At 65.6% G+C, this 55,992-nt stretch carries 50 protein-coding genes and 1 riboswitch (2 of these 51 only partly in view); of the genes, 25 read left to right on the forward strand and 25 right to left on the reverse strand.

Features of this window, described 5'->3' with window-relative positions:
• Positions 1 to 242: the end of a component of SufBCD complex gene (locus AYJ57_RS12440; RefSeq protein ID WP_066105700.1), read on the forward strand. 283 nt of this gene lie to the left of the window's left edge; only the last 242 of its 525 coding nucleotides appear in the window; its start codon lies off the left edge, out of view; its stop codon occupies positions 240 to 242.
• 31 nt (positions 243 to 273) lie between these two features.
• Complete coding sequence (mfd, locus tag AYJ57_RS12445; RefSeq protein WP_066105702.1) at positions 274 to 3,771, forward strand: transcription-repair coupling factor; 3,498 nt, start codon at positions 274 to 276, stop codon at positions 3,769 to 3,771.
• A 264-nt stretch (positions 3,772 to 4,035) separates the two neighbouring features.
• Here mfd and purU read toward each other — a convergent pair whose 3' ends face one another.
• Complete coding sequence (gene purU, locus AYJ57_RS12450) at positions 4,036 to 4,923, reverse strand: formyltetrahydrofolate deformylase (RefSeq protein ID WP_066105705.1); 888 nt, start codon at positions 4,921 to 4,923, stop codon at positions 4,036 to 4,038.
• A gap of 389 nt (positions 4,924 to 5,312) precedes the next feature.
• Between purU and AYJ57_RS12455 the strand changes: the two genes are divergently transcribed.
• Positions 5,313 to 7,046 (forward strand): alpha-amylase family glycosyl hydrolase, encoded by a 1,734-nt coding sequence (locus tag AYJ57_RS12455; RefSeq protein ID WP_066105708.1) that lies wholly within the window; start codon positions 5,313 to 5,315, stop codon positions 7,044 to 7,046.
• A 130-nt stretch (positions 7,047 to 7,176) separates the two neighbouring features.
• Positions 7,177 to 7,815, forward strand: coding sequence for a DedA family protein (locus AYJ57_RS12460; RefSeq protein ID WP_066105710.1), 639 nt, complete (start codon positions 7,177 to 7,179; stop codon positions 7,813 to 7,815).
• A 47-nt stretch (positions 7,816 to 7,862) separates the two neighbouring features.
• Here AYJ57_RS12460 and AYJ57_RS12465 read toward each other — a convergent pair whose 3' ends face one another.
• The 4 genes from AYJ57_RS12465 to metF form a co-directional block, all read right to left on the reverse strand.
• Positions 7,863 to 9,248: a GntP family permease gene (locus AYJ57_RS12465; protein WP_066105713.1), complete on the reverse strand. Its 1,386-nt coding sequence runs from the start codon at positions 9,246 to 9,248 to the stop codon at positions 7,863 to 7,865.
• Between the two features lie 183 nt (positions 9,249 to 9,431).
• Complete coding sequence (locus tag AYJ57_RS12470) at positions 9,432 to 10,652, reverse strand: glycosyl transferase (RefSeq protein WP_066105715.1); 1,221 nt, start codon at positions 10,650 to 10,652, stop codon at positions 9,432 to 9,434.
• Between the two features lie 12 nt (positions 10,653 to 10,664).
• On the reverse strand, positions 10,665 to 11,429 hold the full coding sequence (locus AYJ57_RS12475; protein WP_066105719.1) for an HAD-IIB family hydrolase: 765 nt from the start codon (positions 11,427 to 11,429) through the stop codon (positions 10,665 to 10,667).
• 365 nt (positions 11,430 to 11,794) lie between these two features.
• A complete protein-coding gene (gene metF, locus AYJ57_RS12480) occupies positions 11,795 to 12,661 on the reverse strand; it encodes a methylenetetrahydrofolate reductase [NAD(P)H] (protein WP_066105722.1) in 867 nt (288 codons plus the stop codon).
• A 97-nt stretch (positions 12,662 to 12,758) separates the two neighbouring features.
• Here metF and AYJ57_RS12485 point away from each other — a divergent pair, with 97 nt between their 5' ends.
• Entirely contained in the window at positions 12,759 to 13,664 is a 906-nt protein-coding gene (locus AYJ57_RS12485) for a LysR family transcriptional regulator (protein WP_066105724.1), read from the forward strand.
• 121 nt (positions 13,665 to 13,785) lie between these two features.
• Here AYJ57_RS12485 and AYJ57_RS12490 read toward each other — a convergent pair whose 3' ends face one another.
• Positions 13,786 to 13,992 carry a cold-shock protein gene (locus AYJ57_RS12490; RefSeq protein WP_008885598.1) on the reverse strand — a complete coding sequence of 69 codons (207 nt, stop codon included), beginning with the start codon at positions 13,990 to 13,992 and terminating at the stop codon, positions 13,786 to 13,788.
• Between the two features lie 229 nt (positions 13,993 to 14,221).
• On the opposite strand from AYJ57_RS12490, the gene AYJ57_RS12495 reads away from it, so the two are divergent.
• Positions 14,222 to 14,536: an arsenate reductase family protein gene (locus tag AYJ57_RS12495; protein ID WP_066105727.1), complete on the forward strand. Its 315-nt coding sequence runs from the start codon at positions 14,222 to 14,224 to the stop codon at positions 14,534 to 14,536.
• A gap of 72 nt (positions 14,537 to 14,608) precedes the next feature.
• On the opposite strand, the gene thrS is transcribed toward AYJ57_RS12495, so the two are convergent.
• Positions 14,609 to 16,555 carry a threonine--tRNA ligase gene (gene thrS, locus AYJ57_RS12500; protein WP_066105729.1) on the reverse strand — a complete coding sequence of 649 codons (1,947 nt, stop codon included), beginning with the start codon at positions 16,553 to 16,555 and terminating at the stop codon, positions 14,609 to 14,611.
• 262 nt (positions 16,556 to 16,817) lie between these two features.
• On the opposite strand from thrS, the gene AYJ57_RS12505 reads away from it, so the two are divergent.
• On the forward strand, positions 16,818 to 17,486 hold the full coding sequence (locus AYJ57_RS12505) for a DNA-3-methyladenine glycosylase I (protein ID WP_066105731.1): 669 nt from the start codon (positions 16,818 to 16,820) through the stop codon (positions 17,484 to 17,486).
• A gap of 102 nt (positions 17,487 to 17,588) precedes the next feature.
• Entirely contained in the window at positions 17,589 to 18,863 is a 1,275-nt protein-coding gene (locus AYJ57_RS12510; RefSeq protein WP_066105735.1) for an MFS transporter, read from the forward strand.
• On the opposite strand, the gene AYJ57_RS12515 is transcribed toward AYJ57_RS12510, so the two are convergent.
• On the reverse strand, positions 18,842 to 19,729 hold the full coding sequence (locus AYJ57_RS12515; protein ID WP_066105737.1) for a LysR family transcriptional regulator ArgP: 888 nt from the start codon (positions 19,727 to 19,729) through the stop codon (positions 18,842 to 18,844). The two genes, AYJ57_RS12510 and AYJ57_RS12515, sit on opposite strands and share 22 nt — an antisense overlap.
• 93 nt (positions 19,730 to 19,822) lie before the next feature.
• On the opposite strand from AYJ57_RS12515, the gene AYJ57_RS12520 reads away from it, so the two are divergent.
• From AYJ57_RS12520 to AYJ57_RS12540, 5 genes are all read left to right on the forward strand, one after another.
• Complete coding sequence (locus AYJ57_RS12520; protein WP_066105740.1) at positions 19,823 to 20,422, forward strand: LysE/ArgO family amino acid transporter; 600 nt, start codon at positions 19,823 to 19,825, stop codon at positions 20,420 to 20,422.
• Positions 20,423 to 20,467: 45 nt separating this feature from the next.
• On the forward strand, positions 20,468 to 21,367 hold the full coding sequence (locus tag AYJ57_RS12525) for a DMT family transporter (RefSeq protein WP_066105743.1): 900 nt from the start codon (positions 20,468 to 20,470) through the stop codon (positions 21,365 to 21,367).
• A 133-nt stretch (positions 21,368 to 21,500) separates the two neighbouring features.
• Positions 21,501 to 21,698 carry a hypothetical protein gene (locus AYJ57_RS12530; RefSeq protein WP_066105746.1) on the forward strand — a complete coding sequence of 66 codons (198 nt, stop codon included), beginning with the start codon at positions 21,501 to 21,503 and terminating at the stop codon, positions 21,696 to 21,698.
• A gap of 249 nt (positions 21,699 to 21,947) precedes the next feature.
• A complete protein-coding gene (locus AYJ57_RS12535) occupies positions 21,948 to 22,538 on the forward strand; it encodes a thermonuclease family protein (RefSeq protein WP_335740006.1) in 591 nt (196 codons plus the stop codon).
• A 98-nt stretch (positions 22,539 to 22,636) separates the two neighbouring features.
• Positions 22,637 to 22,888, forward strand: a complete 252-nt coding sequence (locus tag AYJ57_RS12540; RefSeq protein ID WP_066105749.1) for a YdcH family protein — start codon at positions 22,637 to 22,639, stop codon at positions 22,886 to 22,888.
• A gap of 12 nt (positions 22,889 to 22,900) precedes the next feature.
• On the opposite strand, the gene AYJ57_RS12545 is transcribed toward AYJ57_RS12540, so the two are convergent.
• Complete coding sequence (locus tag AYJ57_RS12545; protein WP_083191283.1) at positions 22,901 to 23,428, reverse strand: glutathione peroxidase; 528 nt, start codon at positions 23,426 to 23,428, stop codon at positions 22,901 to 22,903.
• 162 nt (positions 23,429 to 23,590) lie between these two features.
• Here AYJ57_RS12545 and AYJ57_RS12550 point away from each other — a divergent pair, with 162 nt between their 5' ends.
• Positions 23,591 to 23,860, forward strand: coding sequence for a DksA/TraR family C4-type zinc finger protein (locus AYJ57_RS12550; protein ID WP_066105753.1), 270 nt, complete (start codon positions 23,591 to 23,593; stop codon positions 23,858 to 23,860).
• On the opposite strand, the gene AYJ57_RS26350 is transcribed toward AYJ57_RS12550, so the two are convergent.
• The 7 genes from AYJ57_RS26350 to AYJ57_RS12585 form a co-directional block, all read right to left on the reverse strand.
• Positions 23,853 to 24,212, reverse strand: coding sequence for a hypothetical protein (locus tag AYJ57_RS26350; protein WP_237220152.1), 360 nt, complete (start codon positions 24,210 to 24,212; stop codon positions 23,853 to 23,855). The two genes, AYJ57_RS12550 and AYJ57_RS26350, sit on opposite strands and share 8 nt — an antisense overlap.
• Positions 24,213 to 24,298: 86 nt before the next feature.
• Positions 24,299 to 26,113, reverse strand: a complete 1,815-nt coding sequence (locus AYJ57_RS12560; protein WP_066105756.1) for a M3 family oligoendopeptidase — start codon at positions 26,111 to 26,113, stop codon at positions 24,299 to 24,301.
• A 168-nt stretch (positions 26,114 to 26,281) separates the two neighbouring features.
• Positions 26,282 to 28,576, reverse strand: coding sequence for an arginine/lysine/ornithine decarboxylase (locus tag AYJ57_RS12565; RefSeq protein ID WP_066105758.1), 2,295 nt, complete (start codon positions 28,574 to 28,576; stop codon positions 26,282 to 26,284).
• 167 nt (positions 28,577 to 28,743) lie between these two features.
• The gene (locus tag AYJ57_RS12570; RefSeq protein ID WP_066105761.1) at positions 28,744 to 30,336 is read right to left on the reverse strand and encodes an ATP-dependent DNA ligase; all 1,593 of its coding nucleotides are present in this window, start codon (positions 30,334 to 30,336) and stop codon (positions 28,744 to 28,746) included.
• Entirely contained in the window at positions 30,333 to 31,349 is a 1,017-nt protein-coding gene (locus AYJ57_RS12575; protein WP_066107063.1) for a ligase-associated DNA damage response exonuclease, read from the reverse strand. The genes AYJ57_RS12570 and AYJ57_RS12575 overlap by 4 nt, the downstream gene beginning before the upstream one ends.
• 83 nt (positions 31,350 to 31,432) lie before the next feature.
• On the reverse strand, positions 31,433 to 32,401 hold the full coding sequence (locus AYJ57_RS12580) for an alpha/beta fold hydrolase (protein WP_066105764.1): 969 nt from the start codon (positions 32,399 to 32,401) through the stop codon (positions 31,433 to 31,435).
• Positions 32,398 to 32,703, reverse strand: coding sequence for an SCP2 sterol-binding domain-containing protein (locus AYJ57_RS12585; protein ID WP_066105767.1), 306 nt, complete (start codon positions 32,701 to 32,703; stop codon positions 32,398 to 32,400). The genes AYJ57_RS12580 and AYJ57_RS12585 overlap by 4 nt, the downstream gene beginning before the upstream one ends.
• 191 nt (positions 32,704 to 32,894) lie before the next feature.
• On the opposite strand from AYJ57_RS12585, the gene AYJ57_RS12590 reads away from it, so the two are divergent.
• The 5 genes from AYJ57_RS12590 to AYJ57_RS12610 all read left to right on the forward strand — a co-directional run bounded on the left by AYJ57_RS12590 (position 32,895) and on the right by AYJ57_RS12610 (position 38,090).
• On the forward strand, positions 32,895 to 33,455 hold the full coding sequence (locus AYJ57_RS12590) for a hypothetical protein (RefSeq protein ID WP_066105769.1): 561 nt from the start codon (positions 32,895 to 32,897) through the stop codon (positions 33,453 to 33,455).
• Between the two features lie 53 nt (positions 33,456 to 33,508).
• On the forward strand, positions 33,509 to 36,475 hold the full coding sequence (locus tag AYJ57_RS12595; RefSeq protein ID WP_066105772.1) for a helicase-related protein: 2,967 nt from the start codon (positions 33,509 to 33,511) through the stop codon (positions 36,473 to 36,475).
• Between the two features lie 21 nt (positions 36,476 to 36,496).
• Positions 36,497 to 36,880, forward strand: a complete 384-nt coding sequence (locus AYJ57_RS12600; protein WP_066105775.1) for an RNA-binding S4 domain-containing protein — start codon at positions 36,497 to 36,499, stop codon at positions 36,878 to 36,880.
• Between the two features lie 49 nt (positions 36,881 to 36,929).
• Complete coding sequence (fdxA, locus tag AYJ57_RS12605) at positions 36,930 to 37,268, forward strand: ferredoxin FdxA (protein ID WP_066105778.1); 339 nt, start codon at positions 36,930 to 36,932, stop codon at positions 37,266 to 37,268.
• A 312-nt stretch (positions 37,269 to 37,580) separates the two neighbouring features.
• Positions 37,581 to 38,090, forward strand: coding sequence for a CarD family transcriptional regulator (locus AYJ57_RS12610; protein ID WP_066105780.1), 510 nt, complete (start codon positions 37,581 to 37,583; stop codon positions 38,088 to 38,090).
• 78 nt (positions 38,091 to 38,168) lie between these two features.
• On the opposite strand, the gene AYJ57_RS12615 is transcribed toward AYJ57_RS12610, so the two are convergent.
• Both AYJ57_RS12615 and AYJ57_RS12620 read right to left on the reverse strand, forming a co-directional pair.
• Positions 38,169 to 39,485 carry an NAD(P)/FAD-dependent oxidoreductase gene (locus tag AYJ57_RS12615; protein WP_066105783.1) on the reverse strand — a complete coding sequence of 439 codons (1,317 nt, stop codon included), beginning with the start codon at positions 39,483 to 39,485 and terminating at the stop codon, positions 38,169 to 38,171.
• A 346-nt stretch (positions 39,486 to 39,831) separates the two neighbouring features.
• Positions 39,832 to 41,691: a monovalent cation:proton antiporter-2 (CPA2) family protein gene (locus AYJ57_RS12620; protein WP_066105786.1), complete on the reverse strand. Its 1,860-nt coding sequence runs from the start codon at positions 41,689 to 41,691 to the stop codon at positions 39,832 to 39,834.
• 165 nt (positions 41,692 to 41,856) lie between these two features.
• Positions 41,857 to 41,933, forward strand: a riboswitch (SAM riboswitch).
• 76 nt (positions 41,934 to 42,009) lie between these two features.
• On the opposite strand from AYJ57_RS12620, the gene metZ reads away from it, so the two are divergent.
• From metZ to AYJ57_RS12640, 4 genes are all read left to right on the forward strand, one after another.
• Positions 42,010 to 43,194, forward strand: a complete 1,185-nt coding sequence (gene metZ, locus AYJ57_RS12625) for an O-succinylhomoserine sulfhydrylase (RefSeq protein WP_066105790.1) — start codon at positions 42,010 to 42,012, stop codon at positions 43,192 to 43,194.
• Between the two features lie 160 nt (positions 43,195 to 43,354).
• Positions 43,355 to 44,452 carry a GTP cyclohydrolase FolE2 gene (gene folE2, locus AYJ57_RS12630; protein ID WP_066105793.1) on the forward strand — a complete coding sequence of 366 codons (1,098 nt, stop codon included), beginning with the start codon at positions 43,355 to 43,357 and terminating at the stop codon, positions 44,450 to 44,452.
• Positions 44,453 to 44,648: 196 nt separating this feature from the next.
• Positions 44,649 to 44,888: a hypothetical protein gene (locus AYJ57_RS12635; protein WP_066105795.1), complete on the forward strand. Its 240-nt coding sequence runs from the start codon at positions 44,649 to 44,651 to the stop codon at positions 44,886 to 44,888.
• A gap of 56 nt (positions 44,889 to 44,944) precedes the next feature.
• Entirely contained in the window at positions 44,945 to 46,393 is a 1,449-nt protein-coding gene (locus AYJ57_RS12640; RefSeq protein ID WP_066105798.1) for a TrkH family potassium uptake protein, read from the forward strand.
• A gap of 132 nt (positions 46,394 to 46,525) precedes the next feature.
• Here AYJ57_RS12640 and AYJ57_RS12645 read toward each other — a convergent pair whose 3' ends face one another.
• Complete coding sequence (locus AYJ57_RS12645; protein WP_066105801.1) at positions 46,526 to 47,899, reverse strand: FAD-binding oxidoreductase; 1,374 nt, start codon at positions 47,897 to 47,899, stop codon at positions 46,526 to 46,528.
• 174 nt (positions 47,900 to 48,073) lie between these two features.
• On the opposite strand from AYJ57_RS12645, the gene AYJ57_RS12650 reads away from it, so the two are divergent.
• Positions 48,074 to 49,732, forward strand: a complete 1,659-nt coding sequence (locus AYJ57_RS12650; protein ID WP_224899805.1) for a chloride channel protein — start codon at positions 48,074 to 48,076, stop codon at positions 49,730 to 49,732.
• Between the two features lie 52 nt (positions 49,733 to 49,784).
• Here AYJ57_RS12650 and AYJ57_RS12655 read toward each other — a convergent pair whose 3' ends face one another.
• The gene (locus AYJ57_RS12655; protein WP_066105808.1) at positions 49,785 to 50,213 is read right to left on the reverse strand and encodes an organic hydroperoxide resistance protein; all 429 of its coding nucleotides are present in this window, start codon (positions 50,211 to 50,213) and stop codon (positions 49,785 to 49,787) included.
• A gap of 103 nt (positions 50,214 to 50,316) precedes the next feature.
• Here AYJ57_RS12655 and AYJ57_RS12660 point away from each other — a divergent pair, with 103 nt between their 5' ends.
• The gene (locus tag AYJ57_RS12660; protein WP_066107066.1) at positions 50,317 to 50,745 is read left to right on the forward strand and encodes a MarR family winged helix-turn-helix transcriptional regulator; all 429 of its coding nucleotides are present in this window, start codon (positions 50,317 to 50,319) and stop codon (positions 50,743 to 50,745) included.
• A gap of 132 nt (positions 50,746 to 50,877) precedes the next feature.
• Here the strand turns inward: AYJ57_RS12660 and AYJ57_RS12665 are convergent, their stop codons facing one another.
• The 5 genes from AYJ57_RS12665 to AYJ57_RS12685 form a co-directional block, all read right to left on the reverse strand.
• The gene (locus AYJ57_RS12665; protein WP_066105811.1) at positions 50,878 to 51,222 is read right to left on the reverse strand and encodes a DUF427 domain-containing protein; all 345 of its coding nucleotides are present in this window, start codon (positions 51,220 to 51,222) and stop codon (positions 50,878 to 50,880) included.
• Positions 51,223 to 51,278: 56 nt separating this feature from the next.
• Positions 51,279 to 53,057, reverse strand: a complete 1,779-nt coding sequence (locus tag AYJ57_RS12670) for an aminopeptidase P family protein (RefSeq protein ID WP_066105813.1) — start codon at positions 53,055 to 53,057, stop codon at positions 51,279 to 51,281.
• Between the two features lie 213 nt (positions 53,058 to 53,270).
• Positions 53,271 to 55,148, reverse strand: a complete 1,878-nt coding sequence (cobT, locus tag AYJ57_RS12675; protein WP_066105815.1) for a cobaltochelatase subunit CobT — start codon at positions 55,146 to 55,148, stop codon at positions 53,271 to 53,273.
• Between the two features lie 89 nt (positions 55,149 to 55,237).
• Positions 55,238 to 55,603, reverse strand: coding sequence for a hypothetical protein (locus AYJ57_RS12680; RefSeq protein WP_066105817.1), 366 nt, complete (start codon positions 55,601 to 55,603; stop codon positions 55,238 to 55,240).
• On the reverse strand, positions 55,600 to 55,992 hold the 3' portion of the coding sequence (locus AYJ57_RS12685; protein ID WP_066107068.1) for an aspartate/glutamate racemase family protein. It continues 291 nt past the right edge of the window; the window shows 393 of its 684 coding nt (coding positions 292-684); its start codon lies off the right edge, out of view; the stop codon is at positions 55,600 to 55,602. Before AYJ57_RS12685 ends, AYJ57_RS12680 begins: the two co-directional genes overlap by 4 nt.

The raw sequence follows: 55,992 nt of genomic DNA on the forward strand, positions 1-55,992 counted from the left end.
GCTTCTGGTACGATATCGAACTGGCGCAGGCGCTGTTCCTGCTCGGCTTCCCGCTCTCTTTGGTGGGGCTGATGGGCATCGCCACCGCCGAGCGTATTCGCAACCGGCGCCTGAGCGGCGAGGCGCTGTGGCGCAAGCTGACGGTGCATCGCTTCTGGACGCAGGTGATCGGCATGATCTCGATCTTCGTCACCGCCATGTGGGGCATGTATCAAAACCTCGGGCACGGCGTTCTCGGTTGACGCGGCGCTGCGGGCGCGCCATTTGAGCGGCATGTCCCAGTCACTTACCCAGATGGCCGGTATCACCATGGGCGGCGCGCCCGAGGGGTTCGACGCCAAGCTCATCCTTGCCGAGGTCGAAAAGACCGGCGGGCCTGTGCTGCATATCGCCCGCGACGACAAGCGCCTTGCGGCGCTGCGCGAGGCGCTGGCCTTCTTCAACCCCGGCATGCCGGTGGTGAGCTTTCCGGGCTGGGACTGCCTGCCCTACGACAGGGTCTCGCCCAACCCCGATATTTCGGCCACGCGCATGTCGACCCTCGCGGGGCTCGTGCATGGCATGCCGCAGCGCTATGTGCTGCTGACCACGCTCTCGGCGGCGATGCAGCGCATCCCAGCGCGCGAGATCCTGCGCGAGGCGGCCTTTGCCGCGCGGGTGGGCGACCGGATCGACGAGGCGGGGCTGCGCAGCTTCCTCGTGCGCATGGGCTTTTCCAACGCGCCTACGGTGCATGAGCCGGGCGATTACGCGGTGCGCGGCGGGATCATCGACATCTTTCCGCCGGGTGAGGGCGGGCCGGTGCGGCTCGACCTCTTCGGCGACGTGCTGGACGGCGCGCGGCGTTTCGATCCGGTCAGCCAGCGTACCACGGAAAAGCTCGATCTGGTGGAACTGGCGCCGGTCTCCGAGGTGATCCTCGACGAGGCGGCGATCACCCGCTTCCGGCAGAACTACCGCATCGAGTTCGGCGCTGCGGGCTCGGACGATCCGCTCTACGAGGCGGTCAGCGCCGGGCGCAAGACGCAGGGGATGGAGCATTGGCTGCCGTTCTTCCACGAAAAGCTCGAGACGCTCTTTGACTATATGCCCGGCGCGCCGGTGCTGATGGACGATCAGATCACCCCCGCGCGCATCGCCCGCTGGGACAGCATCACCGACCAATACGAGACGCGCCGCCACGCGATGACCCAAAAGGGCCGCATCGACTCGGTCTATAAGCCGGTGCCGCCGGGGCTGCTCTATCTCGACGAGCCGGGCTGGGATGCCGCCGTCGGTGCGCGCCGCGTGGTGCAGTTCAACCCGCTGCCGCAGGCCAGCGGTCCGGGTGTGGTGGACGCGGGCGGGCGCATCGGGCGCAGCTTCGCGCCCGAGCGGCAGCAGGAAAACATCAGCCTGTTCGCCGCGCTCGCCGATCACGTGAAGAAACAGCTCTCCGAAGGGCCGGTCTTGATCGCCTCTTGGTCTGAAGGCGCGCGCGAGCGTCTCACGGGCCTCATCGAGGACGAGGGGCTTGCCGAGGCGATCCCGGTCATGGACGGCACCCGCATCGGCAAGCGCGGGCTGCATCTGGCGGTCTGGGGGCTGGAGCAGGGCTTTGTCGCGCCGTGGGGCGATCCCAAGAGCGGCGGCAAGATCACCGTGATCTCGGAACAGGACGTGCTGGGCGACCGGCTGATCCGCGCGCCGAAGAAACGCCGCAAGGCCGAGAACTTCCTCACCGAAGCGCAGTCGCTCACTCCGGGCGATCTGGTCGTCCATGTGGATTTTGGCATCGGGCGCTATCAGGGGCTCGAAGTGATCACCGCCGCCGGGGCGGCGCATGAATGCCTGCTGCTGGAATACGCCGAGGGCGCGCGGCTTTACCTGCCGGTGGAGAACATCGAGCTGCTGTCGCGTTACGGCCATGACGAGGGGCTCCTCGACAAGCTCGGCGGCGGCGCGTGGCAGGCCAAGAAGGCGCGCCTCAAGGAACGCATCCGCGAGATGGCCGACAAGCTCATCCGCGTGGCGGCTGAGCGCGCCCTGCGCAAGGCGCCGATCATCGACCCGCCGCCCGGCGCGTGGGAAAGCTTCTGCGCCCGCTTTCCCTACAATGAGACCGACGACCAGATGAGCGCCATCGAGGATGTGCTGGCCGATATGACCAGCGGCAACCCGATGGACCGGCTGATTTGCGGCGATGTGGGCTTCGGCAAGACCGAGGTGGCGATGCGCGCCGCTTTCGTGGCCGCCATGTCCGGCGTGCAGGTGGCGGTGATTGCCCCCACGACGCTGCTCGCCCGCCAGCACTACAAGAGCTTTGCCGAGCGCTTCCGGGGCTTCCCGCTCAACGTCGCGCCGCTGTCGCGCTTCGTCACCTCGGGCGATGCGGCCAAGACCCGCGACGGCATCTCCAAGGGCACGGTGGACATCGCCGTGGGCACCCATGCGCTGCTCTCGAAAAACATCCGCTTCAACAATCTCGGGCTGCTGATCATCGACGAAGAGCAGCATTTCGGCGTTGGCCACAAGGAGCGGCTGAAACAGCTGCGCTCGGACATCCACGTGCTGACGCTGACCGCGACGCCGATCCCGCGGACGCTGCAACTCTCGCTTTCGGGCGTGCGCGATCTGTCGATCATCGGCACGCCGCCCGTGGACCGGCTGTCGATCCGCACCTATGTCTCCGAGTTCGATCCGGTGACCATTCGCGAGGCGCTGCTGCGCGAGCATTACCGCGGCGGCCAGAGCTTCTTTGTGGTGCCGCGCATTTCGGATCTTCCCGAAATAGAGGAATTCCTGCGCGAACAGGTGCCCGAGGTCTCTTTCGTCGTGGCGCATGGTCAGATGGCGGCGGGCGAACTCGACGACCGGATGAACGCCTTCTACGACGGCAAATACGACGTGCTGCTGGCAACGACCATTGTCGAGTCGGGCCTCGACATTCCCACCGCCAACACGATGGTGGTGCACCGCGCCGATATGTTCGGCCTGTCGCAGCTTTATCAGATCCGTGGCCGGGTCGGGCGCTCCAAGACCCGCGCCTATGCCTATCTGACCACCAAGCCGCGCACCAAGCTCACCGACAGCGCCGAAAAGCGCCTGCGTGTGCTAGGCTCGCTCGACACGCTGGGGGCCGGCTTCACGCTCGCCAGCCAGGACCTCGACATCCGCGGCGCCGGCAACCTGCTGGGCGAGGAACAATCGGGTCAGATGCGCGATGTGGGCTATGAGCTTTATCAGTCGATGCTCGAGGAGGCGATCGCCAAGATCAAGTCGGGCCAGCTCGAAGGGCTCACCGACGATGACGGGCAATGGGCTCCGCAGATCAACCTCGGTGTGCCGGTGCTGATCCCCGAGGATTATGTGCCCGATCTCGACGTGCGCCTCGGCCTTTACCGCCGCCTGTCTGAGCTGACCACCAAGGTCGAACTCGAAGGTTTCGCCGCCGAGCTGATCGACCGTTTCGGCAAGCTGCCGAAAGAGGTCAACACGTTGATGCTGGTGGTGCGGATCAAGGCGATGTGCAAACGCGCCGGGATCGCCAAGCTCGACGGCGGCCCCAAGGGCGCGACGATCCAGTTCCACAACGACAAATTCGCCAAGCCCGAAGGGCTGGTGGAATTCATTCAGGCGCAGAACGGTCTGGCGAAGATCAAGGACAATAAGATCGTCGTCCGCCGCGACTGGGCCAATGACGTGGACAAGATCAAGGGCGCCTTCGCCATCGCCCGTGACCTTGCGGAAAAGGCGGGCACGGTGAAGCCGCGCAAGGCCAAGAAAGGCTGAGGTAGAGGGGGCGCTGCTCCCGCCGCACGATCTGCGGCGCTGCTAGAAGTAGGGGGCTCTGCCCCCGCCGCACGACCTGCGGCGCTGCTAGAGGTAGGGGGCTCTGCCCCCGCCGCGCTGCGCGCGTCTCCCCCGGGATATTTGACCCAAGAGGAAGCGGCGGGGTGGGGCGCGGGTCCGTGCCTTCCTCTTGGTAGAAATATCCCCGCCGGAGGCAGGCCGGAGCGTGCCGTGGGCGGGGATATCGGGCAAAAGCGCCGTGCCTCAGCCCATGCGTTCCGAGCTGTAGCTGCCCGGCGAGGCGGGGAAGACCACGGTCTTGTCGCCGTTGATGAAGACCCGGCGGTGGGCATGCGCGTGGATGGCGCGGGCCAGCACCTGCGCCTCGACGTCGCGGCCCAGCGAAACGTAATCCTCGGGCGATTGCGCGTGGGTGACGCGCACGATGTCCTGTTCGATGATCGGGCCCTCGTCGAGGTCGGCGGTGACGTAATGCGAGGTCGCGCCGATCAGCTTCACGCCACGCTGATAGGCCTGCTTGTAGGGGTTGGCGCCCTTGAAGCTGGGCAGGAAGCTGTGGTGGATGTTGATGATCCGCCCCGACATCTTGCGGCACATCTCGTCACTGAGGATCTGCATGTAGCGCGCCAGCACAATGAGCTCGGCACCCGAGTCTTCGACGACCTGCATGATCGCCGCCTCGGCCTGCGGCTTGTTCTCCTTGGTGACCTTGATGCAGTGGAAGGGGATATCGGCGTTCACCACCACCTTTTGGTAATCCATGTGATTGGAGATCACCGCGACGATCTCCACCGGCAGCGCGCCGATGCGGCAGCGGTAGAGCAGGTCGTTGAGGCAATGGCCGAAGCGGCTGACCATCACCACCACTTTCATCTTCGCCGCCTCGTCGTGGAAGGCGAAATTCATGCCGAAGCTCTCGGCCACGGCGGCGAACGCCTCTTCCAGCGCGGCGATCTCGGCGCCGGTCTCGCTGCGGAAGCTGACCCGCATGAAGAAATTGCCGGTGGCCAGATCGTCGAACTGGGCGCTGTCGGTAATGTTGCAGCCCTGCTCGGCCAGAAAGCCGGAGATGGCGGCGACGATGCCGCGGGTCGAGGGGCATTGCACGGTGAGGGCGTAGGAGGAGCTCATGATCGGTCCGTTTCTTTCCCGAAAATCTGTCTGGGGATGTCGCTGCCGCCTGCGCCGGGGGAGGTCAAGCGGAATACCGCGCCATCAAAGCGCAACTTTCTGCGCTTGCGCGGTGCCGGGGCGACATGTTTCTCGGCAGATGCGACAGGGACGCCATCGGAAACTCCTGCCCGGCAGCGCGGCATAGGGCAGGCGGTTGGGGCAGACCGCGTCGTTGCCCAATGCGCGGGCGGCGGCGATGCGGGAAGATGCACCTCAGAGGTGTGTTTGCGGACTAACCGCTTGTGAAATAGGGAAGGAGGCCTTACCCCAAGGGAAAGTGCCCGGAAGTCCGTGCCGTCCTCTCGGCTTCCCGGCCTGCAAACCCGGACCCGTCGAGACCCCCTTTCATGACCGAAACTTCCTTCAGCGCCCGCCTTTCAGAACTTCTGCATTTCATTTATCCCGATCTCAATGCCGACATCCTGTCCAGTCAGGTCATCGACGCCTTCTGGCCCGAGAACAAGAGCCGCCGCCGTCAGCCGCGCAAACCGGGCAACAATCTGTGGTCGCAAAAAGATGCTGTGCTGATCACCTATGGCGACAGTCTGATCGACGGCAGTCACAAGCCGCTCGATTTGATGAACCACTTCCTGCGCAGCCGGATGAAGGGCGTGGTCAACGGCGTGCATGTGCTGCCGTTCTTCCCCTTTACCTCGGACGATGGCTTTGCGGTAACCGACTATCGCAAGGTGAACCCGCAGCTTGGCGACTGGGTGGATATCACCCGCATCGGCGACGAGTTTCACCTGATGTCGGATCTGGTGCTCAACCACGTCTCTTCGCAGGGGGTGTGGTTCAACGCCTACCGGCAGGGGCAGAAGCCTTTTGACGAGTTCTTCTTCGAGGCGTCGCCGGACGACGATGTCTCGATGGTGGTGCGCCCGCGCACGACGCCACTGCTGCAGGAGGTCGAGACGGCGATGGGCACCCGCTATGTCTGGTGCACCTTCAGCCACGACCAGATCGACCTCGACTTCCGCAACCCCGAAGTGCTGCTGGAGATCCTGCGCATCATCCGTCTGCATGTGGACAATGGCGTGCGGATCATCCGGCTCGATGCGGTGGCCTTCCTGTGGAAGGAGATCGGCACCAACTGCATCCACTTGCCGCAGACCCACGCGGTGATCCGCCTGCTGCGGCTGCTGATGGATTACGCCACCGAAAGCGTCATTCTGCTGACCGAGACCAATGTGCCGAAGGCCGAGAACCTCTCGTATTTCGGGCACCGCAACGAAGCGCATATGGTCTACAACTTCCCGCTGCCACCGCTGGTGCTGCACGCGATGATGGCAGGGACGGCGAAATATCTCAACGACTGGCAGCGCGCTATGCCGCCCGCGCCGCTGGGTTGCGCCTATCTCAATTTCACCGCGTCGCACGACGGCATCGGCATGCGCCCCGCCGAGGGGCTGCTGCCGCCTGAAGAGGTGGGCAAGGTCATCGACACGGCCAAGGAACTGGGCGGCCTGGCCTCCATGCGCTCGCTGCCCGGCGGCGGCGAGAGCGTCTATGAGCTTAACTGCGCCTTCTTTGCCGCCATGGCGCGTACCTACAAGGGCGAGGATGACCAGCATCTGCCGCGGTTCCTGTGCTCGCAGACCATCGTCATGTCGCTGGAGGGGATCCCGGCCTTCTACATCCACTCGATGCTGGGCACGCCCAATGACCTCGAGGCGGTGCAGCGGCGCGGGATGAACCGGGCGATCAACCGCCACCGCTGGGACTATGGGCAGCTCAACGCCTACCTCGATGATCCCGAGACGGTGCATGCGCAGGTGCTGGAGATGCTGTCGGACCGGCTTAAATTGCGCGCTGAGCAGGCGGGTTTCCACCCCAACGCGACGCAGTTCACGCTCAATCTCGACGAGCGGGTGTTTGGCCTCTGGCGGCAGTCGCTGGACCGCTCGCAGTCGATCTTTGCGCTGCACAATTGCTCGGACGAAGAGGTGGTGATCCCGCACGAGGGGCTGAACCTGATCGCTGACGAGCATTGGGTCGACCTGCTGTCCGGCGAGACCATCGAGGCCGGGCCGGTGACGCTGGCGCCTTATCAATGCCGCTGGATCTCGAACCAAGGGTAGGGGTCCCAAGGGGGCGCTGCCCCCGTCCGCCGGTGGCGGACTCCCCCGGGATATTTGTGTCTAGACGAAGCGGACGGTGAACCTTCGGGCGTTTTCGCGCGTTGACCTGTGCAAACATCTGGAGGGTGGCATGTTCGACTGGATCTCGGGGTTCATTGACGCGGTAGGGGCGTTCGGCATCGGTGTGCTGATGTTTCTCGAAAACGTCTTCCCGCCGATCCCGTCCGAACTGATCATGCCGCTGGGCGGGTTCAACGCCGCCGCCGGGACCGAGCATCTGTTCTGGGTGATCGTCGCGGGCTCGATTGGCTCGCTGGCCGGGGCGCTGTTCTGGTACTGGATCGGGCGCAGGCTGGGCACGCACCGGCTGAAGCGGCTGGCCGCAAAACATGGCCGCTGGCTCACCATTCTGCCCGAAGACCTCGACCGCTCCAACGATTGGTTCACCCGCCATGGCGGCAGCGCGGTGCTTATCGGGCGGCTGATCCCGACGGTGCGCACCTTCATCTCGGTGCCCGCGGGCGTGGCGCGGATGCCGCTGGCAAGCTTCATGGCCTTCTCGGCGGTGGGCACGGTCAGCTGGACCGCGTTTCTGGCCTTCGCGGGGTTTCTGCTGGGCTCGCAATACGGGCTGGTGGCGGGCTGGCTCGATCCGGTCTCTACCGCCGTGGTCGTGGGAATCATCGGCGTCTACATCTGGCGCGTGGCCACCTACGGGCGGCGCAAGACCCGCAAGGCAGGCGCGCGAGAGGATCACACCGAGGCATGAAAAAAGGGGCGCCAGCGGCGCCCCTTTTCAGTCGTCTGTGCGCTGCGTCAGAGACCCAGTGAGCCCAGCACGATCACGCTGATCGTCGCGAAGACCGGGATCGCCACGGCGACCACGAAGATATCGGCGTAGCTCTTCTTGTGAGTCATGCCGGTGATCGCCAGCAGGGTGATCACCGCGCCATTGTGCGGCAGCGCGTCAAAGCCGCCCGAGGACAGCGCCGTCACCCGGTGCATGAGCCCCATGGAAACGCCCTGATCCATGCCCATGGCCGCGAATTGCTCGCCAAGCGCGTTGAGCGCGATGGACATGCCGCCCGAGGCCGAGCCGGTGATGCCCGCAAGCACGTTCACCGCTACCGCCAGCGAGGCGACCGGGTTCTCGGGAAAGAGGCCCAGCACCGCGTCGCGGATCAGCCCGAAGGCGGGCAGCGAGGCGATGACCGCGCCGTAGCCGACCTCGGAGGCGGTGTTGAAGATCGGCAGGAGCGAGCCCATCGTGCCGTTGTTCACCGTCTCTTTCACGTCCGCGAAGCGGCGCCAGTTCAGCGCCACGGCGAGGATGATCGAGACCACCAGCGACACGATGATCGCCCAGATGCCTGCGACGCGCGACAGCGAGGTCTCGCCGTATTGCGGGTCTGCGAGGTAGTCGGCGGACATGTTGGGGATCACCACATAGGTGAAGAGCGCGTTGAGCGCGATCACCGCAATCACCGGCGCGATCGCCGCGGCAAAGCCCGGACGGTCGGCATCCTCGGGCAGCGAGGAATCCGCCGCGGTGCGTTCATGGGTGCCGTAGCCTTCGCCGCGGCCCTGCGCGGCCTTGGCGCGGCGGCTCAGCCAGAGCGTGCCGCCCGCCAGCATGATCAGGCCCGCCAGCGTGCCCAGCAGCGGTGCCGCAAAGACGTTGGTGCCGAAGAACGGGATCGGGATCGCGTTCTGGATCGCCGGGGTGCCGGGGAAGGCGGTCATGGTGAAGGTGAACGAGCCGAGCGCGATGGCTGCGGGCAGCAGGCGCTTGGGCACGTCAGCGCGGCGGAACAGCGCGTTGGCGATCGGGTAGATGGCGAAGGCCACCACAAAGAGCGACACACCGCCGAAGGTGAGCACGCCGCAGGCCAGAACGACGGCGAGGATCGCGCGATCCCCGCCGACCCATTCGACGATCTTCTCGGCGATGGTCCGTGCCGCGCCGCCATCGGCCATGACCTTGCCGAAGATCGCGCCCAGCAGGAACAGCGGGAAATAGGTGATCACATAGCCGCCAAGCGACTTCATGAAGACCTGCGTATAGGTGGCCAGAACCGGCAGACCGCCCGACATCAGAACGGCCAGCATGGCCAGAAGCGGTGCCAGGATCAGCACGTTGATGCCGCGGTAGGCCAGATACATTAGCAGGCCAAGCGACACTATGATCCCAATGAGACCCATTCTTCTCCTCCTCTCGATTTGAAGCACCCCGCGGGGAGGCACCGGGCATGGGAGGTCCGGCGCGGGCAGGGCTCTAAAAATCCTCTACTCGGACGAGAGTTAGGGGAGGTCAATGCGACGTCCTGGTGAAGGACGCGACGTCGCAAGGGATCTGTGATCACTGTGACGTGAGGTCGGCGGGCTTCAGCCGAATTCGGCCTCATCTGCCGCCACCGCTGCGCGGAAATCGGCCAGCAGCGTGGGATCGGCGGAATGCACCCGGTTCCACGTGGGAATGAAGGGCGTCTCCTGCGGGTTCTCGATGAACAGCTGCCCGGCGCGCACGATGTTCTCACCGAACATCTCGATGCTGCGCTCTTCGGCGTGGCGGTCGATGGTCAGACCGTTCATCTTGGCATCCGCCGAATAGGCCTCCAGCAGGTCGAGCGCAGAACGGTAGTAGGTGGCCTTCAGCGTGCGGAAGACATGCGGGGTGAACACCGTGCCGTCGGCGGCGAGCTTGCGGAAGATCGCCTTGCAGATATCGACGGACATGCGCGACAGACCTTTGGAGGCGTCTTCCTGCGACAGATCCTGATGTTTGTGGTCGTAGATGTCGGCGATCTCGACCTGACACACCTGCCGCGGGCCAAGGTTGCGCCAAGCCTCGGAGAGAACGCCGATCTCGAGCCCCCAGTCCGAGGGAATGCGCAGGTCCGGCAGCAGGCCGGTGCGCAGCGCCATCTCGCCCGAGAGCGGGTAGCGGAAGGCGCGCAGGTAGTCGATGTAATCGCGGTCCCCGATGGTGCGCTTGAGCGCGATCAGCAGCGGCGAGACCAGCAGGCGGGTGACCCGGCCATTGAGCTTTCCGCCGCCGACGCGCGGGTAATAGCCCTTTGAGAGCTGGTAGCTGAAGGTGGGGTTGGCCACCGGGTAGACCAGCCGGTCGAGAAGCTCGCGCGTGTAGGTGACGATGTCGCAATCGTGGATCGCCATGACCGAACTGTCGGCGCAGGAGATGAGATAGCCCATGCAGCCCCAGACGTTCTTGCCCTTGCCGGGCTCCTGCGGCGCAAGGCCGAGCGCCTCGAGCCTTCCCATGATCTCGAGCATGCGCGGGCTGTCGTTCCAGATCACCGTGGTTTGCTGCGGCAGCACCGAAAAGAACTCGCGCGCGTGGCGGTACTGCGCCTCATCGGCGCGGTCGAGACCGATGACGATGCGGTGCAGATAGGTGACCTTGCTCAGTTCCGACAGGATGTTGGGCAGCGCGTCGCCTTCAAGCTCGGAAAAGAGCGAAGGCAGGATCAGCGAGATTTTCCGGCTCTGCGCGTAGGTCTCGAGCTCGTAGATCATCTCTTCGATGGGGCGCGAGCGCAGGTTGTGGAACTGGGCAATATTGCCGTTCTGCTGGAAGTCGGCCATGGCGGTAGTCTCCTAGAGCCCGAGGTCGTCGAGTAGTGAAAGAATGGCGGTGTTCCAGCCCTCGGGGCCGGGCAGGGCGGTGCGGCGGATTTGGCCCGTCTGTTCGCCCGGCAAGGGCGGGATGCCGTTGCCATGATCGTTGCGGATGATGACGCCATGATCGGCGCTCTCGATCATTTCGATATCATTGGGGGCATCGCCAAGCGCGATGGCAGTGTCGCAGCCCAGATCGTGCAGGATGCCTGCCATCTGCTGCGCCTTGGTGCCGCCAAAGGACAGCGTGAGAAAGCGGCCGCCCTTGCGGGCGTGGATGTCCCGCTCGGCCAGCGCGGCAAGGAAGTCATCCTGCCCGGCCTCGCTGCCGGACCAGAGGCCGGGCTCGGTGAAGCGGCGTTTGCGGGCCAGTGCGGCGCCATCGAGGGGCAGGCCAGTGACCCGGGCCACCTCGGCAGCGTCCATATCGCCGAAGCCTTTGAAATGCTGTGATTGTTCCGGAAGGGCCGCCAGCGCGTCGCGCAGTTTCGCGTAAACCGGCGCATCCTCGGAGAGCGCGCCGGGCGCGATCCGGTCGGCGCCGTTCTCGACGATGGCAGGCCAGTCGCCGAGGCCCAGTTCGGCATGCAGCGGCGCAATCTCGGCGGCGGTCTTGGAGGAGGCGAGGATCAACGGGATGCCGCGCGCCTTCAGCGCGCTGAGGGCGGGCTGCGCCGCGGCGTAGGAGTAGCTGCCATGATCGAGCAGCGTCCCGTCGAGATCGGTGAAAACCGCCAGCCGCAAACCCTGCTCCTTATTCTGTCCCCGAGGTCAGTTAAGCCGATGGGATCGGGGAAGGGAACAGGCCCGCGCCGAGGAAATGACTAAGATGCGGGGATTGGGTGGAAAAGAGGCAGTGTGCAACACCGGCTAAGAGCGGGGGGAGCCGGGCGAGCGCCGGCCCATGGGGTGGCGCATCGACGAGTGAGGTCCGCGCTTTATCTCGGCCAAGTTCGTGTGAAAACCGAACGCCGAACTACGATGAAAAAGCGCCAGCCCGCCGGGACGGCGTCGTCCATCGGGCTTGAACCGATGGCGCCACAATGGACGACCGCTCGCCCGGCGGCTTCGCCTTGGTTCCCGGCGCGTTCCGGCGCAAGAAAATGCCCTCAGGCCACGTTCTCGAGCTTGTTGTCCGGCGTCACGCCAAGGGCGTAGCACACGTCGCGGGTCAGCTCGGGGCGGTTGAGCGTGTAGAAGTGCAGCTTGTCGACGCCGCCTTCGATCAGCTCGTTGCACAGCTCGGTGCACATCGCCGTGGCCAGAAGGTCCTGACGGTCGTCGCGCTCGGCCTTCTCGAAGGCCTCGATCACCCAGGCGGGGATCTTGGTGCCGGTGGCTTCGGCGAAGCGGCGCGCGCCCTTCCAGTTCTCGATCGGCAGGATGCCCGGCACGATCGGCTTGTCGATCCCGGCCTTCTCGCATTCGTCGCGGAAGCGGAAGAAGCTCTCGGCCTCAAAGAAGAACTGCGTCAGCGCCTCGGATGCGCCCGCGTCGAACTTGCGCTTGAGATATTCCACGTCCGCCGTGGCGGTGGGCGCCTCGGGGTGCTTGTCGGGATAGGCGCCGACGCGGATGGTGAAATCGCCCGCCTCGCGCAGCGCCTCGATCAGTTCGATCGACGAGTTGAAGCCCTCGGGATGCGGCGTGAAGCCGCTGGCGCCCTTGGGCGGGTCGCCGCGCAGCGCGACGATGTCGTTCACGCCGGCCTCTTTGAACTGGCGCGCGATGGCCAGCGTTTCCTCGCGGGTGGCGTCGACGCAGGTGAGATGCGCGGCGACCTTGAGGCCCGAGTTCTTGTGCAGCGTCGCCACCACGTCACGGGTCAGCTCGCGGGTGGTGCCGCCCGCGCCATAGGTCACCGACACAAAGCGCGGATCCAGCGGCGAGAGCGCCTGCACGGTGTCCCACAGGCGGAAGGTCGCCTCGATGTTGCGGGGCGGGAAGAATTCGAATGAGATGTCGGGGCGCGTCATGGGCCGGGACTCCAGTTTGGATTTCGGTCCTTGTGACAGAAGAGCGTCCGTGAGACAAACTCATACTTCTCAAGAACAACATGAGGCGAACGCGAAGATGCACATCGAGTTCCGTCACCTGCGCACGATCAAAGCCATCCATGAAGCAGGGGGGCTCGCGCGTGCCGCCGATCAGCTGAACATAACGCAATCGGCGCTTTCGCACCAGATCAAGGGGCTGGAGGATCAGGCCGGGGTGGAGCTTTTCGTGCGCCGTTCAAAGCCGATGAAGCTTTCGGCGGCGGGGTTGCGGCTGCTGCGGCTGGCGGATCAGGTGCTGCCGCAGGTGGATGCGGCGCTGGCCGAGTTCGACGGGTTGCGCAAGGGCTCGGCGGGGCGGCTGCATATCGCCATCGAGTGTCACGCCTGTTTCGAATGGCTTTTCCCGGTGCTCGAGGGCTTCCGCAAAAGCTGGGGTGACGTGGATGTGGACATCCGCCCCGGCCTCGCCTTCGACGCGCTTCCGGCGCTGATGAAGGAAGAGGTCGACGTGGTGATCTCCTCCGACCCCGAGGACCTGCCGGGCATCACCTTCACGCCGCTCTTCGAGTACCATCCGGTCTTTGTCGCCTCGTCGCAGCATCCGCTGGCCGAGAAGCCGTGGATCGAGGCGCAGGACTTCCGCGGCGAGACGCTGATCACCTATCCGGTGGAGCGCTCGCGGCTCGATATCTTCTCGCAATTGCTGAGCCCGGCGAAGGTCGAACCGGCGGCGATTCGCCAAGTGGAGCTCACTGCGGTGATTCTGCTATTGGTTGCATCGAATCGCGGGGTTTCAGTTTTACCGGATTGGGTGGTGCGCGAGGTTAAGTATAATTCCGATTATATCACCCGCCCGCTGACCGAAGCGGGGATCACCCGGCGGCTCTATGCGGCAACGCGCAGCGAGGATCTGGAAAAACCCTATATGCAGGATCTGATCCGGCTCGCCGGGCAGGAGGCGCGCCGCCTGCAGGCGCAATAGGCGTTAACGGGTGCTCCAAAAACAAAACGCGCCGGAGCCACAGGGCAGGCCGACGCGCAGGCAAAGACTTATTGGACCCGACCCCAAGAAGGGGGAGGGTCAGATTTGAAGATTTTGATTTTTAAAGAGTTTTCAGGTCAGACGCCATCATGCGTCCGTCGCGACCTTCCTTGAGCTCGTAGCTCACTTTCTGGTTGTCGGCGAGGCCGGTGAGCCCAGAACGCTCAACAGCCGAGATATGGACGAAGACGTCCTTGCCGCCTTCTTCAGGTGCGATGAAGCCGTAGCCTTTGGTGGTATTGAACCATTTCACGGTGCCGCTCGGCATGTCTCCGTGCTCCTTCCAACTTTCCTGTTTCTGCCCGTAATGCGGGCGCCCCGTCACATTCGCCTCTCAGGGAAAGGAAGCCGGTCCCAGCGGATTTCCTGACTTTCCGGGTCTGATCATCGAAGGTCACGACCCAAGAGTTGCATGGTGCCTGCAAAAATCAAGCGAAAGGCTTCGCACCTGCGGCATTAAGCAATAAATTGTGCCCGGAAGATGAAGGAGATGGCGTATGCTGATCTACGGGTTAAAGACCTGCGATACCTGCCGGAAGGCGGTGAAAGCCCTGCCGCAGGCGGAATTTTTGGATGTTCGCGCTGACGGTGTCCCGACCGATGTGCTGGAAGCGGCGCAGGCCCGTTTTGGCGACAAGCTGCTGAACACGCGCTCGACCACATGGCGCGGTCTGGACGAGGCAGAACGCGCGCGTCCGCCGCTGGAATTGCTGGCCGACCATCCGACGCTGATGAAACGCCCGCTCATCGTGGACGGCGACAGCATGTATCTGGGCTGGACCAAGGATGTGCAGGCGGCGCTGGCGGGCTGAGGCAAGCAGCACCGCGACGAAAAAAGCCCCGGGCCTGCGCCCGGGGCTTTCTCATGTCACGAACTGAAAGGCTCAGCGCAGATCGGGCGCGGTGGCATCCAGCGACAGCGCCGCGACCAGCTCGTCGAGCGCCTGCACCTGGGTCTGCTTCTCGCCAAGGCGGCGCACGGTGACCGTGCGTTCCTCGACCTCGCGGTGCCCCACGGCAAGGATCACCGGCACTTTGCCAACCGAGTGCTCGCGCACCTTGTAGTTGATCTTCTCGTTGCGCGTGTCGGCCTCGGCCCGCACACCCGCATCGCGCAGCGCCGCGACGACCTCGTTCACATAGTCATCCGCCTCGGAGGTGATCGAGGCGACCACCACCTGCCGCGGCGCGAGCCAGAACGGCAGCTTGCCGGCGTGTTCCTCGATCAGGATGCCGATGAACCGCTCAAAGCTGCCCAGCACGGCACGGTGCAGCATGACGGGGCGGTGCTTCTCGCCATCTTGGCCGATGTAGCTCGCATCCAGACGCTCGGGCAGGTTGGGGTCCACCTGCAGCGTGCCGCACTGCCAATCCCGGCCGATCGCGTCGGTCAGGGTGAACTCCAGCTTCGGGCCGTAGAAAGCGCCTTCGCCTTCCTGCAGCTCAAAGTCGTAGCCCGCGGCCTTGCAGGCATCGCCAAGCGCCGCCTCGGTGCGGTCCCAGCTCTCGTCCGAGCCGATGCGCTTTTCGGGGCGGGTCGAGAGCTTGATCGTCCAGTTCTCGAAGCCCAGATCGGAATAGATCGAGGCAAGGAACTCGATGAACTTCTTGGTTTCCGCCTCGATCTGATCATCGGTGCAGAAGATATGCGCGTCGTCCTGGGTGAAACCGCGCACCCGCATGATGCCGTGCAGCGCGCCCGACGGCTCGTAGCGGTTGCACGAGCCGAACTCGGCCATGCGCAGCGGCAGGTCGCGGTAGGACTTCAGGCCCTGATTGAACACCTGCACGTGGCACGGGCAGTTCATCGGCTTGAGCGCGTTGATCGCCTTCTCGCGGGCATGTTCTTCGTCCACTTCGACGATGAACATGTTCTCTTGATAGTTGTCCCAGTGCCCCGAGGCTTCCCACAGCTTACGGTCCACAACCTGCGGCGTGTTCACCTCCACATAGCCGTCCCGCTCTTGGCGGCGGCGCATGTAGTCCTGTAGCGTGGTGTAGATTTTCCAGCCGTTGGGGTGCCAGAAGATCTGCCCCGGCGCTTCCGGCTGCAGGTGGAAGAGGTCCATTTCGCGGCCCAGCTTGCGGTGATCGCGCTTGGCGGCTTCCTCGAGGAAGTTGAGGTATTTCTTCAACTCGTCGCGGTTGCGGAAGGCCACGCCGGTGATCCGCTGCAGCATCGGGCGCGAGGTGTCACCGAACCAATAGGCCCCCGAGACGCCCATCAGCTTGAAGGCGTCGGCGGGCAGCTGCCCGGTGTGCTGCAGGTGCGGGCCGCGGCAGAGATCCTGCCACTCGCCGTGCCAGTACATGCGGATCGGCGCACCTTCGGGGATGCGGTCCACCAGCTCGACCTTATAGCCCTCGCCGCTGTCCTCGTAGAACTTGCGCGCGCGGTCGCGGTCCCAGATCTCGGTCTTCACCTCGTCACGGGCGGCGATGATCTCTTTCATCTTCGCCTCGATCTGCCCCAGATCTTCGGGGGTGAAGGGCTCGGCGCGGTCGAAATCGTAGAACCAGCCATACTCGGTGACCGGGCCAATGGTGACCTTGGTGTCGGGCCAGATCGCCTGCACGGCGCGCGCCATGACGTGCGCCAGATCGTGGCGGATCAGCTCAAGCGCCTGCTCTTCGTCCTGCAGGGTGTGGATCGCGATCGTGCTGTCGGCGTCGATGGGCCACTGCAGGTCCCAATGCGCGCCGTTCACGGTGGCGGAGATGGCCTTTTTGGACAGGCTCTTGGAGATGGCGGCAGCGACTTCGGCAGGGGTCACACCCTGCTCGAATTCACGCGCGTTACCATCAGGAAATGTCAGGGAAATCTGGCTCATTGGCCTAGTCTCCTCGTCGGTCTGGCGCCCACGGAACGCCCGGTTGCGGGTTATATGTCGTGCCGCCTTGTGACCCCCGCGGGTAGGGGTGTCAAGCCAAGCCGCTTCTTCTCTTTTCAAATACGCCGGGGGAGTCGCGGCGCAGCCGCGGCGGGGGCGGAGCCCCCTATGGGCTCGTCGCCAGAAAGATCGCCAGCAACTTCGAAGGGCTAGGCAAGCGCCCGGCGATACGCCACGCTGGCCAAGGTTCACGGAGATCTCCATGCGCACATTCGACGACATCCTCCAAATCGCCGCCGAGCGTCATGGCGGGCGCGACGCGGCGCTCGCCGAGATCCCCGCGCCGCTGCCGCCCGAAGAGATCGCTGCGCTGCCTGACGCGCGTTTCCTTGCGGCCATGGCCCGCGGCATCTTTCAGGCCGGGATCAGCTGGAAGGTGGTCGACGCCAAATGGCCCGGCATCACCGAGGCCTTCCACGATTTCGAGCCGGGCCCGGTCTCGATGATCGAAGGCGAGGCGCTGGATGCGCTTCTGTCGGACCGGCGGGTGATCCGCTCGGGGCCGAAGATCACCGCGATCCGCGACAACGCAGTGTTCATCCTCGACACCGCCGCCGAGCATGGCAGTTTCGCCCGCCGTATCGCCGATTGGCCGGTCAGCGAGTTCGACGGGCTGCTCGATTGGCTCAAGCGCAGCGGCGCGCGTCTCGGCGGCAACACCGGCGCCTATATGCTGCGCGCCGTGGGCAAGGATGGCTATGTGCTCAGCCGCGACGTGGTGGGGCGGCTGATCGCCGAAGGGGTGATCGACAAGGCGCCAACCTCCCGCCGGGCGATGGCGGCAGTGCAGGGGGCGTTCAACCTCTGGGCAGAGCAAAGCGGCCAGCCACTGACCACCATCAGCCGGGTGCTCGCGCGCAGCATCGGCTGAAAGGCGCAGCCCGGCGGGAACCTGCCGATGCGCTGCCGCGTTCTCCTGCCGGACCCACCGGCCCAGACCCACCGACATGGCAACAGCGGCAGGCACAGAGACATGACCCATATCGACGAGACGCGGCTCTACGACACCCTCACCGAAGGCGAGGACGGGGCGCCGCCCTCCGAGGCCCGCAACGGGCTGCGTCATGTGGCCTCGCTGTCGATGACCAAACTCGCCGACGGGCTGATCAATCCCAAGCTGGTTCTGACGTGGCTGGCGCAGACGCTCGGCGCTCCGGCGGCCATCACCGGGCTGCTGGTGCCGATCCGCGAGGCGGGCGCGCTGCTGCCGCAGTTGTTGCTCGCGGGCGTGGTGCGGCGCTCGAAACAGCGCAAGTGGGTCTGGGTCGCGGGCTCGGTCGGGCAGGGGCTTGCGGCGGCGGCCATGGTCGTCGTGGCACTGACCCTGCAGGGGGTGGCTGCCGGGATCGCGCTGTGCGTGCTGCTCGGGCTGCTGGCGCTGTCGCGTGCCGCCGCCTCGGTGAGCTACAAGGATGTTCTGGGCAAGACCGTTGCGAAAACCCGGCGCGGTTCGATCACCGGCACGGCGGGATCGGTCGCCTCCGCCGGGGTGGTGGTCTTTGCGCTGCTGCTGATGTCGGGCCTCTTGCAGGACGTGCCGCCCATCGCGGTGGCCATCGGCATCGCTGCGGCGCTCTGGCTTGGCGCGGCGGCGCTTTTCTCGACCCTCGAGGAAGAGGACAGCGCGCCCGAGACCGAAGCGAAGCACATCGATCTGTCGCCGCTGCGCGAAGACCCGCAGTTTCGCCGCTTCATCGCCTGCCGCGGCGCGTTGACTGTGACCTCGCTGGCGCCGCCCTATCTGGTGCTGCTCGAGCAGCATGAGGGCGCGCTGCAAAAGCTCGGTGCCATGGTGCTGGCCTCGGCGCTCGCCGCCTTTGTGTCGAGCTGGGTCTGGGGGCGGCTGGCCGACCGCTCCTCGCGCAAGGTGCTGATGCTGTCGGGATTTGCCGGGGCCGCGGCGATGGCGCTTGCGGTGGTGGCGGCGCTGCTGGACTGGACAGATCCGGTCTGGGTGACACCGGTGCTGCTCTTTGCGCTGCTGATCTCTTACCAAGGGGTGCGGCAGGGGCGCTCGACCTATCTTGTGGATATGGCACCGGAGGAGGGCCGCGCTAGCTATGCCGCGCTTGCCAACACGCTGATCGGTGGGTTGCTGCTGCTGACCGGCGCGCTCGGCGGCGGTCTGGCGGTGATCGGCCCGGTGGCGGCGCTGGCGGGCTTTGCGATGCTGAGCCTCATCGGCGGCGTCATCGCCATCGGCTTGCATGAGGTCGAAACCCCGGATCAGGACGGCAAGAGCGCCTGACGCGCCTGCGCCCGCACCGCGCGGGTGAGCGGCGCCAGCGCGCCAGAGACCAGCCGGTTCACCTGCCAGTGCAGCGCGATCTCTTCGGGTTGTTCGGGGGCGAGCGAGACGAGGTCTCCGCTCGCCAGCAGCGGCGCGGCAAGATGTTCGGGGTTCAGCCCCCATCCCAGCCCCAGCCGCGCGGCCTCTACAAAGCCTTGGGTCGAGGGGATGCGATGCGTGGGGGGCAGCAAAGCCTCCCCGGTCACCCGCCGCAGCCAGTCGTGCTGCAGCGCGTCCTTGCCGTCGAACTGCAGCAGCGGCGCGCGGGCGAACGCCTCCAACGTCGGGCCATGCGCGAAATAGCGCGCGTGGAACGCTGGCGAGCAGGTCGCCAGATAGCGCATCCGGCCCAGCGGCACGGCATCGCATCCCTGCACCGGGCGGGCGTGGTCGCATATCGCCGCCGACACCTCTCCGCGCCGCAGCCAATCGGCCGAGAACGCCTGATCGTCCAGTACGATCTCGAACAGCATCTCGAGCCCGGTCAGCGCGGGCAGAAGCCACGTCCCGAGGCTGTCGGCATTCACCGCCAGCCGCAGCCGGGCCTGTGGCGCCATCTGTCCCAGATCATGGCCGAGATCGCGCGCCAGCGCCGCCTCGAGCAGCGCTACCTCCGAGGCGTGCCGCGCGAGGCGCGCACCGGCGGGCGTGGCGGTGCAGGGCGTCGCGCGGATCACCAGCGCGGCGCCCGCGCGGTCCTCCAGCACCTTGATGCGCTGCGAGATCGCCGAGGGCGTGACACTGAGCTGCCGCGCGGCGGCGTCGAAGCTGCCAAGCCGAAGCACCGCCTCTAGCGCGGCGAGTTGAGAGGGATCGTACTGCATTAGTACATCTTAACTAGCCGCAGATTGTTTAACTAGTCTTTCCGAAACGCCGCGTGTTAGCCGGGCTGCAACGCTAAGAAACGGAGAGACATCATGCAGGCAGCAGCTGCCGGGTTCGCCCTTGGACTTTCGCTGATCGTGGCGATTGGGGCGCAGAATGCGTTTGTGCTGCGGCAGGGGCTGCGCAGAGCGCATGTGCTGCCGGTGGTGCTGGTCTGCGCGCTGTCGGACGCGGTGCTGATCGTCGCGGGCGTCACCGGTTTTGGCCTTCTGGCGGCGCAGCTGCCGGGGCTGGAGACCGCCATGCGCTGGATCGGTGCCGCCTTCCTGACGTGCTACGGCGCGCGCACGCTGCTCTCGGCGTGGCGCGGCGGCGGCGCGCTGCGGGCCGAAGAGGCACCGGGAAATGGCACGTTGCGCCGCGCGGTGCTGACCTGCCTCGCGCTGACGTGGCTGAACCCGCATGTCTATCTCGACACGGTGATGCTGCTGGGCGCGGTCTCGGCGCAATATCCCGACCGGCTGGCGTTTGGGGCAGGGGCGGTGACGGCGTCCGTCATCTTTTTCTTCGCGCTTGGCTTTGGCGCGCGGCTTCTGGCGCCGGTCTTTGCGCGGCCCGTCGCGTGGCGCGTGCTGGACCTCGGGATCGGCCTGACCATGTGGGCGATTGCCCTCAAGCTGCTGCTGGGATGAGCGCGGCCCCTTGCGCCTGACGCTGGGCGGGCTACCAAAGAGCGCATGAGCACGAAGCAATCGAACCCGGTGCGGGGCATCCTCTTCATGGTCGTCACGGGGCTTTGCTTTGTGGCGGTGACCGTCACCGTCAAGCTGCTGCACGGAAGGGTGCCTGCGGCGGAATCGGCCTTCCTGCGCTATCTCTTCGGGCTGGTGTTTCTGATCCCCGCGTGGCGCGCGCTGCGCGACCTGCGGATGACGGGCCGCCAGTGGCGCCTGTCGGCGCTGCGCGGCGCGGCGCAGACGCTTGGGGTGATCTGCTGGTTCTTCGCCATGTCGCGCATCCCGCTCGCCGAAGTCACGGCGATGAACTACCTCACGCCGATCTATGTGACGGTGCTGGCGGTGCTGGTGCTGGGAGAGCGGCTGGCGCTGCGCCGGATGCTGGCGATCGTCGCGGCCCTTGGCGGCGCGCTGCTGATCCTGCGACCGGGGTTCCGCGAGCTTGATCCGGGGCATTTCGCCATGCTCGGCACATCCATGATGTTCGCCATCTCCTATCTCATCGCCAAGATCATCACCGACGAACTGTCGCCCGCCGTGGCGCTGGCGCTGCTGTCGATCTCGGTGACGCTGGGGCTGTTGCCCTTCGCGCTGTCGGTCTGGGTCTGGCCAAGCTGGACCGACGCGGCGATCCTTTTCGCCACAGCCGCCTTCGCCACCGGCGGGCACTACGCGATGGTGCTGGCCTTCGCCAATGCCCCGGTCACCGTCACCCAGCCCATCACCTTCCTGCAGCTGGTCTGGTCGATCACCATCGGGGCGCTGTTCTTTGCCGAGCCGGTGGACCCTTTCGTGGTCGCGGGCGGGCTGGTGATCATCGGCTCGGTGCTGTTCATCACGCTGCGCGAGGCGATGCTGAAACGCCGGATCACCCCGTCGGGACCGGACACCAAGTTCTGAAGCATGGGTCGGGAGTGTCGCGCTGGAAACAGTGCGTTTCCTGATCATCAAAAATCCCCAAGTGCATCGCATTTCGGCCCCAATCCACCCGCAGGGTTTCTCATGTAGAAACAGTTTTATTGGGTGTGTATCCATGTTTGCCGAGAACCGACTGACCGAAGAGTTTGACGCCGTCACCGCCTTTCTCCTGAGCGAGCGGCAAAAGTCCCTGTCCGAAGCCGAATGGCGCTTTCGCGTGAAGGGCTATGGCTATGCGCTGCGCCGGAGCGCGCGCGGTGTCGAGGTCTCCCGCCTGCCGCAGAACCGGCATCTGGGCACGCTTGACGCCTGACTGCGGGGCAGGGCATGGGGCGCGTCCGAGGTTCGTGACGCCGCCGTGCCAGCCGCCACGCCGGGCTTATGCGTGGCCCGGAGGGGTTCTTAACGAAGGTTAATGAATTTGGTTGAACTTGCCGCGCCATGCGGCGATTTTGGCCTAATGATCTATATACGTTCACTTTTTGTTGGTGCTTTGGGCTCACTCCTTGCCCTAACGTCACCCGCGCCTGCCGCACAATCGAGTTTCAGCGGATCGCTGCATGTGATCGACGGCGATACCTTCGATGTCGGCGACGTGCGCGTCCGTCTTTTTGGTGTCGACGCGCCCGAGCAGGGGCAGACCTGCGGCGGCGACGGCACGCCGCAATGGAACTGCGGCGCTTGGGTCACCGATGAGGTGCGCGCGCGCTACGACGGGCACCGCGCGCGCTGCGAGCGGCTCGACACAGATCGCTATGGGCGGGCCGTGGCGCGCTGCTCTGTGGACGGCAAGGACATGGGCCGCACGCTGGTGTCGGAGGGGCTGCTCTTTGCCTATCGCGACTATTCCATGGACTATGATCTCGACGAGAAACGCGCCGCCGTCCGAGGTGTCGGGCTGCATGGCGCGCAGGTGCAACGCCCGGCGGCCTACCGCGCCGAGACCCGCCGCGCCGCCAATGCCGCGGCATTGGAAGAGGCGCCCGAGGGCTGTGTGATCAAGGGCAATATCTCGTCCAAGGGCGCGCGCATCTACCACAGCCCCGGACAGCAGCACTACGGACCGACGCGCATCGACGAAAGCGAGGGCGAGCGGTGGTTCTGCTCTGCCGCAGAGGCCGAAGCCGCAGGCTGGCGACCGGCGCGGCGCTAGGGGCCGAAATGACCTCGGGGCACGTTGATCCGCATCAAAGTGGACCGGCGCGGGGCGTGGCAAGACAAGGGCAAGACAAGAAAAGGAGGCACCTGCCCATGTCCCATGTTCCGCATTCCCTCGCCGAAGAATTCCCGCAGTTCGCCGAGCGTATCTCGGTCCTGAAGCAGCAGGGCGGCCATTTCTCCACACTGGCCGAGCGCTACTACGAGGTGAACCGCGAGGTGCATGGTGCCGAAAGCGGTCTCACCCCGATGGAGGCGCTGGCCGAGGCTGATCTGCGCAAGCGCCGTGCCGCGCTGAAAGACGAGATCTACGCGCTGCTGGTGGCGGACGCCGAAGAGGCCTGAGCCCGATAACGGTCAGTCGAGCAGCGGCTCGATCTGGCCGGTGATCGGCGCCGAGAGGGGCAGCGTGGTGCTGCCCCAGCCCGCGACATAGTCGCCATCGGGGCCGATCAGCACTTTGTTGAAATTCCACGACGGGGTGTAGCCGTGCTTTTCCGACAGTTGCCGGAAGAACGGGTGCGCCTCTTCGCCTTTGACATGGGTGATCGTGGTCATCGGCAGGTCGATGTCAAAGTTGAGCTCGCAGAACTCCTTGACCGCCGCATCGCTGTTCAGCTCTTGCTTGAAATCGTCCGACGGCACGGCAACGACCACCAGCCCGCGCGCGCGGTAGCGGTCGTAGAGGTCCTGCAGCCCGTCGAATTGCCCGGCAAAGCCGCAGCGCGAGGCGGTGTTGACCACCAGCACCGGCTGGCCACGCCATTGCGCAAGGTCGAGCGTGCCGCCGTCGATCGACTGGAACTCGGTGGTCTCGGAGGCCACCGCCAGCGGGGCCGCCGCGGGCAGGGTGACAAGGCCGAGCAGCAGGGCAAAAATACGCATCACGAACATCTCCTTTGCGCTCACAAATAGTCTCGGTGACGTGAAGTCAATGAAATGAATACGCAGGCGGGCGCGGATTGGATCTGCGCCCGCGCACATTTGCCGAAAACGCTTGGTGCACGGCGGAGGCGCGCCTATCTTCACGGTTCAGGAGGTGACGCCATGGCCGGAGGCTGGAGCCGCGACGGTGCGGTACAAGAGCAGATCGAAGACAGCATCAAGGACGAGCTTGCGCGGATGCAGGCCCGCAAGCGCCCTATGGGCGAGAGCGCGACTCATTGCGTCGAATGCGAAGAGCCGATCCCCGAAAAGCGCCGCACCGCCATTCCGGGCGTGAAGCTCTGCATCGACTGTCAGCAAGAGCGCGACGGCGCCTATCAGGCGCGCGCCGGGATCAACCGGCGTGGCTCGAAGGACAGCCAGCTCAAGTAGGATCGTCGTCCCGGGATTCTGTGCGGGTCTCTGCAGAATCTTCGGCACGGTCGGGATTGTCACGCCGCCGCAGCGCGCGTCCACGTTCGAGCCCGCGCCGGTAGAGCGGCATCACGTCCAGCATCGCCACGGCAAAGCCCAGCGGGATCATCCAAAAGCCCAGCACCGGCAGGAAGCCAAGAACGCCGCCGCAGATCAGCAGCAGGCCCAGCACCAGCCGCAGCCCCGGCGGCACCTTGCGGCGCACATACACCAGAAAATGCTGCATCCGCCGCTTGATGCTGCGCTTTGCCCGCGGCCGGCCGGGGGCAGCTTGCGGCGTGCCTTGGCTGTCATCGTCGCGCGGCGGCATGGGGCGGATCCTCTGGCTGCGGGGGAGAGCGGACCGTCATAGGTCCGAAAGAGAGGGGCGGGCACCTTCGCGCCCGCCCCGGAAGATCAGTCTTCCATTGCCTCAAGCTCGTCGATGAAGCCCTCGATCATCGACAGGCCCTTGTCCCAGAACTTGGGATCGGTGGCATCAAGGCCGAAGGGCGCCAGCAGCGCCTTGTGGTGCTTCGAGCCGCCCGCTTTCAGCATGTCGAAATACTTGTCCTGGAACCCTTCGGGGTTGGCCTCGTATTCCGCGTAAAGCGCGTTCACCAGCCCGTCACCGAAGGCATAGGCGTAGACGTAGAAGGGCGAGTGCACGAAATGCGGGATATAGGCCCAGAAGGTCTCGTAGCCTTCCATGAAGTCGAAGGCATCGCCGAGGCTTTCCGCCTGCACCGACATCCACAGCGCGTTGATGTCCTCGGGCGTCAGCTCGCCACCGCGGCGCGCCGCATGCAGCTTGCACTCGAAGTCATAAAAGGCGATCTGCCGCACGACCGTGTTGATCATGTCCTCGACCTTGCCCGCCAGCAGCACTTTGCGCTCGGCCTTGTCCTTGGCCTGATCGAGCAGGCGGCGGAAGGTCAGCATCTCGCCAAACACCGAGGCGGTCTCGGCCAGCGTCAGCGGGGTCGAGGCCAGCATCTCGCCCTGACCGGCGGCCAGCACCTGATGCACGCCGTGGCCCAGCTCATGCGCCAGCGTCATCACGTCACGCGGCTTGCCGAGGTAGTTGAGCAGCACATAGGGGTGCGCGTCGGTCACCGTGGGGTGGGCAAAGGCGCCCGGCGCCTTGCCGGGATTGGCGGCGGCGTCGATCCAGCCCTTCTTGAAGAAGGGCTCGGCGATCTCGGCCATGCGCGGATCGAAACCGGCATAGGCGTCCATCACGGTCTTTTCCGCCTCGTCCCAGCCGACGATCCGGTCGGTCTCCATCGGCAGCGGCGCGTTGCGGTCCCAGACCTGCATACGGTCGAGCCCCAGCCATTTGCGCTTCAGCTCGTAATAGCGGTGCGACAGGCGTGGGTAGGCATTGACCACGGCGTTGCGCAGCGCCTCCACCACCTCGGGCTCCACGTCATTGGCAAGGTGCCTTGCGTGCTGCGCGGTGGGCATCTTGCGCCAGCGGTCCATCACTTCCTTTTCCTTGGCCTGCGTGTTGTGCACGCGGGCGAAGGTGCGGATGTTCTGGCCAAAGACCCGCGCCAGTTCGTGGGCCGCGGCTTCGCGCTTGGCGCGGTCCTGTTCGGTCAGCAGGTTGAGCGTGCTCTCGATGCTCATCTCCTCGCCGTCGACGGTGAAGCTGAGCCCGGCGATGGTCTCGTCAAAGAGCCGCTCCCATGCGTCGCCGACCACGCCCATGTCGTGCAGGAAATGCTCCATCTCGTCCGACAGCTGGTGCGGCTTCATCGCGCGGATGCGGTCGAAGGCGGGCTTGTAGCGGCCCAGCTCGGCATCGGCGGCAAAGAGCCCGTCGAGGAGCTCATCGTCGAGCCGGTTCAGCTCGAGCGTGAAGAACACCAGCGGCGTGGTGAAATGGGTGATCTTCTCCTGACAGTCCGACAGGAACTTGGCGCGCTCGGCATCGATGGTCAGCTGGTAGTAGCGCAGCCCGGCAAAGGACATGATGCGGCCCGCGACCGCCTCGATCTTTTCATGGCGCTGGATCATCTCGAGGAAGCCCGCGGCATCCAGCTCGCCCAGCTTGCCCTCGTAGTCATGCGCAAAGCGCGCGCAGGCGTCTTCCAGCCAGTCCAGATCGCGCTTCACCTCCGGCGCGTCGGGCGCGGGATAGAGATCGGTCAGATCCCATTCCGGCAGATCGCCCAGGTTCTTGCCCCCGGCAGCGGCAGTGGCATCAAAAACGGGCCGAACGGTCATCGCGTCTCTCCTTGTTCTCTTTGTTGGGAGACAGGTAAGAGCCCGCCCCCCGCAGGTTCAAGGGCAAAGCGCCGCCCGGCGCTCTGCCGCTTCGTCTAGATCAAAATATCCCGGGGTGAGGCGCGCAGCGCCGAGGGGCAGCGCCCCTTGCTGCCGCGCGCCCCGATGTCACTTTGCCACGCAGTCGGCGAAATACTCCACCGAGCCGTCGGGCATGACCTCCTGCACCAGCCCGTGGATGTCGGTCTCGAAGCCGGGGCAGGCGCGGGCGAACTCGCGGTTGAACCGCAGGTAGTCGACGATGCGCTTGTTGAACACCTCGCCCGGGATCAGCAGCGGGATGCCCGGCGGGTAGGGGGTGACCAGCGAGGTGGTGATCCGCCCTTCCAGCTCGTCGATCGGCACGCGCTGCGTGGTGCGGCGGGCGATATGGGCATAAGCCTCGCCGGGGTTCATCGCAGGCTCGAGGTCAGACAGGTAAATCTCGGTCGACAGCCGCGCCACGTCGTATTGCGCGTATTGCGCGTGGACATGCTGGCACAGGTCCTTGAGCCCCATGCGCTCGTAACGGCGGTGCTTCTGGCAGAACTCCGGCATCGAGCGCCACATCGGCTGGTTCTTGGCGTAATCGTCCTTGAACTGCTGCAGCGCGGTCAGCAGCGTGTTCCAGCGGCCCTTGGTGATGCCGATGGTGAACATGATGAAGAAGCTGTAGAGCCCGGTCTTCTCCACCACCACGCCGTGCTCGGCGAGATATTTCGTGACGATCGAGGCGGGGATGCCCCAGTCGTCGAAACGCCCGTCGAGGTCGAGCCCCGGCGTGATGATCGTCGCCTTGATCGGGTCGAGCATGTTGAAGCCCGGCGCCATGTCGCCAAAGCCGTGCCAGCTGTCGGTGCCGCTGCTCTCGACGCCCTCGGCATCGGTCTTCTTCAGCACCCAGTCGCGGGTGCGGCCCATGCCGTCGCTGTTGTGGTCGAAATCCTCGGGACCCCAGACTTTGAACCACCAGTCGTCGGCGCCGTATTCCTCGTCGACCTTGTGCATGGCGCGGCGGAATTCCAGCGCTTCGACGATGCTCTCCTCAACGAGCGCGGTGCCGCCCGGCGGCTCCATCATCGCCGCTGCCACATCGCAGGAGGCAATGATGCTGTACTGCGGGCTGGTGGAGGTGTGCATGAGATAGGCTTCGTTGAAGAGATGCCGGTCGAGCTTGGTCTCTTCGCTGTCCTGCACCAGCACATGGCTGGCCTGCGAAATCCCTGCCAGCAGCTTGTGCACCGACTGGGTGGCATAGGTCACCGATTTCTTGGTGCGCCCGCGCTTGCGCCCCATGGCGTGATAGGTGCCATAGAACGGGTGGAAGGCGGCATGCGGCAGCCACGCCTCGTCGAAATGCAGGTTCTCGACATAGCCGTCGAGCAGCCCTTTGATCTCTTCGGTGTTGTAGAGAACCCCGTCATAGGTCGATTGCGTCAGCGTCAGGATGCGCGGCTGCACGCTGTCGGCATCCACGTCCTTCAGCAGCGGGTTGGCGCGGATCTTGGCCTTGATGCTCTCGATCTCGAACTCGCTGCGCTGGATCGGGCCGATGATGCCCCAATGGTTGCGCGTCGGCTTGAGGAACACCGGGATCGCCCCGGTCATGATGATCGAATGCAGGATCGACTTGTGGCAGTTGCGGTCCACCACCACCACGTCGCCGGGGGCCACGCTGTGGTGCCAGACCATCTTGTTGCTGGTCGAGGTGCCATTGGTCACGAAGAAGCAGTGATCGGCGTTGAAGATGCGTGCGGCATTGCGCTCGGATTCGCCGATGGCGCCATTGTGGTCGAGCAACTGGCCCAGTTCCTCGACCGCGTTGCATACGTCGGCGCGCAGCATGTTCTCGCCGTAGAACTGGTGGTACATCTGGCCGATGGGGGACTTGAGAAACGCCACGCCGCCCGAATGGCCGGGGCAGTGCCACGAGTAGGACCCATCCTCGGCATAATCGAGCAGCGCCTTGAAGAACGGCGGCTGGATGCCTTCGAGGTAGCTCTTGGCTTCGCGGATGATGTGCTTGGCGACGAACTCCGGCGTGTCCTCGAACATGTGGATGAAGCCATGCAGCTCGCGCAGGATGTCGTTGGGCAGGTGCCGCGAGGTCTTGGTCTCGCCGTAGATGTAGATCGGCACATCCTCGTTCTTCCAGCGCAGTTCCTCGATGAAGTTGCGCAGGTTGAGAACCGCCGGATCAAGCTCGGGACCGGGAGAGAATTCCTCGTCGTCGATCGACAGCACGAAGGCGCTGGCGCGGGATTGCTGCTGCGCAAATTGCGACAGGTCGCCATAGCTGGTGACGCCCAGCACCTCGAACCCCTCGGACTCGATGGCTTCGGCGAGCGCGCGGATGCCGAGGCCCGAGCTGTTCTCGGAGCGGAAATCTTCGTCGATGATCACGATGGGGAAGCGGAACTTCATTCTTTTCTCCAACAGGGGGTCTTTCGTTGGGTGGATGTGCGGTCGCCGAGGCCGTGGCCCCTGTTCCGGGCGGGTCTTCGGGGCACGGTATGTTGCCCTATAATGATCGGATGTTTCTTTCTTTTGAACCCGCCGCCGTCAAGGGCCTGCATAAGAGGCGGCAACGGTCAGCCATAGGCGTCCAGCAGCGATTTCAGCCCGTCCAGCGTGTCGATCTCATCCACCGGTTTGTCGCGCCGCCAGCGCGCCATGCGCGGAAAGCGCAGCGCGATGCCGGACTTGTGACGCGGGCTTTCCTGAATGCCCTCGAAGGCGATCTCGAACACCAGTTCGGGCGTCACCTGCCGCACCGGGCCAAAGCGCTGCTGCGTGTTGCGCTTCACCCAGCGGGTGATCTCGTCGAACTCGGCGTCGGTGAGGCCGGAATAGGCCTTGGTGAAGGGCACCAGCCCGTTGCCGTCTTTCACTGCGAAGGTGAAGTCGGTGAAAAGGTTGGCACGCCGCCCGTGGCCCTGCTGCGCGTAGATCATAACCGCGTCCACGCTCAGCGGGTCGAGCTTCCACTTCCACCAGTCGCCGCGCTTGCGCCCGTCGCGATAGGCCGAGTCCCGGTGTTTGAGCATCAGCCCTTCGGAGCGGTGCTCGCGTGCGCTCTCGCGCTGGGCGGCGAGCGCGGGCCAATCGGCCTCGGTCAGCAGCGGCGAGGGCATTACGGCGGCATCCTCCGGCAACCCCTCTAGCAGCGCCTCAAGCCGCTGGCGGCGCTCGGACAGGGGCAGGGCGCGGATATCTTCCCCCTCATGCTCCAGCAGGTCATAGGCCAGCATCCGCACCGGCGCCTCGGTCAGCAGCTTCTTGGGCACCGTCTTGCGCCCGATCCGGGGCTGCAACTGGGCAAAGGGCAGCGGGCCGCCGTCCTTCCACGCGAGGATCTCGCCATCCAGAACCGTGCCCGGCGGCAGGAAGTCGGGGCTGCGGGCGAACTCGGGAAAGCGGTCGGTGATCAACTCCTCGCCGCGCGACCACAGATGATGCGTGCCGCCGCGCAGGATCAGTTGACCGCGGATGCCATCCCATTTCCATTCCGCGAGCCAGTCGGCAGGATCGCCAAGGCTCGCCGCCTCCGCCTCCAGCGGCGAGGCAAGGCAGAACGGGTAGGGTCGGCTTTCGTCCTCACTGGCATCTTCTTCGGCGGTCAGCTGCGCCCAAGTGGTCTCTTCGGGGTGCCATTTGCCCATCAGCCGCAGCGCCATGGCGGGCTCGTCGACGCCCGTCGCCTCGGCCAGAGCGCGGGTCATCAGCTTGCGGCTGATGCCGATGCGAAAGCCGCCAGTGATCAACTTGTTGAAGAGGAAACGCTCGGTGGGGTCCAAGTGATCCCAGACCTCCAGCACCGCCGCCTTGCGCGCCTCGGCCTCCAGCGGCGCGAGCCCCTTCACCACGTCGATCCAATGGGCAAGGTCGCGGTCCTCGGGCGCGCTCGGCGGGGGCAGGATCAGCGCGATGGTTTCGGCCAGATCGCCAACGATGGGATAGCTCTCCTCGAACAGCCACAGCGGGATGCCCGCGCGCTCGGCGGCCCATTCGCGCAGCAGCGTGGTGGTCACCGCCCGCTTCGGACGGCGGCCCGAGAAGAGCGCCACGGCCCACAGCCGGTCGGTCTCGGGCGCGCTTCGAAAGAACTCGGTGAGGGCAGAGGTTTTCTCTGACGTTCTAGTGGTTTGGTCGAGCTTGGTGAAGAGGCACGCGAAGTCCTTCATGCGGCGTCTCCGGTTTTCTCGGCTGCATCTTCCTCGCCGCCGAACTCGGTGGGAACGGGCGTGGCGTCATAGCCTTCGCTGCGCAGGTATTGCGCAAAGATATCCGTGTAACCATGTGTCGGATATATGTTTTCTGCACCCATCTCTTTGATGGCGCGGAGCAGGGCGGGCCAGTCGGCGTGGTCCGAGATGACAAAGCCGCGCTGCACGCCGCGCCGCCGCCGCACGCCGCGCAGACGCATCCAGCCCGAGGCGAAACCGGTCTGTGCCGGGCCGAATTTGCGCGCCCATGATGTGCCAAAGGCCGAGGGCGGCGCGACCACCATCGGCGCGGGATGCGCCTTGCGGTCGAAGTCGGGCGTCACGGGGATCGTCTCGCGGTCGAAGGCGCCGATCTCGCGCAGCACCGCATTGCTGCCCTCCACCGCGCCATGGGTGAGGATCGGGCCAATCTCCGGGTCGAGCATCGAGATCAGCCGCTGCGCCTTGCCAAGGCTGTAGGCCCCCAGAAGCGAAGCGCGCCCGGCCGCGCGATTGGCGCGCCACCAGCCGTTGATCTCGGCGGCGATCTCGGCCTGCGGCTGCCAGCGGAACACCGGCAGGCCAAAGGTGCATTCGGTGATGAACGCATGGCAGCGCACCGGCTCGAAGGGCTCGGACAGGCCGTCGTCCTCGAGCTTATAGTCGCCCGACACCACCCATACCTCGCCGCCCACCTCGACCCGCACCTGCGCCGAGCCGGGCACATGTCCGGCGGGGTGAAAGCTGACGGTGGCGCTGCCGATCCGCCGCGGCTCGGCATAGGGCAGCGTCTCGACCTCGACGCCCAGCCGGTGCCGGATCATCGCGGCGGTGACCGGCGTGGCGAGATAGCTGCCGTGGCCGGGGCGGGCGTGATCGGAATGCGCATGGGTGATAAGCGCCCGCGGCACCGGGCGCCAAGGGTCGATGTAGATATCCGCCGCGGGGCAGTAGATGCCGCGCTCGGTGAAGCTGAGAACCGGATCCGCCATGCGCGGAAGCATAGCGCGGGGGCGGCGCTCGGCCAGATCGCGGCCCGAACTGCCGGGCCGAGCCAAGCGCGAACGCAGCGCCCTCAGGCGCGGGCCTGCGCGCCCTTGTCCTCTGCCGCCTGCCGGTACAGCGCCGAGATCTGCGAGATGACCCGCTCGCGCGTCACCGCATCTTCCATCAGCACCTCATGCTCGCCGCCTTGGATCAGCTCCAGTCGGCCACCCGGCCAACGCGCCATGCGGCTGCGGATGCGGGCACCGTCCACCACGCGCTCATTGCTGCCGAGGAAGGTGATGCAGGGCACCTCGGGCGCGGGCAGCCGCGACAGCGCAAGGCATTCGGCCAGCGCCTCATGCAGCCAGCGCAGCGACGGCCCGCCAAGCTGCAACTGCGGCACCTCGGTCACCTGCCGCAGCATATAATCCCAGCCGCTGCGGTCGGTGGTCAGCACATTGCCTTCAAAGGCGGTGCGGGTGAGATAGCTGCCGGGGCCGGTGGAGGGGGCGTAGAAATGCCCCATGCCGAAACGCGCGCCAGACCAGCTGAGCGCCCATGCCGCCTGCCGCACCGGTCCGACAAAGCGGATGCCCCACATCGGCGCGGTGAAGCCTGCGCCCGCCACCGGCAGGCCGCGCACCAGCGCGCGCAGGCCAATGGCACCGCCCATGGAGTGGCCAAGCAGATGGAAAGGCTCGGGCAGGCCAAGATCGCGCGCCGCCCCCAGCATCGCATCCACGTCGCGCTGGTAGTCGGCAAAGAGATGCACATGGCCAGTCTGCGCGTCCTCGAGCATGCGGTCGGCCAGCCCCTGTCCGCGCCAGTCGATGGTCAGCGTGTGAAAGCCGCGCGCGGCAAAGGCCTGCGCGACCCGGCCGTATTTCTCGACATACTCGGTGCGGCCGGGGAACAGCAGCACGGTGCCTTCGGCTTTCGCCGGGCCGGGATAATGGCCAAGCCGCAGGCGCAGCCCGTCTTCGGCGCGGATCCAGAGCGCACGGGCGCCCTCGGGGCCCTCGGCCAGATCGGCATAGAAGGGGGCCTCGGCGCTCATCCGGCCAGCGTCTTGGCCAGCCGCATGGCCGCGCCCATGTCGCCATCCATCTGCAGCGCGCCGGTCATATAGGCGGTGGTGGGGTTCTTCTCACCCTCGATGATGGCGCGGAACGTCTCGGTGTCGGCGGTGAGCGTGACGTCGGCGGGCAGCTCGCCAGTTTCTGCCGCGGCACGCGCCCCGGCTTCGTCGACGATGATCGCGCCTTTGCCCTCGATTACGAATTTCGCAACCCCGGCGAATCCCTCGCCATCCAGCTTCTTGTTCAGCGCGGCGACCGCCGCCTTGACCGTTTCGCTCATGATCCGGACACTCCTCACGAATTCCTGTGCTGGCAATCCAGCGGGCTTGGGTTACACTTTCCTGTATGAGCATGCTGTCGCGCAAAATCCAACCTAGAACGGCGCTTGCGCTGGCCCTAGTCACGTTTTCCCTACCTTGCCTCGCTTTGGCACAAGAAGGGGCACAACAGGGGGCTCCGGATGGGCCACAGATGGGCGCGCAAAACGCGGCGCCCGATGCGGCAATCGCCGCCGGGCCGCAGGGGTCTCAGCAGGGGGCTGAAAAGGACACCCAGAGCCGCGAGGCAGAGTTGCTCGCCGAGTTGGCCGCAGCGCCCAGCCCCGAGATCGCCGACCGGGCCGAGCGTGATTTGCGCGCGGAATGGTCGAAATCGGGGTCTGCGGCGATGGATCTGCTGCTCAAGCGGGGCCGTGATGCGCTGGAGGTCGGCGAGATCGACACCGCCATTGGCCATCTCACCGCGCTCACCGATCATGCGCCCGGCTTCGCCGAGGGCTGGAGCACGCTTGCACTGGCCCATTACGCCGCCGACCGGCTGGGCCCGGCGATGGATGCGCTGGAACATACGCTGGCGCTCAACCCCAATCATTTTGGCGCCCTGCAGGGCGTTGGCGCGATCCACGAGGAACTGGGCGATCTTGACCTTGCTTATCGGGCCTATTCACGGGTAGTTGAGCTCAGGCCTTACGACGAGACTGTCACCGAGGCAATCGATCGGCTGGAGACGCGGGTGAAAGGCGTTTCCCTCTAAAGGCTACAAGCGGACCCGAGGTTCGCTGAAGACGAAAGACAAGGCCCCCTCCCATGGCCCAACGCGCGCGGATCGCGGCCGTCCTCGGCCCGACCAACACAGGCAAAACCCATTACGCCATCGAACGGATGCTGGCGCACAGGTCCGGTATGATCGGCCTGCCGCTGCGTCTTTTGGCGCGCGAGGTCTATGACAAGGTGGTCGCCGCGCGCGGCCCCTCTGTCGCGGCGCTGGTCACCGGCGAAGAACGCATCGTGCCGCCGCGCGCGCAGTATTGGATTTGCACGGTCGAGGCGATGCCCGAGGGCATGGGCTGCGATTTTGTCGCCATCGACGAGATCCAGCTTTGCGCCGATCCCGAGCGCGGCCATGTGTTCACCGACCGGCTGCTGCGCATGCGCGGGCTCAATGAGACGTTGTTTCTGGGCTCGGACACCATGCGCGGGCCGATCTCGCAGCTGGTGAAGGGCGTGGAGTTCATGCGCCGCGACCGCATGAGCCAGCTGTTCTATTCGGGCTCGCGCAAGATCTCCCGCATGCCGCCGCGCAGTGCCATCGTCGGCTTCTCGGTGGACAACGTCTATGCCATCGCCGAGCTTCTGCGCCGCACCAAGGGCGGGGCGGCGGTGGTGATGGGAGCGCTCAGTCCGCGAACCCGCAACGCGCAGGTCGATCTCTATCAGAACGGCGATGTGGATTACCTCGTGGCCACCGATGCCATCGGCATGGGGCTCAACCTTGATGTCGATCACGTGGCGTTTTCCTCGCTGCGCAAGTTCGACGGGCGCCGCATGCGCGAGTTGCAGCCGAACGAGTTGGCGCAGATCGCGGGCCGTGCGGGGCGGGGGATGCGCGACGGCTCGTTCGGCACCACCGGCGACGCGGGGCAGATCGACGAAGAGTGGGTGGAGGCGATCACCAGCCACCGGTTCACCCCGCTGAAAAAGCTCAACTGGCGGAATTCGGCGCTGAAATTCGGCTCGCCCGAGGCGCTGATCGACTCGCTCGAGCAGGCGCCGCCGGACCAGAATCTGGTCAAGGCGCGCGAGGCTGACGATCTGATGTCGCTGAAAACGCTCAATTCGCAGGCGGAGGTCCGCGCCCGCGCGTCCGACCCGGCCTCGGTAAAGCTGCTGTGGGATGTCTGCCGTATTCCCGATTTCCGCGGCATCAGTCATAATGAACACGCGTCCATGCTGCAGGTGATCTACCAGCATCTGCACGAGCGCGGGAGTATCCCGGGCGACTTCATGGCGCGGCAGGTGAAACGCATTGATCGAACCGATGGAGATATCGATGCGTTGTCGAAACGGCTGGCGTTCATCCGCACATGGACTTACGTGGCGCAACGCAAAGGTTGGGTGGATGACGAAAGCCATTGGCGCGAGGCGACCCGCGCGGTAGAAGACGCACTGTCCGATGCGCTGCACGCGCGTCTGACGCAAAGATTTGTTGACCGCCGCACATCAGTGCTCTTGCGGCGGTTGAAGCAGAAGGAGGCCCTCTTGGCCGAGGTGAACGACAACGGAGAAGTGACCGTCGAAGGCGAATTCGTCGGTCGGCTCGAGGGGTTCCGGTTCCGGCAGGATGCCGGGGCGACGGGCCAGGAAGCCAAGACGCTGAAGACAGCGTCGCTGCAGGCGCTGGCGCCGCATTTCCACCTGCGGGCGGATCGCTTCTATAACGCTCCCGATACCGAGATCGACTTCACCGAACAGGGTGGTCTGATGTGGGGCGAGCAGGCGGTCGGCAAGCTGGTGAAGGGCGATGACCCGCTGAAGCCGCGCGTTGCCGTTTTCGTCGATGACGAGGCTGGCCCCGATGTGGCGCAGAAGGTCGAACGCCGTCTGCAGCATTTCATCGATCGCAAAATCGCCGCGCTCTTCGAGCCGCTGCTGAACCTGCAGAACGACGAGGCTCTGACCGGTCTGGCGCGTGGCTTCGGCTTCCGCCTGATCGAGGCGATGGGCATCATCCCCCGCAGCCAGGTGGCCGATGAGGTCAAGCAGTTGGATCAGGACGCCCGTGGCGCGCTGCGCAAGCATGGCGTGCGTTTCGGTCAGTACACGATCTTCATGCCGCTGCTGCTCAAGCCCGCGCCGACGCGCCTGCGTCTGGTGCTGTGGTCGCTGTCGAACGATCTCGACACCTTCCCCGAGGCACCGCCGCCGGGTCTGGTGACCGTGCCCAACATGCGCGATGTGCCGATGGTGCATTACTCGCTGTCCGGCTACCGCCCCGCAGGCGAGCGCGCCATCCGCATCGACATGCTCGAGCGTCTGGCCGACATGCTGCGCAGCGAAGACAGCCGCGGCGGCTTTGAGGCCAAGGCCGACATGCTGTCGATCACCGGCATGACGCTGGAGCAGTTCGCTGACCTGATGGAAGGTCTCGGCTACCGCGCCGAAAAGGGCGAGCGCACCAAGGTGCGTGCCGCTGACAAGGTGCTGACCGAAAGCTCCGATCCGACCGGCACCCCGGGTGAGGACGAGCCGGTGTTCGACGCCGCGCAGGAAGAAGAGGCGACCCCCGCCGCAATGGCCGATCCGGCTGCCGAGCCCGCGCCCGCGGATGTGGTGACCGGCACCGAGAGCATCGACGACGAGGGCGTTGCCCCCATCGCCGAGACGCCGGACGCGACCGAGGTGGACAACCACATCCCCGAAGCGTCGGAAACCGAAGTGTTGCCGGGCGAAAGCCCCGATGCGGCGCTCGCAGGTCCCGAGATCGAGGTGTTCTACACCTTCACCTGGGGTGGCAACCGCAACCGCGGTGGCCGTCAGGGTGGCCGTGACGGTGGTGCCCGCGAGGGTGGCCGTGAAGGCGGTCGTCAGGCGCGCGGCAAGGGTGGCCCCAAGGGCGGCGGCAAGCCGCGCGGCAAAGGCGGTCCCCGCAGCGGCGGCAAGGGTGGTCCGAAAGGGCCGAAGACCTTCGAGTCGCGCCCCGAGAAGAAGGACCGGATCGATCCGGACAACCCCTTCGCGGCTGCGCTCATGGGCTTCAACAAGGACAAGTCCTGAGCCCCTCGGGACACTGACCCAGTGACCGAACAACTCCAGAAGATCCGCCTCGACAAATGGCTCTGGCAGGCCCGCTTCTTCAAGACGCGGAGCCTGTCGGCCAAGGCCATCGGGGCGGGGCTTCGCGTGAATGGGACCAATGTATCGAAACCCGCCTTCAACGTCGGGCCGGGGGATGTGCTGACCTTCTCTCAGGCGCGGCAGGTGCGGGTGATCAAGGTGCTGGCGCTTGGCGAACGGCGCGGTCCGGCCCCCGAAGCGCAGCAACTCTACGAGGACCTCGATCCGCCGCAGCCGAAATCGAAGGACGACGTTCCACCGGTGCAGCGCCTCGAAGGCAATTCTCGTCCCACCAAGCGTGACCGCAGGAAACTCGATCTTGATCGCGGCCGGACGCTTGAATGATCCGCTGTGCTGGTCTAGCTAAGCGCCCATCAGCCTTTGAGAGACAGCAATGACCTACGTCGTCACCGAAAATTGTATCGCCTGCAAATACACCGACTGCGTGGAAGTCTGCCCGGTGGACTGTTTCTACGAGGGTGAGAATACGCTGGTTATCCACCCCGACGAATGCATCGACTGCGGCGTCTGCGAGCCGGAATGCCCCGCCGATGCGATCCGTCCGGACACCGAGCCGGACATGGAGAAATGGGTGGAGTTCAACCGCAAGTATGCGGAGCTCTGGCCGGTGATCATCACCAAGAAAGACCCGCTGCCCGAAGCCGAAGAGCGCGACGGCGAGGCGGGCAAGATGACCAAGTATTTCTCGGAAGCGCCGGGCGAGGGCGACTGACCGAGAAGCAAGACGACCGGCGCGGGGCGCGATTCGTGCCTGCCGCGCCGGAACCCGCACACGGGGGCGTGTTTTTCCCCGTAACATATTGGTACAGAAATAGTTCTTTCCGGGGCGGGCGCTCCTAGGAAAGACGGTCGTTTTGTGCTATATTCTGCGCCACTCATGTTGAAACCATGCACATACGACCGGGCCGATCTGCACCCGGGGGGTTAAGCGAAACGCGTTAACACCAGGCGAACGGAATGCTCCGCATCCCGTCCGTCTTTCTGTCGCGTGTGCACAAGGTTTTGCTGCTAAGGACGCTGTTGGATGACCAAGACCAAGAAGAACGAATTCCGCCCGAACGACTACGTGGTCTACCCCGCCCATGGTGTGGGCCAGATCATGTCGATCGAAGAGCAGGAAATCGCCGGCCTCAAGCTGGAACTGTTTGTGATCTCCTTCGAAAAGGACAAGATGACCCTGCGGGTGCCCACCCATAAGGCCACTGAAATCGGCATGCGTTCGCTGTCCTCCCCCGACGTGGTGAGCCAGGCCATGAAGACCCTGAAGGGCAAGGCCAAGGTGAAACGTGCCATGTGGTCCCGCCGGGCTCAGGAATACGAACAGAAGATCAACTCGGGTGACCTGATCGCCATCGCCGAAGTGGTGCGCGACCTGCACCGCGCCGACGATCAGCGCGAGCAGAGCTACTCCGAGCGTCAGCTCTACGAAGCCGCGCTCGAGCGCCTGACCCGCGAAGTCGCGGCTGTCAGCGGTGGCGACGAAGTGGCCGCCGCCCGTCAGGTCGACGAAGTGCTGGGGCTGCGCGCCGCCTGATAGGGCGCATTCTCTCAAAATTAAAAAGGGCCGTCCCCGCGGGGACGGCCCTTTTGCTTTGCCTGCCTTTGGCGCGGCTCAGTGCAGCTTCAGCTTCGGACGGATGCGCTTGGACGCGCCGCCGATCAGCGAGCTCAGTGTGGCGCGCCATGTGCCCAGAACCGACTTGCGGTGCAGGAAGTGCAGCGAGCGATAGGCACGGCGGGCCAGCCAGCCCTCGATGGTGATCGTGCCGATCGCCTTGCCCATCAGCGAGCCCACAGCGCCCTCGTTGGAGATCGCCACCAGCGAGCCGTGGTCGGCATAGGAGAAGGGCTTGAGCGGCTTGCCAGCCAGCTGTGCGGCGATCTGGCGCTCCATGAACTCGGCCTGCTGGGTGGCGACCTGCGCGCGCGGCGGCAGCGAGGTCTCCTTGGCGGGCCACGGGCAATCGGCGCAGTCGCCCAGAGCGTAAATCTGATCGTCGGCCAGCGTCTGCAGGGTGGGGCGCACCTTGAGGCGGCCAAGGCTGCCGGTCTCGAAGCCTTCGAGCTGGCCGATCACCTCGGGGGCGCGCACACCGGCGGCCCAGACGGTCAGGTTCGAGGTGAATTCCGTGCCATCGGCCAGATGCACCGAGCCCGGCTCGATCCGCGCCACTTTCGCACCGCAGTGCACGTCGATGTGCAACTCGCGCAGGTGCCGCTCGACCTTCATCGAGATATTCTCGGGCAGCGCCCCAAGCACGCGCGGCGCGGCTTCCAGCACGCGGATGGTCACCGCGTCGGGGCGGCGCACCTTGTGGATGCCGTTGCGGGCGAACTGACCGGCGGCCTCGCGCAGCTCTGCGGCCAGTTCCACGCCGGTGGCGCCCGCGCCGATGATGGTCAGCTCCAGCTTGTCGTCCCGCGTGCAGAGCGCGCCGGTCTGGAAGCGCAGGAAGAGGTTCAGCAGTTCCGCCTGCAGGCGTTTGGCCTGCGCGGGCGTGTCCAGCATCATGCAGTTCTCGGCCACACCCGGCGTGCCGAAGTCGTTCGAGCGGCTGCCGATGGCCAGCACGAGGATGTCATAGGGCAGGGCGCGCTTGGGTGCGAGCGGGCGGTTGGCCGGGTCGTTCACCGCCTGCAGGTGCACCAGCTTTTTCTCGCGGTCGATGCCGGTGAACCGTCCGAGGCGGAAGCTGTAATCGTTGCGATGCGAATGCTCGAGCAGGCTGATCTCTTCGTCGAACCCTTTGGTGCCGGCTGCGAATTCGTGCAGCGAGGGTTTCCACATATGCGAGAGGTTCTCGTCCACCAGCGTGATCTCGGCCTTGCCGTGTCGGCCGAACTTATGGCTGAGGCGGGTGGCGAGGTTCAGCCCGGCAGTGCCGGCGCCGACGATGACGATTCTGGGAGGCTTGGAAGTCTGTGTCATGATCGAGGCATTTCGCGTCTGTCGGACGGAGGGCGGGACGTGGCCGGCGCCTCTTGCGCGGGTCTTGGTCCACCTCCGGCGGCCTCCGCATACATGAGGTGATCGTAAACAACAGCGACGAAAGGGCGCATTGCGCACACATTCCCGCGATTGGTGGCGCTGGCGTCGCATTCTGCACGAGAATTGAGCTTATCGCCCCATCCGGCCTGCGCTTTTCGCGCCTGCGGCATACCGTGGGATACTCAAACCCCTTATTTTATTGCGCCCAGGGTCGCCTGGGCGGCATAATTTGCTGCGCTGCAGCGACGCGCCTTGAGTGATTCTCCCTTGGCCAAATGCGGTGAGATCAGGCCGACTCGCGCCGCTGCGCCTCGAGCGCGGCGAAGAGCGCGGTTTCGAGATCCTTCTCCAGTTCCTGCGATCGCTTGATGTAGGCCGGGTTCTCGGCGGGATGGGTGCCCGGGTCCCAAAGCTCGGCAAGCTCGCGCATGGTCTCGCGGTCGTGGCGATAGAAGGTCTGCTCGGCGGCGGCGGCCTCATATTCGGTCAGCCCGGCCTCTTCGAGCACGTAGCGTCCGGCCCGCAGCGAGCTGTCGAACATCTCGCGCACCATTTTGTCGGCGCCCGCCTGATAAAGCTCGTAGACATGGGTACGGTCGCGGGCGCGGGCGATGACGAAAAGGTCGGGGCGGATGCGTTTGGCGAAGCGCACCAGTTTGGTCGTGGCCTTGGGGTCATCAAGCGCGGCGACCAGCACCTTGGCCTTGCCGATGCCCGCCGCATGCAGCAGCTCGGGCCGGGTGGGATCGCCGAAGAAGCCCTTCATGCCGAAATTGCGCATCAACTCGATGGTCTGCATGTCGTGGTCGATCACCACGGTCTGGAAGCCCGAGTTCTGCACGAGGCGATTGACGATCTGCCCAAAGCGTCCGATCCCGGCGATGATGATCGGCCCCTGACTGTCGATCCGGTCATCAGCGCGCGGTTCGGCTTTCTCGACCAGCTTGGCCGACAGTGTGTCATAGAGGATGAAGAGCGCTGGGGTGATCAGCATCGACAGCGCCACCACCATCAACATGCGCTGGCCCAGTTCCTCGGTCAGCACGTTTTGCTGCAGCGCGAAAGAGATCAGCACGAAGCCAAACTCGCCCGCCTGCGCCAGCGACAGGGTGAACAGCATCCGGTCGCGGCCCTTGAGGTGAAAGAGCCCGCCCAGCACATGCAGGATCGCGCCCTTGACGAGGATCAGCGCGGCGGTGGCGCCAAGCAGCAGCAGGGGCTCGCGCAGGAAGTCGGCAAAATCGATCCCGGCGCCCACGGTGATGAAGAAAAGCCCCAGCAGTAGCCCCTTGAAGGGCTCGATGTCGGCCTCAAGCTGGTGGCGGAACTCCGAGTTGGCCAGCACCACGCCCGCAAGGAAGGTTCCGAGCGCGGGCGAGAGGCCCACCAGCCCCATCAGGAAGGCGATGCCGACGACGATGAGCAGCGCCACGGCGGTGAACATCTCGGGCAGCCGCGCGGCGTTGATGTAGCGAAACAGCGGGCGCGCGCCGTAGACGCCTGCAAGGATGATCAGCGCGATGGCCCCCAGCGTGACCAGCGCCACCCCCCAGCCGGGCAGGCCTTCGACCAGCGACATGCCGTGCCCGCCGTGGCCTGCGTCGCTGTGGTCAGCGTTGGAACTGGCCGCCATGAACGGGCCGCTGAGCAGCGGCAGCAGCACCAACATGGGGATCACCGCGATGTCCTGCGTCAGCAGCACCGAAAAGGCGCCGCGCCCGCCGTTGGTCTGCATCAGCCCCTTCTCCGACAGGGTCTGCAGCACAATGGCGGTGGAGGAGAGCGCAAAGATCATCCCCGCGGCCACCGCCGGGCGCCAGTCGAGGCCAAATGCCATGGTCAGCCCGGTCACCGCCCCAAGCGTCAGCAGGATTTGCAACCCTCCGAGCCCGATCAGCCGGTGTCGCATGTCCCACAGCGCGCGGGGCTCCAGTTCCAGCCCGATGATGAACAGCATCATCACCACGCCGAACTCGGCATAATGGCGCAGATCGTCGGTGTGCGAGACGAGGTGCAGCACCGGCCCGATGACGATCCCGGCCAGCAGATAGCCGAGCACCGACCCCAGTCCCAGCCGGGCGGCGATGGGCACCGCGATGACCGCGGCTGCGAGGTAGATCGAGGCCTGAAAGAGCGTGCTTTCCATGTCCGTCCCGTGGCTTGCTTCGCGCCGCCATGATGAGACGGGATCGCGCCGGATGACAAGCGCGGGTGGCGGCATGTGCCGGGGCCGGACAATTTGCCGCCGCGATCGGACATACGCGCGGGGCTGCGGCTGCTGCGCGCTTGACCGAGGCGCGGCGGCGGCGTATTTCAGCCCCGTGGCGATTTGTTGACGGATTGCGGGCCACGTAAAACATGCCGCTAAAAGGTCGGACGAGAGAGCCCCTTTCGCTTGACCGCGAATGGGGCTTTTTCATTTCCGGCGCAGAGGGTTAGCCCGGACACAGAAAGGTGGAAGATCATGGCAGATTTCAAGAAGGCATCGCGCACCGAACTGGTGCACGGCGGCACCAAGCGCAGCCAGTGGGGGGAGCTCAGCGAGGCGATCTTCCTCACGCAGGGCTTTGCCTATGACAGCGCCGAGCAGGCCGAGGCGCGCTTTATCAAGACCGAGGCGGATGAATATATCTACGCCCGCTACGGCAACCCGACCGTCGCCATGTTCGAAGAGCGCATCGCGCTGCTCGAAGGCGCCGAAGACGCCTTTGCCACCGCCTCCGGCATGGCTGCCGTCTCGGGCGCGCTGACCGCCATGCTCAAGGCCGGGGACCGCGTGGTCGCCGCGCGCGCGCTGTTCGGATCCTGCCTTTACGTGCTCGAAACCATTCTGACCCGCTTCGGCGTCGAGGTGGTCTTTGTCGACGGGGCCGATCTGGCGCAATGGGAAGAGGCGCTGGCGCCCGGTGCCGAACTGGTGTTCTTCGAGAGCATGTCGAACCCGACGCTGGAGCTGGTGGATGTCGAGGCCGTCGCCAAGCTGGCCCATGCCAAGGGCGCCAAGGTTGTGGTCGACAACGTCTTTTCGACCCCGGTCTACAGCCGCGCCATCGAGCAGGGGGCCGACGTGGTGGTCTATTCGGCGACCAAGCACATCGACGGGCAGGGCCGCACGCTGGGCGGTGTGATCCTCGGCTCGCGTGAGATCATCCGCGGCGTGATCGAACCCTACATGAAGCACACCGGCGGCTCGATGAGCCCGTTCACCGCTTGGGTCATGCTCAAGGGGCTGGAGACCATCGACCTGCGGGTGCGCGCGCAGACCGCGTCTGCCGAGGCGATCGCCAAGGCGGTGATCCCCCATCCCAAGGTGACGCGCGTCAGCTATCCGGGGCTCGAAAGCCATCCGCAGCATGAACTGGCGCAGCGGCAGCTTGGGGCAGGCGGCACCATGGTGGCCTTCGAGATCGAAGGCGGGAAAGAGGCGGCCTTCCGCTTCTGCAACGCGCTGAAGGTGATCCTGATCTCGAACAATCTCGGCGATGCAAAGTCCATTGCGACCCACCCGGCGACCACCACGCACCAGCGCCTCAGCCCCGAGCAGCGCGCCGGTCTGGGCATCGGTGACGGGCTGATCCGCCTTTCGGTGGGAATCGAGGCCACTGAGGACCTTGTTGCCGATATTCAACAAGCACTTGATGAATCGTGAAGATTTTGTGGCCGGGCAAAATAAAGATTGCCCGGCCACATTTTTGCCCGCAAGAGATGATCCATACGGATAGGTATGCTCGTATAGGTATCGTAAGTGGTGGATATTTCGGTAAAACACCTTAAGTAAGTGGAAAGAACCCCGCCTCGGAGGGCAGGCAATGAATGTGTATTCCCCGGTTGTAGACCGTGACCCGAACCGTGACGAAGCGGAGGCCGCGCTCGCGGTCCTGCGCAAATGGACCGAAACCGCTGCCGATAACGAGATCACCGATCTCGACCCTGCGCTGCTGAAGCTTCTCGGGGCCGCACAGGATTACCCTACCTTTTCGCGCCAATACCCCGAAGGGTTCACCGTCGAGCCTTCGTACAAAGACTCGCTGCCCGACCTGCAGAACGGCCCGTCTTCGCTGATCCGCGGTGAGAACCGCCGCATTCAGCATGTGGGTATCTCGAATTTCCGCCTTCCGATCAGCTATCGCACCAAGGAAGGTGCGCCGCTGACCGTCGAGACCTCGGTGACCGGTACGGTCAGCCTCGAGGCCGACAAAAAAGGCATCAACATGTCGCGCATCATGCGCAGCTTCTACACCCATGCCGAAAAGACCTTCAGCTTTGGTGTGATCGAAGCGGCGCTGGATGACTATAAGTCCGACCTCGAAAGCTTCGACGCGCGCATCCAGATGCGCTTCCGCTTCCCGATGCGGGTCGACAGCCTGCGCTCGGGCCTGTCCGGCTATCAGTATTACGACATCGCGCTGGAACTGATCGAGAATGACGGCGTGCGCCAGCGCGTCGTGCACCTCGATTATGTCTACAGCTCGACCTGCCCTTGCTCGCTGGAGCTTTCCGAGCATGCGCGCCAGTTCCGTGGCCAGCTTGCCACGCCGCACTCGCAGCGTTCGGTGGCGCGCGTGTCGGCGGTGCTGACCGACGACGAAGACTGGATGTGGTTCGAAGACCTCGTGGGGCTCTGCCGCTCTGCCGTGCCGACCGAGACGCAGGTCATGGTCAAGCGCGAGGACGAGCAGGCCTTCGCCGAGCTCAACGCCGCCAACCCGATCTTCGTCGAAGACGCGGCGCGGCTCTTTGCCGAGGCGCTGCAGGCCGATCCGCGGATCGGCGACTACCGCGTGCTTGCCAGCCATCAGGAAAGCCTGCACTCGCATGACGCGGTGGCGCTGCTGACCGAAGGGCCGACCTTTGCGCAGGCCAGCCTCGATCCGACGCTCTTCCCGAGCCTGATCCATCAGGGCTAAGCAGGGGCAGGGATAGGGGCGGCCGCGGGCCAAGGCTCCGCCGCTGCCGCTTTCCTGAGCAACAGCTTCGTGCCGCCGGTCACTCCGGCGGCATTTTTCTGCAATGCAGCAATTTCTGCCGGTGCGGAGGTGACGGGGAGTGGCCGCCGGACCATCTTGAAGGTGGAGGGCAACGCAACCCACCGGAGGTCTTGGCATGACCACGAGCACTGCAGCGGAAAACGTGATGATCGGCATGGGGCGCGGCTCGCTGCGCGCCCGGATCGACAGCTATTTCACCCAGCTTGGGCTTGGGGTGAACGCCGCCGGTCTGGCCCGTGCGCGGCTGCGCGAGATCATCGTGCTGGAAAGCCAGAGCGATGACCGGCTGGCCGAGTTGGGGCTCACCCGCGAGCAGATTTTGCCACATGTCTTCCGTGACCTTTTCGGCGACTGACCCTTGCCCAAGCGCGGCGCTTGACAGGGGGGCAGCGCCGGGCGAAGGCTCTGGCCATGTTCGACATCCGCCCCGTTGCCTATGTTCTCGGCCTGCTCGTCACGACGCTTGGCGCCTGCATGCTCGTACCGCTTCTGGTGGATATCGCCGAGGCGCGCGGCGAGTGGCATGTCTTTCTCGAAAGCGCGCTGCTGACCATGCTGACCGGCGGTCTGATCGCGCTGGCCTGCGCCAATGCCGGGCGGCAGGGGCTGACGCTGCAGCAGACCTTCCTGCTGACCGTCGGCGCTTGGGTGGTGCTGCCGCTCTTTGGTGGCATCCCCTTCATGCTGGGCGCCACCGAGGCGCGGCTGGTGGATGCGGTGTTCGAGGCCATGTCGGGCGTCACCACCACCGGCTCGACGGTGTTCACCGGGCTCGATGATCTGCCCAAGGGTATCTTGCTGTGGCGCGGCATGCTGCAATGGCTGGGCGGGGTGGGGATCATCGTCGTCGCCATGGTGTTCCTGCCCGAACTGCGGGTCGGCGGGATGCAGATCTTCCGGTCCGAGGCCTTCGAGACCATGGGCAAAATCCTGCCCCGCGCCACCGAGATCGCCTCGTCGATCTCGACCATCTATGTGGGCATGACGCTGGCCTGCACGGCGGCCTATATGGTCTGCGGCATGGATGCGTTCGACGCCACGGTGCATGCGCTCACCACGCTCTCGACCGGCGGGTTTGCCAATTACGACGCGTCTTTCGGCACCTTCTCGGGTCCGGCGGAATATGTCGCCGCCTTCTTCATGGTCGCCGCCGCGCTGCCCTTCGTGCGGTATGTGCAGATGCTCAACGGCAACCAGCGCGCGCTCTGGCGCGACAGTCAGGTGCGGGCCTTCTTCGCGACGATCTTCACGCTGGTGCTGGTGATGAGCGTGACGCTGGTGATCAAATTCCCGCATCATCCCGAACAGGCGATCCGCGAGTCGCTGTTCAATATCACCTCGATCATCTCCGGCACCGGCTACGCCTCGGTGGACTATATGGGCTGGGGCGCCTTCCTGATCACGCTCTTCTTTTTCATCGGGCTGATCGGGGGCTGTGCGGGCTCGACCGCCTGCTCGGTGAAAATCTTCCGCTACCAACTTCTCTTCGCGTCGATCCGGGTGCAGCTCAAGCGTATCCGCGCGCCGCATGGTGTCTTCACCCCGCGCTTCGAGGGCCGCCCGGTCAGCGACGAGGTGCTGAGCTCGGTGATGGCCTATTTCGTTTTCTTCGTGGTCTCGCTCGGTGTGCTGTCGGTGGCGCTCGGCTTCACCGGGCTCGACTTCGTGACTTCGGTGTCCGGCGCGGCCACGGCGCTTGCCAATGTCGGCCCGGGTCTGGGCGACATCATCGGTCCGGCGGGCAATTTCGCCACGCTCAACGACACCGCCAAATGGCTGCTGGTCTTTGCCATGCTGGTGGGGCGGCTGGAGATCATGGCGGTCTTCGTGCTGTTCACCGCCCGTTTCTGGCGCGACTAAGAGCGCCTCCGGCGGGCGTATTTAGGGGAACAATGAAAGCCCCCATGCGCCAATTCATTGTTCCTACAAATACGCATCTTCGCCCGCCACCGCAGCGAGGGCCGGGACAGCGCGCTGCCCCGGCCATCAAGGTCAGTCCTGCGGCACAAGCTTGCCGGGGTTCATGATGTTCTGCGGATCGAGCGCGCGCTTGATCTGCCCCATGACCTGCCAGCCGGGCCCGTGTTCGGCCTCCATATAGGCCATTTTGCCAAGCCCGACGCCATGCTCGCCGGTGCAGGTGCCGCCGAGCCGCAGCGCCCGTTCGGCCATGCGGTGCGACAGCGCCTTGGCGGTCTTCAGCTCCTCGGGGCTGTCGGGGCCGATGAGCAGCACCGCGTGGAAATTGCCGTCGCCCACATGGCCGAGGATCGGGCCGGGGATGCCGCTGGCGGCGATGTCGGCCTGTGTCTCTTCCACCGCCAGAGCAAGCTCCGAGATCGGCACGCAGATGTCGGTCACCACCGCGCGCGCGCCTTTGCGCGAGGCGAGGATGGCGTAATAGCCGTTGTGGCGCAGCGCCCAGAGCGCGCGGCGCTCTTCTTCGCGGGCGGACCATTCGAACGGGCTGCCGCCATTGTCGGCGACGATCTCGGCAAAGCGCTCGGCGTCCTGCTTCACGCTTTCGGGCGAGCCGTTGAACTCGACCAGCAGGTGCGGGCTCTCGGCCATCTCCATGCCCGAGTAGTCCGAGAAAGCGCGGGCGGTGGCGGCGTCGACGAACTCGATGCGTGCCATCGGGATGCCCATCTGGATGGTCTCCATCACCGTGGTCACCGCGCTGCCCATGTCGTCAAAGGCGCAGATGCCCGCCGATACCGCCTCGGGGATGCCATGCAGCCGCAGGGTAAGCTCGGTGACAAGCCCCAGCGTGCCCTCCGAGCCGACAAAGAGCGCCGTCAGGTCGAACCCGGCGGCGGATTTGCGGGCGCGGGTGCCGGTCTCGATCACCCGGCCGTCGGCCAGCACCGCCTTGAGGCCCAGCACGTTGTCGCGCATGGAGCCGTAGCGCACCGTGGTGGTGCCCGAGGCGCGGGTCATCGCCATGCCGCCAAGCGAGGCATTGGCGCCTGGATCGACCGGGAAGAACAGCCCCGTGGCGCGCAGTTCCTCGTTCAGCGCCTCGCGGGTGACGCCGGGCTGAACGGTCACATCCATGTCGGCGGGGCGGATTTCCAGCACTTTGTTCATGCGGATGAAGTCGACGGTGACGCCGCCTTTCACCGCCTGTCCGTGGCCCTCGAGCGAGGTGCCGGCACCCCAGCCGATCACCGGGCAGCCGTGTTCGGCGCAGATCTGCACGATGCGCTGCACCTCTTCGGCGGTTTCGGGGTAAGCGACGCCATCGGGCGGCGTCAGGGGGAAATAGGACTCGGATCGGCCGTGCAGGTCCAGTTCGGACTTGGAGCGGGTGAATCGTTCGCCTAGGAAGTGATCAAGAGCCTCCAGGGCTTCGGCGACGGGCATAGAGAACCTCCGTGGAAAATCGGGGCGACCTTATCCGCGCCGGGCGGGCTGCGAAAGCCATGCTACACATGGGCGTGAGCAAGCAAGCCCGCGCGGGCACAGCGGCGAGGCTGCGACGAGGGCAGGGAACGGGCAGGACGAGGACGGAACCGAGCGATGCTGAGCCAGCTAGCCATGCAGTGGCGCGAGACGCGCGCGCTGTGCAACCGGGGGTGGGACACGCTGCGGCACAAGGGGCCGGGTCAGATCACCTTCTGGATCATCGCTCTGTTCGTCGGCGCCGCCGCAGGCTTTGCCGCGCTGCTCTTTCGCCTCGCGATCCAACGGCTGCAGGCCTTCGTCTACGGCACCGAGGACGTCAACCTGCTGCATAGTTTCGCGCAGAGCCTGCCGTGGGTCTATGTGCTGCTGGTGCCGGTGGTCGGCGGCGCATTGGTCGGGTTGATTTTGCAGAAGTTTACCCCAGACGGGCGGGTGCGCAGCGTCTCTGACGTGATCGAGGGGGCGGCGCTCAACGACGGGCGGGTCGAGAAGAAGGCGGGCATCGCCTCGGCGCTCTGCTCGTGGATCACCCTCTCGACCGGCGGCTCGACGGGCCGCGAGGGCCCGGTGGTGCATATCGCCGCGATGATCGCCTCTTGGGTGTCGAACCTCTTGCGGGTCGACGGCATCACCGGGCGCGACCTTCTGGGCTGCGCCGTGGCGGCGGCGGTTTCGGCCAGTTTCAACGCGCCCATCGCCGGGGCGCTTTTCGGGCTTGAGGTGGTGCTGCGCCACTTTGCCCTGCACGCCTTTGCCCCGATCGTGGTGGCCAGCGCCGCGGGCACGGTGATCAACCGCCTCTATTTCGGCGATGTCACCGAGTTCGTGCTGCCCGGCACCACCACGGTGCAATTTTACCTCGAACTGCCCGCCTTCTTCTTGATGGGCCTCGTCTGCGGGCTGGTGGCGGTGCTGATGATCAAGGCGCTGTTCTGGTCTGATGGCGTGGGCACGGCGATCCAGAAGCGCCTTGGCCTGCCGCATTGGCTGCGTCCGGCGGTGGCGGGGCTGATGCTGGGGGCGATCGCGATCTTCTACCCGCATATCATCGGTGTCGGTTATGAGACCACGTCGCGCGCGCTGTCGGGGCAACTCACGCTCAGTCAGGCGATGATCTTCGCGGCGGTGAAAGTGGCGGCGGTCTCGATCACCATGGCCGGGCGCATGGGCGGCGGGGTGTTCTCGCCCTCGCTGATGCTGGGCGCGCTGACCGGGCTGGCCTTTGCGCATGTGGCCACCGGGCTGTTCCCCGAGCAAAGCTCGGTCTTCACGCTCTATGCGCTCGCGGGCATGGGGGCGGTGGCGGCGGCGGTGCTGGGCGCGCCGATCTCGACCACGCTGATCGTGTTTGAATTGACCGGCGACTGGCAGACCGGGCTGGCGGTGATGATCTCTGTGTCGATGTCGACCGCGCTGGCCTCGCGCCTCGTGCATCGCAGCTTTTTCCTGTCGCAGCTTGAGCGGCGCAACGTGCATCTCGCCGCCGGGCCGCAGGCCTATCTGCTGGCGATGTTCCGGGTGCAGGGGGTGATGCGCAAACCCAATGACGAGGGCGCTGCGGATGAGGAAGCCTGCCTGCGGATGATCGAGCAGGGGCTTTTCCTCAACGCGCAGGCGACGCTGGAGGCGGCGCTGCCGCTCTTCGACAAATCCGGCGTGGCCTATCTGCCGGTGGTCACCCGCAAGGGCCCCGACGACGCGCCGGTGCTGCAGGGCGCGCTGTTCCATGTGGACGCGCTAAAGGCTTACAACCGCGCTTTGGCCGCAACGGCGGCGGAAGAGCACAGCTGAGGCCTTTGCCCCGGCCCGCACGCGGTGGCCGGGGGCTTTGCACGTCAGCGCATCAGGCCAGTTCGAGCGTCACCTCGATATTGCCGCGGGTGGCGTCGGAATAGGGGCAGACCTCATGCGCGCGCTTGAGGATCGTCTCGGCGGTCTCACGCTCCAGCCCCGGCATCTTGGCGATCAGTTTCACCACAAGCTCGAAACCGCCGCTCTCCTTGGCACCGATGGCCACTTCGGCGTCCACCGTCGCCTCGGCGGGCACGGTGCCCAGCTGTTCGGTCTGCGCGACAAAGCGCATCGCGCTGAGGAAACAGGCGGCATAGCCCATAGCAAACAGCTCTTCGGGGTTGTGGCCCTTGCCCGCGCCGCCGAGTTCCTTGGGCGCGTTCATCGTCACGGTCAGCAGGCCCGAGGTCAGCTTGGTGATGCCGTCGCGGCCATTGCCCGATGCCTGCGCCTGCGTGCGATACTTGATGTCGAGTGCCATGGAAGAATCCTTTGTGAGCGATTATATCGTGCACGATAGATATGCGCGGCGCTGGATAAGTCAATCGCTTGAGAAAGGATCGCGCGCGATTTATATCTTGGGCATGACACTCGCCCCCCAAGACATGGTCTGTTTCTCGCTCTATTCCGCCGTGCATGCGCTGCAGCAGGCGTATCGCCCGCATTTGGAAAAGCTTGGGCTGACCTACCCGCAGTTTCTGGTGATGAGCGCGCTCTGGGCCGCCGAGGAGCCGCCGACCGTGGGCCTGCTGTCGCGGCAGCTGCAATTGGAATCGAGCACGCTGACACCGCTGCTGAAGCGGCTCGAGGGCATGGGGCTGGTCAGCCGCCGCCGCGACGAAAAGGACGAACGGCAGGTGCGCATCAGCCTCACCGAGCAGGGCGCGGCGATGGAGGCGCGCACCGCGCATATCGCGGGCTGCATCTCGGAGCAGTCGGGCATGAGCGTCGACGAGCTTTTGGCGCTGCGCGATCAGGTGAGCCGGCTGCGGGACAATCTGCGCGGGGCGTGAAGCGCCTTCAAAGGGCAGGGCGCATACCGAAAAAGCCGGCCCCAAGGGGACCGGCTTTCATGTTTTCGGGGCGGGGCTTTCGAGGCAGGGCTTTTCGAGCAAGCGCGATGCCCGCCGGTCCAGACGCCTAATTTAGACCTGTTCGACAGCCACACCGTCCTGCAGATCGAACGCGAGATAGCCCTTGATCTGCGAGGCTTCCGGCTTGGGATCGGTGTAGGAAAACACCGCATTGTCGTAGCTGCGGCTCTTCGAGGCGATATGGAAGTGCTCCGCGTCGCCAAGGGCGGCGCTGGTGCTGCGGTATCCGCTGGGCTCGAGGAAGGCCATGGCCACATCCTCGCGCGGGAAGTAGATGGTCTGGGGCTTGTCGCCCTCGGTCAGTTCGAGCGCGCGGCTGCTCTCGCCCAGAACGGCGCCCCCAGCGCGAATGACCCAAGTGCCCGTGGCCGGGCGCACGGCAATCTGTTTCAACATCATGTCTCTCCCGTTATCCGCCCATCATATACCAACGCCAGTGCGACAGTCCTGTGTCAAAGCGGCGCGCAGGCCGCTTCGAGCCAGTCCCGCACGGCGCCTGTGACAAGCGGAGCGATGCGTTCGAAAACCTCGGTGTGATAGGCGTTGAGCCAATCGCGTTCCGCGGCGGTCAGCAATCCCGTCTCGATCAGACGCCGGTCGATCGGCACCCAAGTCAGCGTTTCGAAGCGCAGCATAGAGGCCACGCTCTGGCCGGGAAGGGGGGATGCGGGTTCCACCGCGATGAGGTTCTCGATGCGGATACCATAACTTCCTTCCCGATAGAAGCCCGGCTCGTTGGAAAGGATCATTCCCGGCTCCAGCGGCACGGTGCCGGTGCGCGCGATGCGCTGCGGCCCTTCGTGCACCGACAGGTACGAGCCGACACCGTGCCCGGTGCCATGGCCGTAATCGAGCCCCGCTTCCCACAGGTGCATCCGCGCCAGAGCGTCGATGTCCCGCCCGGCCAGCCCCTTTGGGAAGCGCAGCCGCGACAGGCCGATCATCCCCTTGAGCACGCGGGTGAAGGCGGCGCGTTCCTCGTCGCCCACGGTGCCGATGGCCATAGTGCGGGTGATGTCGGTGGTGCCATCCACATATTGCCCGCCGCTGTCGATCAGCAGCAGCTCGCCCGCCTCGACGGTGCGGTTGGTCTCTTCGGTGACCCGGTAGTGCACGATGGCGCCATTGGGCCCGGCGCCCGAGATGGTCTCGAACGAGATGTCGCGCAGCGCGTTGGTGGCGCGGCGTTCCTCTTCGAGGGCTTTGACCGCGTCGATCTCGGTAAACGTGCCGGGGGTCTGGCTGTCGACCCAATGCAGAAAGCGCACCATGGCCGCGCCGTCGCGCAGATGCGCCTCGCGGGCGCCCTGCAGTTCTGCGGGGTTCTTGCGCGCCTTAGGCAGCAGGCAGGGATCGGCGGCCTCGATGATCTCGCGGCCCTCGAGCGCGTCCAGCACCGCAACCGGGCAGCTGGCCGGGTCGATCTGTACCGGGCCTTCCAGCGCCGCCAGCGCGGCGGCAAAGGTTTCGGGCGCCTGCACCTCCACCTTGGGGCCGAAGTGATCGCCCAGCCCGCTAAGCTTCTGCGCTGCCATGAAGAGCGTCACGCGCCCGCCCGTATGCAAGATCGCAAATCCATGCGGCACCGGGTTGCGCGCCACGTCCGAGCCGCGGATGTTGAGCAGCCACGCGAGACTGTCGGGCAGGGTGAGGACGCAGGCCGCCGCCTTGCCGAGACCTGCCGCCAGCCGGGCGATCTTGTCCTCATGCGCCTCGCCCGCCAGATCGACGGGCTGGGCAAAGACCGCACCCATGGGCGGCTCGGGCTGGTCGGCCCAGACCCGGTCCACAAGATTGTCGCAGCGGCGCAGGGTCACTGTGCCCAGACCGCGCTCCAGCGCGCGCATCTGATCGACCGAGAAGAGCCACGGATCGATCCCGACTCTGCCCCCCTCGGGCAGCGCCTCGGCGATCCATTCTGCAAGGCCGACCTCGGGCCAGTCCACCGGGGTGAACTCCGCCGCGACCTGCGCCTTGACCTGCACGCGGTAGCGCCCGTCGACAAAGACACCGGCCTTCTCCAGCAGCGCCGCGCAATAGCCGGCCGATCCGGTGAAGCCGGTGAGCCAGGCCAGCCGGTCGTCATGCGGCGCGACATATTCGCCCTGATGCGCATCGGCGCGCGGCACCAGAAAGCCGCTGAGACCTTCCTTGGCCAGTTCGCTGCGCAGCGCCGCCAGCCGCGGCGGACCCTGCTCGGGGGATGCGCTCTGCTCGAAAGTCTGGAACATGCGGCGGTCTCCTGAAGTCTTGTGCGGAAAAGAAATGAGGGGCGCTGCCCCTGTCGTCATCGCGCTTGCGCCGATGGCGCAAAATGGGGCGCCTGCCGGCCAATTCACCCCGGGATATTTATCCCAAGAGGAAGCCGTGGGCGGTCCTGCCTTCCTCTTGGTGTAAATATCCCGGGGAGCCCGAGGGGCTGGCCCCTCGGCCTTGGTACGGGCTCAGCCCGCGCGCTTGATGCCCATGACGCGCGCCCGGGCGCGCGGGTCGGAATCGAAGAGCGCAGCAAGCTGTTCGGTCATCGCGCCGGCCAGTTGTTCGACATCGGTGATGGTCACCGCGCGCTCGTAATAGCGCGTCACGTCGTGGCCGATGCCGATGGCCAGCAGCTCGACCTGCTTCTTGCGCTCGACCATGGCGATCACGTCGCGCAGGTGCTTCTCGAGGTAATTGGCCGGGTTCACCGAGAGCGTGGAATCATCCACCGGGGCACCGTCGGAGATCACCATGAGGATCTTGCGGGCCTCGGGGCGGTGCGCCATGCGGCGGTGCGCCCATTCCAGCGCCTCGCCGTCGATGTTCTCTTTCAGCAGGCCTTCTTTCATCATCAGCCCGAGGTTGTCGCGCACCCGGCGCCACGGGGCGTCGGCGCTCTTGTAGATGATATGGCGCAGGTCGTTGAGGCGTCCGGGCTGCTGCTCGCGGCCTTCGTTCAGCCATTTCTCGCGCGCCAGCCCGCCCTTCCACGCACGGGTGGTAAAGCCGAGGATCTCGACCTTGACGTTGCAGCGCTCCAGCGTGCGCGCCAGCACGTCGGCGCAGATCGCGGCGATGGAGATCGGGCGTCCGCGCATCGAGCCCGAGTTGTCGAGTAGCAGTGTCACCACCGTGTCGCGGAACTCCATGTCCTTCTCGACCTTAAACGACAGCGGCGTGGTCGGGTTGGCGACGACGCGGGCGAGGCGGCCCGCATCCAGCACGCCCTCTTCCTTGTCGAACTCCCACGAGCGGTTCTGCTGCGCCTGCAGGCGGCGCTGCAGCTTGTTGGCCAGCCGCGAGACCGCGCCTTTCAGCGGCTCGAGCTGCTGATCGAGATAGGCGCGCAGCCGTTCCAGCTCCTGCGCCTCGGCCAGTTCCTCGGCGGGGATTTCCTCGTCGTGGGTGGAATCAAAGACCTTATACTCGGGGTCGGCCTCGGAGACGGGCGCCGGGGCGGGCGGCTCCATCGGGGCTTCGCCCTCGGGCATCTCGGCTTCTTCGCCAAGTTCCTGATCGGCCATCTCGTCGGCGGACACCTGAGCTTGGCTCTGGTCCTGCGTCTGTTCCTGCGACTGTTCGGGCGAGGCTTCGGCCTCGTCGTCGTCCTGATCGTCCTGACCGGTGCTGTCGGGCTGCTGCTCTTCGTCCGAGCCGGGATCGGCCTCGTCCTCAGCCTCATCGTCGAGCTGATCGGGGTCCTCGCCCAGCTGATCGCCATAGCCGAGATCGGTGATCACCCGGCGGGCGAACCGGGCAAAGGCGGCCTGATCCGACAGCGTCTCCTGCAGGTCTTCGAGCGTGCCGCCGGCCTGTTCCTCGATAAAGCCGCGCCACAGTTCCATGACGTGGGCGGCATCTTTCGGCAGGTCGCGCCCGGTGGCGAGATGGCGGATGAGATAGCCCGCGGCGACCGGCAGCGGCGCCTCCGAGGCTTGGGTGATCTGGCCATAGCCGCGGCGCGCCGCCTCATGGCCGATCTTGGCGTCGATATTGCCCGCAGTGCCGGGCATGTCGCGCGCGCCCATCGCCTCGCAGCGGGCGGTTTCCATCGCCTCGTAAAGCTCGCGCGCGATGTCGCCCGGCGGGGCATAGCGGGCGTGGGTCGCGCCATCGTGGTAGCGCCGGTAGAGCGCCAGCGCGTCGGCGGTGCCGCGTGCCAGCAGCACCTCGTCCCGGCTCATCCGGCGCGACACCTGCGGCAGGCGCATGATGTCGCCGGAGACGCCCGAAGGGTCGACGGAATAGTTCACCGAAAGCTCGGGGTCGTCGGCCATGACCTTGGTGGCCTCGGCCAGCGCCTTCTTGAACGGATCTGCGGGGTTGTCGGTGTCGCGTGCCATGGGCACAGGTTTCGCGCCGGAGCGGGGAATTGGCAAGAGGGAAGGCGCGCGGAGCGCGCATCTTTCGCGCGCGCCCCGCAGCCGGAGGGTCAGCTGCCGCCCTGCAGCCCGGCACAGGCGGCGGCGCGGCGCTCGAAAAGCGCGGCGCTTTGCTGATCGCCCTTCAGCACCGAACGATAGAGCAGCCGCGCATCGGGCAGATCTTCGACGATGACCTCGCGCAATGTGCTGCGCGACAGACCCGCCGCGCGCGCCTGCGCCGCGAAGTCTCCGGCAAGCGCTTCGGTGGCCGGTGCAGTGCCGGCAAAGGCCGGATGGTCGCTGGCCTCCAGTGCAGCGCCCTGCCAGAGCGCGGCGCAGCGGGCGGCCGCCTCGCCTTGGGCCAGCGCGCCGGTGGACGGCTGGGCGAGGGCAGGGGCGGCACTCAGCAACAGAATCGCAAGGATAGGTTTCACAGCACGTCCCTCCCGGTGGCGAGGCGGGCGAGCAGATCCACATGCACGTCGAGCGCATCGATCACCCGGTAGCCCGGATCACGCGTGCCGTCGAAGGCGAGCCCAAGATCGGTGCCCGCCAGAACGATGGCTTCGGCCCCCTGTTCCACGACCATGCGGCGGCCCGCGTCGAAAAACAGCTGCCGGTCGGCCTCGCTGCAACGCCCCATCACGGCCATGTCCTGATAGCGCTGGCCGAGCGTCTCGGTTTCGGCGTCCAGCGCCACCGCCTCGGTGCGCGTGAGCTGACCGTAGAGCCGGGTGCGCATCACCACACGCGTGCCCAGAAGCCCGACGCGGGAAAGCCCCTCGGCGGCAAAGAACGCGTCCAGCGGCGCCACGGCAGAGAC

This window comes from Salipiger sp. CCB-MM3 (assembly GCF_001687105.1).
In the GTDB taxonomy this organism is placed as follows: Bacteria; Pseudomonadota; Alphaproteobacteria; order Rhodobacterales; family Rhodobacteraceae; genus Salipiger.

What these genes read in the sequence shown, in the direction of transcription:
- AYJ57_RS12550 (WP_066105753.1), top strand. Translation starts at nt 23,591, where the DNA reads ATGGCCGGAGGCTGGAGCCGCGACGGTGCGGTACAAGAGCAGATCGAA.
- AYJ57_RS12560 (WP_066105756.1), bottom strand. Translation starts at nt 26,113, where the DNA reads ATGACCGTTCGGCCCGTTTTTGATGCCACTGCCGCTGCCGGGGGCAAG.
- fdxA (WP_066105778.1), top strand. Translation starts at nt 36,930, where the DNA reads ATGACCTACGTCGTCACCGAAAATTGTATCGCCTGCAAATACACCGAC.
- AYJ57_RS12545 (WP_083191283.1), bottom strand. Translation starts at nt 23,428, where the DNA reads ATGCGTATTTTTGCCCTGCTGCTCGGCCTTGTCACCCTGCCCGCGGCG.
- AYJ57_RS12485 (WP_066105724.1), top strand. Translation starts at nt 12,759, where the DNA reads ATGCACATCGAGTTCCGTCACCTGCGCACGATCAAAGCCATCCATGAA.
- AYJ57_RS12665 (WP_066105811.1), bottom strand. Translation starts at nt 51,222, where the DNA reads ATGTTGAAACAGATTGCCGTGCGCCCGGCCACGGGCACTTGGGTCATT.
- AYJ57_RS12495 (WP_066105727.1), top strand. Translation starts at nt 14,222, where the DNA reads ATGCTGATCTACGGGTTAAAGACCTGCGATACCTGCCGGAAGGCGGTG.
- thrS (WP_066105729.1), bottom strand. Translation starts at nt 16,555, where the DNA reads ATGAGCCAGATTTCCCTGACATTTCCTGATGGTAACGCGCGTGAATTC.
- AYJ57_RS12470 (WP_066105715.1), bottom strand. Translation starts at nt 10,652, where the DNA reads ATGGCCGACTTCCAGCAGAACGGCAATATTGCCCAGTTCCACAACCTG.
- AYJ57_RS12505 (WP_066105731.1), top strand. Translation starts at nt 16,818, where the DNA reads ATGCGCACATTCGACGACATCCTCCAAATCGCCGCCGAGCGTCATGGC.
- AYJ57_RS26350 (WP_237220152.1), bottom strand. Translation starts at nt 24,212, where the DNA reads ATGCCGCCGCGCGACGATGACAGCCAAGGCACGCCGCAAGCTGCCCCC.
- AYJ57_RS12660 (WP_066107066.1), top strand. Translation starts at nt 50,317, where the DNA reads ATGACACTCGCCCCCCAAGACATGGTCTGTTTCTCGCTCTATTCCGCC.
- AYJ57_RS12585 (WP_066105767.1), bottom strand. Translation starts at nt 32,703, where the DNA reads ATGAGCGAAACGGTCAAGGCGGCGGTCGCCGCGCTGAACAAGAAGCTG.
- AYJ57_RS12640 (WP_066105798.1), top strand. Translation starts at nt 44,945, where the DNA reads ATGTTCGACATCCGCCCCGTTGCCTATGTTCTCGGCCTGCTCGTCACG.
- folE2 (WP_066105793.1), top strand. Translation starts at nt 43,355, where the DNA reads ATGAATGTGTATTCCCCGGTTGTAGACCGTGACCCGAACCGTGACGAA.
- AYJ57_RS12530 (WP_066105746.1), top strand. Translation starts at nt 21,501, where the DNA reads ATGTTTGCCGAGAACCGACTGACCGAAGAGTTTGACGCCGTCACCGCC.
- AYJ57_RS12465 (WP_066105713.1), bottom strand. Translation starts at nt 9,248, where the DNA reads ATGGGTCTCATTGGGATCATAGTGTCGCTTGGCCTGCTAATGTATCTG.
- AYJ57_RS12650 (WP_224899805.1), top strand. Translation starts at nt 48,074, where the DNA reads ATGCAGTGGCGCGAGACGCGCGCGCTGTGCAACCGGGGGTGGGACACG.
- AYJ57_RS12540 (WP_066105749.1), top strand. Translation starts at nt 22,637, where the DNA reads ATGTCCCATGTTCCGCATTCCCTCGCCGAAGAATTCCCGCAGTTCGCC.
- AYJ57_RS12525 (WP_066105743.1), top strand. Translation starts at nt 20,468, where the DNA reads ATGAGCACGAAGCAATCGAACCCGGTGCGGGGCATCCTCTTCATGGTC.
- AYJ57_RS12595 (WP_066105772.1), top strand. Translation starts at nt 33,509, where the DNA reads ATGGCCCAACGCGCGCGGATCGCGGCCGTCCTCGGCCCGACCAACACA.
- AYJ57_RS12455 (WP_066105708.1), top strand. Translation starts at nt 5,313, where the DNA reads ATGACCGAAACTTCCTTCAGCGCCCGCCTTTCAGAACTTCTGCATTTC.
- AYJ57_RS12580 (WP_066105764.1), bottom strand. Translation starts at nt 32,401, where the DNA reads ATGAGCGCCGAGGCCCCCTTCTATGCCGATCTGGCCGAGGGCCCCGAG.
- AYJ57_RS12460 (WP_066105710.1), top strand. Translation starts at nt 7,177, where the DNA reads ATGTTCGACTGGATCTCGGGGTTCATTGACGCGGTAGGGGCGTTCGGC.
- AYJ57_RS12620 (WP_066105786.1), bottom strand. Translation starts at nt 41,691, where the DNA reads ATGGAAAGCACGCTCTTTCAGGCCTCGATCTACCTCGCAGCCGCGGTC.
- cobT (WP_066105815.1), bottom strand. Translation starts at nt 55,148, where the DNA reads ATGGCACGCGACACCGACAACCCCGCAGATCCGTTCAAGAAGGCGCTG.
- AYJ57_RS12645 (WP_066105801.1), bottom strand. Translation starts at nt 47,899, where the DNA reads ATGCCCGTCGCCGAAGCCCTGGAGGCTCTTGATCACTTCCTAGGCGAA.
- metF (WP_066105722.1), bottom strand. Translation starts at nt 12,661, where the DNA reads ATGACGCGCCCCGACATCTCATTCGAATTCTTCCCGCCCCGCAACATC.
- AYJ57_RS12565 (WP_066105758.1), bottom strand. Translation starts at nt 28,576, where the DNA reads ATGAAGTTCCGCTTCCCCATCGTGATCATCGACGAAGATTTCCGCTCC.
- AYJ57_RS12520 (WP_066105740.1), top strand. Translation starts at nt 19,823, where the DNA reads ATGCAGGCAGCAGCTGCCGGGTTCGCCCTTGGACTTTCGCTGATCGTG.
- AYJ57_RS12670 (WP_066105813.1), bottom strand. Translation starts at nt 53,057, where the DNA reads ATGTTCCAGACTTTCGAGCAGAGCGCATCCCCCGAGCAGGGTCCGCCG.
- AYJ57_RS12635 (WP_066105795.1), top strand. Translation starts at nt 44,649, where the DNA reads ATGACCACGAGCACTGCAGCGGAAAACGTGATGATCGGCATGGGGCGC.
- metZ (WP_066105790.1), top strand. Translation starts at nt 42,010, where the DNA reads ATGGCAGATTTCAAGAAGGCATCGCGCACCGAACTGGTGCACGGCGGC.
- AYJ57_RS12490 (WP_008885598.1), bottom strand. Translation starts at nt 13,992, where the DNA reads ATGCCGAGCGGCACCGTGAAATGGTTCAATACCACCAAAGGCTACGGC.
- AYJ57_RS12610 (WP_066105780.1), top strand. Translation starts at nt 37,581, where the DNA reads ATGACCAAGACCAAGAAGAACGAATTCCGCCCGAACGACTACGTGGTC.
- AYJ57_RS12570 (WP_066105761.1), bottom strand. Translation starts at nt 30,336, where the DNA reads ATGAAGGACTTCGCGTGCCTCTTCACCAAGCTCGACCAAACCACTAGA.
- AYJ57_RS12615 (WP_066105783.1), bottom strand. Translation starts at nt 39,485, where the DNA reads ATGACACAGACTTCCAAGCCTCCCAGAATCGTCATCGTCGGCGCCGGC.
- AYJ57_RS12590 (WP_066105769.1), top strand. Translation starts at nt 32,895, where the DNA reads ATGGGCGCGCAAAACGCGGCGCCCGATGCGGCAATCGCCGCCGGGCCG.
- purU (WP_066105705.1), bottom strand. Translation starts at nt 4,923, where the DNA reads ATGAGCTCCTCCTACGCCCTCACCGTGCAATGCCCCTCGACCCGCGGC.
- mfd (WP_066105702.1), top strand. Translation starts at nt 274, where the DNA reads ATGTCCCAGTCACTTACCCAGATGGCCGGTATCACCATGGGCGGCGCG.
- AYJ57_RS12575 (WP_066107063.1), bottom strand. Translation starts at nt 31,349, where the DNA reads ATGGCGGATCCGGTTCTCAGCTTCACCGAGCGCGGCATCTACTGCCCC.
- AYJ57_RS12515 (WP_066105737.1), bottom strand. Translation starts at nt 19,729, where the DNA reads ATGCAGTACGATCCCTCTCAACTCGCCGCGCTAGAGGCGGTGCTTCGG.
- AYJ57_RS12510 (WP_066105735.1), top strand. Translation starts at nt 17,589, where the DNA reads ATGACCCATATCGACGAGACGCGGCTCTACGACACCCTCACCGAAGGC.
- AYJ57_RS12655 (WP_066105808.1), bottom strand. Translation starts at nt 50,213, where the DNA reads ATGGCACTCGACATCAAGTATCGCACGCAGGCGCAGGCATCGGGCAAT.